A 45,038-nucleotide genomic window follows, 5' to 3' on the forward strand; every position below is an offset into this window, starting at 1 on the left:
GATAGGGCAGCAGGAAATGGTACGTCTCGTCGTCCACGTCACTCGGATAGCCTTGCCGGACCATTCCTCATTCTGCTAGCCCCAGAGTCCGCGCCTTCAACTTGGATTGCCTTCTATCCAGCCTCTAAGGCAGCGCACTCACCTCCACACCGATCTCCGATCCTGGCAGAACAACAGCCTTGCCAGCCGGTTGCCTCGCTGGCTTACATCCGCCTCGAACCGCGAGGCTGTGCTATCCGCCCTCCAGAAATTGCGGCGTAAAGGCGTCCAGGAAAGCAACAACCGCCAGACCACGTGTTAGTTCGACCCATCCTTGTGCCCGCCACAGCATCCGACCGACCACGGGAGCGGGGCCGGTGCTTTTCCAGCGCCGATCACCGGGGGAGGGAGGAGGCGAGGACGGGCCTCCCGTGGCCGCCCCTGCTGGGAATTGGCCTTACCAGATGAATAGAGTTATCGCGCTTTACTGGATTCCTGTTGGTCGTTTGGCTTCCGCACACCGAAAGGATGACCGGTCAGCATGGCGGAGAGGGCGTTGACCAGGAACGCCCCGAGCGTGAAGAGGAGGCTGTTGCGAAAACGACGTGATTTCGGAGTCTGAGTCATCTGCAAGCCAGCATACGACCGCGACCCGGAAAAACCATTGAAAGGAAATGACCACTTGGTCTCTTGTCTAACCCAGTTTGGAGCAAGTCTCCGAACGCCATTGGCGTCCTCTCCCCTCCCCCGGCCTGAGACGGGTGCCGAACCCAAACGCGGAGCGCAGGCAGGGCCGTGCGGAGTTCCGGATGAGGACCGCTTGCGGGTAGTGAAGACGCGCGGGCCATTCGGACGCGGCGGGACGCCGACCTGAAGGCTCCACCTCTGGTGGGGCTTCACGAGATACACGGGGGGCAGAATTGGCTCTGCCAGCAGCAGGTCTCGTCCTCCCACTCCACGTGCCTCCGCTACAGAACTTGGCGCGAAGTGGGAGCGGGTCCCCTGAGGCCACAGGTCCGCATGGATACGGACTCCCGGAACAACAGCCCTACAAGGGTCCAGCCCTCTGCCGTGTTGAATATCCACATGTTCATCCATCTGTGTTTTTATCCATATGAATAGCCATCATTCTCGACTTTTGAGAGGTGGTATGTCTATCCACCCAGACTCTTGCACTTCTACACCCCCACACGCTTGGCAGTTCAGGCATTCAAACGCCCAACCTTCTGGACGTCTGGTAGGATGACGGCATGATCGTGACGGTCGCTGGCTACAAGGGCGGGGTGGGTAAGACCACCACTGCGGTTCATCTTGCGGCGTATCTCAACCACCGGGGACCGACGCTGCTCGTCGACGGTGACCTCAACCGCAGCGCCACCCTGTGGAGCCGCAACGGGGGAGACGTCCTGCCCTTCAAGGTGGTGCCCGAGCAACAGCTCGCGCGCTTCGCCCGGCAGTTCGAGCACATCGTGATCGACACGGCCGCACGGCCCTCCAGCGACGAGCTGCGCGACCTCGCGGGCGGCTGTGATCTGCTGGTGTTGCCCACCAATCCCGAGGCGATGAGCCTCGACGCGATGCTGCAAACCACCAAGGGCCTTCAGAGCATCGGCGCGGACGGTCACAACTACCGGGTGCTGCTCACGCTCGTGCCGCCCCGGCCTGCCACGGACGGCGAGGCGGCGCGTGCCCTGCTGAAGGAAGTGGGCCTCCCGATGTTCCGGGCGGAGGTCCGGCGCACGTCCGCCTTCACCAACGCGAGCGCTGCGGGCGTCCTCGTGCGCGACGTGCGCAGCAAGGGTGGGCGACTCGGATGGATGGACTACGAACACGTCGGCGACGAGCTGATGAAGGTGGTGGACGCATGACCAAGAGCAAATTCTCTGGACTTGCAGACCTGCACCGGGACCGCACAAACGAGGAGCCTGAAGCGGAGGCTCTAGTCTCTGCTACCCCGCCCCCGGCCCCAGTCTCGGCGCGGCAGGGGAGGGCACGGGGCAAGAGTTCTTCGGGCGAGTACCAGAAAACGACCATTCTGCTGCACTCGGACGTGTATCACGCGGTGCAGACCAAGCTCCTGTCCACCAACCGCGGCAAGGCCGTGGCAGACAAAAAAGACATGAGCGACGTGGTGAACGACCTGCTGAGGGCCTGGAGCAAGAAAGCAGACGTATGAACATCTATATGGATAGGTGGAGGGAGGCTCAGGCGTATGTACGGCCAAACGCCGCGCCGGGAGGTGCCGGGCACCGTCGCGCACACCGCTCCCGGGGGAGGGGAGACCTGGTAGCTGGTTGCGGAGGCCTCCACACGTGCTAGTCACCCCCCTCGAAGAAAGCGACACGCTGGAAATGAAGCGCGAGTGGTCGGGGCGCATGAAAGGGCTCGAAGACCTGGCCGCCTTTGCCAATACTCACGGCGGCACCCTGGTGATCGGGGTGGACGACGATGGGGAGACGGTGTTCGGCTTCGACCCGAGCGACGGAGAGCTGCGCGCCCTGCTCGCGGAAGTCGTCGACCAACTTCGCCTCACGCCTGAGGTGCGGCGGGTACCCACACCGGAGGGCCGCCGCGTCGTCACGCTCGCCGTCCGGCCCGCGCCGACCCTGGTGGCTTACCGGGGCCGCTACCTCACCCGGGTAGGCAGCACCAACCGCGACATGACGCCCGACGAGGTGGCCCGGCGCGCCCTCGACCTCAGCGGCCAGTCGTGGGACGCCCTGCCCGGCCCGACGACGTTTCCCCCCGGCCGGGAGCATCCAGAGTTGCAGCCCAGCGCCGTGAGCGCGTTCCTGCGGCTCGCCCGGCGGCGCCTGCCCCACGCCTCCCCCGACGACTCTCCGCGGGAGGTGCTGGAGCACCTGCGCCTCGTGCGCGAGGACCGCCCGAACCGCGCGGCCTACCTGCTGTTCGGGCGCCGCCCACAGGACGTAGCCAGCGGAGCGGTGGTGCAGGTCGCACACTTCAAGGAAGGACGTCTGTTGAATGACCGCACGCTGGAGGGCACCGTGCTCCAGCAACTGCAAGACACGCTCGACACGCTGCGCTCCTATCTCGGTGTGGGCTACCAGGTCGGCGACCGGGCCGCCATCGAGGGTGATCCGTCGCTGAGCCTGCTGGAGCGCCTGCAACGCGCCGAGCAGTGGCCGTACCCGCTGGAGGCGTTGCGCGAGGCGCTCGTCAACGCCCTGATTCACCGGGAATACACGCGCTCCGACCGCATTCAAGTGCGGGTGTTCGAGAACGAACTCGACGTGTGGAGCCCAGGCGGCCTGCCCGCGGGCCTCACCATCGAGACCCTGCGGGATGAGCGCCACCCGTCCCGATTGCGCAACCCGCACGTCGCCGAGGCGTTCTACCTGATGGACCTCGTCGAACGCTGGGGCACGGGAACCACCCGGATGGTCCGCGCCTGCCGGGAGCGGGGGTTGCCCGAGCCGGTCTTCGCGGAGGACAGCGGTGGGGTGCGCGTGACCTTTCGGCATGCTCCGGCGCAGGGTCAGCAGGGCCTCAACGCCCGGCAGCTTCAGGCCCTCGCCTACGTTCGGGAGCGGGGGAGCATCACGAATACCGAGTACCGCACCCTGACGGGCGCGAGTGACCGCACCGCCTCACAAGACCTCAGGGCGCTGCTCGACGCCAGGCTGTTGCGCCGCGAAGGACAGGGACGGGGCACCCGGTATCGCCTCGACGACCCGTCCAACCCGCAGTAATGTCGCCAGGAACCCGCAATCCCGCATGCGGGATTGCGGGTTAGCACGGTTGTGTACCCAACACCTGGGGCGAAACAGCTAAGCCGTCTCGCCCGCTCGGCTTCCGCTTCCCTCAACCACCACCGCTCCCTGGTCAAATCATCAGGTATAAGGCGACTTATGCCTGACGTTGACTCTGTGGGGAAGCTGGCCGTCTACCGGGGGGACCTCCTGGCCTTAAGTCGGGAGTGGACGGGCCTGCATGACGAGGAACTCCGGCGGCGGGCGGTCCGGGCGGCAGGGGAGAGGGACGTGGCGGCCCTGGTCCGTCTGACGACCGCGTACCTGGCACACGCCGGTGGGTCGGGGGTGCTGACCAGCCAACACACGGTGGTGGCCTACCAACGCGGGGTCCGGCAGTTCCTGGCTTGGGCGAACGGGCAGGCGGTCAACCTCCTGCGTCCCGGGCGCCACGACGGGCAGAGTTACGTGAACGGGTTGCTCGCGGCCGGACGGGCGCCCGCCGGGGTCTCGCAACGGGTGGCCGCCGCCGCCGCCCTCTACCGGGCCTTGCGCTGGGCGGGGGCCTGCGACGTGACTCCCTTTCAGGACGTGCGGGTGCCTCAGGACAAGACGCCGGGCATCGTGAAGCGGCCACCCTATTCCGAGGACGAGATGCACGACGTGCTGCGAGTGGCCGATACCCAGGCCCGCTTCCTGCTGCTGCTCTGTGCTCACGGCGGCCTACGAATCAGCGAAGCGCTGGCCTTGAGGTGGGAGGAGTTGGACGAGAGCGCCCGGCGCCTGCACGTCACCCTGGGCAAGGGCCGCAGGCAGCGGGTGGTGGCGCTGAGCACCTCTCTGGCACGGGCGGCACGGGACTACCGGGCGGAGTACGGGCCTGGCGGCAGGGAACATCTGGACGGCAACCGCACCACGGGCCCGGACCGGGTGTTCCGCTTCTCGGACACGGAGACGGCGCGCTACCACCTGGGCAAGGCGTTCCGGGCAGCGGGGGTGAGGTTCCGGGGCTTTCACCCGGGGCGCAAATACGCGGGCACCCGGCTGCTGGGGCAGGTCAAGGACTTCGGACGGGTCGCGGCCCACCTCGGGCATGAGAGCGTGGACACCACCCGGCGTGGTTATGCGGCCCTCCCTGTTGACGATCTGAAAAATGACCTGATCGGGTGGTGAGGGTGTTCTGATCCCACCTAGAAATGGCGAGACAAGGCCTTTTTTCGTGTAGGCGATCTCCTCGCAGGACTCCCTACTTGGGGAGCGGACAAGATCCGATACTGGTAGCGAGTTCAGGGATGCACACTGGGCCATGAGCCTGCGTCCTGAACCCCTCGGCGAGATTCTCGAAGACACCGCTCGCGTGGCCTGTGGGGCACTCCCCACAGGCCACGCCATCATGCGGCTTTGTGACGCATTGTTTCCCTCAACCAGCGCAGGCGGGCGGCCCTTTACCTGGTTTTGACGGGAAGCTGAAGGTATGAGGCGCGAGGTCCACCCGTGTGGATGACGTGCTGCCCGCTGTTCTGCGCCACGTAGTCACGGACCCCCGGCATCATCGGTCCCTGCGGTCGCTGCGCGCTGATGACCCGCCTCTTCCGGCGCCGTCAGGGCCCACACCCACCACGCCACCCCCCAGGCGGAGTGAGGTGCCCCCCCGACCTGGCCCGGCGGAACGACGGTGACAGGAGCAGCGGACGAGACGGGAAGGAGAAGCGCGGTCAGGAGGACGAGGGCAGAACGCATCCCACCGAACCTAGCGGACGCTCCAGGACCGGTGGGCTGAAGTTATCTCCGGTCTGGTCGACCTGAAGGGGGGGAGGGGACCACCGGCGGTTTTTCAGGCTCAGCGTTCGTCGCCGGAACGCAATCGCCTACGCAGCGCCTCGACAAATTCGTTCCACTCGCCCCGGGCCCGCGCTGCCGTCGCCCGGCGGGAGAGGTCCGTCGCCAGAAGGGTCCCCGCGACCGCCTGCGCCTCCAGCCGCGCGAGGTCCTCGGCACTCAACACCCGGCGGAGCATCAGCAGCAGGGCGCCGCGTTCCTCCCGCCACTGCTCGGCGGGGGGCAGCCGGGAGGTCGCCTCGCGCTGGGCCGCGACCGCCCGTTCGGCCTCGCGCTCGGCCTGCTGCTGCCGCTCCAGAACCGCGGAAGCGTGCGCCGCCTGAATCCCGGGATCGGTCGGGCTGCTGGGCTCGAACTCGTACTTCGCCCGGTTCACCAGGAAGTCGGCCAGGAGACCCCCCGGATTGCGAATCGGAGTGCCCCCCGCCAGTCGGCGATAGCGCAGGAACTCCACGGCCTCGTGGATGCGGTCGGCGTGGTCACGGGCGAGCTGCACCGCCCGGGGCCCCCCCACGCCCTGCTCGCGCAGCAGCCGGACCAGCCCGGGGTCGGGATCCGCCTTCGTCACGTACAGGTATTCCAGCACTGTCGCCTGCCCGCGCCCCGTCATCCGGAGGTCACTCAGGTAGTTGTTGGCGATCAACTCCTCGTGGGCGGGCTCCAGGGCCCGGCGAATCTTGTCGGTGTCGGTACTGCTGATCCCGCAGGCAGCCCGCCAGTCCATCAGGTTGACGGTGAGAGACGACCGGATGCTGCCCTCGTCGTCGTACCGGTGCGCCTCCGACAACCGGTAGAGGGCGCGCGAGGGAGGTTGCTCCAGACGCTCGAGCACCGTGCGGTTCAGGGGGTGCATGAATCCGGCCCGCAGGCTCTCGGCAACGGGTGTGCCCAGCCGCACGCTGAGGGTGCTGTCTGGCACCAGCTCCGGTGGGTCGCTGACGCTCTCCTGGTCCCAAAAGCGAATCTGGTCGACCACCCGAAAGGCGTCGTTGAAACGCACGGCACTGCCGTCGGGCCGTCGCCAGCCCTCGCTGACGATGAAGCCGGTGGACCAGATGCGCAGCAGGCCCTCGCGCATCCGGTGGAAGGCCCGGCCATTCTTAGTCATCAGCGAGGCCTCGCGCAGGGCATTCGCGCTGGTGTGCACCCAGTTGTCCTCGGGGGCCCCCTGCTGGAGAAACAGTTGCTGCAACCCCAGCACCAGGTCCGCGTCGGCCCCATGCGGGCGGCCCCGGCTGGAATCCCCCTGCACCCGGACGGCGCGGCCCCCGATCACGAACGCGGACTGCCAGCTCGACGACTCACCCAGGCGGGCCTGAATGCTGAACAGGCCGAGCCGGTCGAGGTTTCGCTCGATCTGGGGGGTCGTGGGCCTGAGGCGTTTTCTGTTCATGTTGTTTTTTACTTCTTTAAAGATAAAAGAAAACAACAACAGGGAAGGGCCCTCCCGGCGTCCTGGACGCTGTTTTCACGCCATTTCCCCCCCAAGGTATCCCAGGAGCCCGGTCATTTCCCCCAAAGGTATCCCAGAAGGAAGCCCTCTTTCCCCCGAAGGTGTCTCACCTCCCGGGTTTTGAATAGGAGGATGCTAAACGTGTCTGAGACGGGGAAAATTCGCTTCCCCCAAAGGTGTCCCAGCTTGGCGCTCCCTCCTTCCCCCAAAGGTATCCCAGTCGAGGGGGGCTTTTCCCCCGGAAGTATCCCAGGTGGATCTGGCCTGTCTGGGCGTGAGTTTTCCCGACTGGAACGGGATTTCTCAACACCCTGGCGCGGCCCTCCCCCAAAAGTGTCCCACCTTCAGGGAGGTTGGAAGAACGCCTGCCTGGCCTGGCTGTTGACGGGATCGCACTGGGGCGCAACGACGAGGCCAGTGTCATGCGGAGGACTCCTCTGTGCCGTGCTCAGGTGTCCCGCGTGGGCCTTGCCCTGAGAGACGGAGGCACATGCTTTCTCAGAAGGACAGTTCGACTTCCCCACGTCCGCCACGCCGTGTCGTCTGACCTGGCCGCCTGAGGGCCGAGGAGGACTGGTGGGCAGGATTCGCGTGACTCCCGCACCTTCCTGAGGCACCGCCCTCTGACACCGCTGACGTAGCGATACCGGGAGATCACCTTACACAGCTCGTGATGGGTTCACCCGACGCGTCCTACTAGGGGCTGAGACAAGATGCAGAAATTTTAGTACGCTAACAAAAAAGAGCGGCTGGGCCGCTCTTTTTTAGCTAGGGGTGACCGCCCAGGGCCCGGAGGTAGCTCTCGCCCATGTTGCGCGCGCTGGTCTCGGCGTAGATCTGGGTGGTGGCAATGCGCTTGTGGCGTAGAAACTTCTGCACCTGATCGAGCGGCATTCCGGCGTCCAGCAGCAAGGTAGCGACGCTTGCGCGCAAGCGGTGAGGCGTGACCCGCTTCTCGATGCCTGCCCGGTGGGCCACGTCGCGCACCATCAGTTGAACAGCTCGTGGCGTGTAGCGATCATGCCGGTTGCTCTCGAACACATAGCCGGTGCGGCGCCCAGCCAGATGGGTTCGCAACTTCTGCGCCAGGGCAGGCAGGATCGGCACGTACCCGTCGCTGCCCCCCTTCGCGTGCGCGATGTACACCTGGGGTGGGTCCAGCGCCAGGTGCAGGTCCTCCACCCGCAAGTTGACGAACTCGGAGACCCGAGCCCCGGTGTAGAACAATGTCTTGACCATCAGGCCCGAGCTACTGGCCCGGCGGTACGCGGTCTCGATCAACCGCTCGATCTCCTGCCGGTCAAGGCGGTCCACCGTCCGCCTCCGCTCCCTGGGAGCAGAAAGCCCGAGTTCGCGCCGCACGTCCTGGACCACGTGTTTGGTCTGGTCATAGGTCAGATGGTGTTTGCGCCACAGCTTGACGGTCTCCCGCACCACCTCGCGCAGGGAGTTCGCGTTCTCGATTTGACCGCGAAGTTCAGCCTCTTTTCCCTCTGACAGCGGTGGCCGGATCAGTTGAGGGAGTAGGGTGTGGTATGCGAGGGCGAGCGTACAGCCTGGACTTGCGGGAACGGATCGTGCGTGCGGTGCAACAAGGAATGAGACAACAGCAGGCTGCGCAGCACTTCACGGTGAGCGTGGCAAGCGTGGAGCGATATGTGCGGCTGGATCGAGAGGGCCGGGGGCTACGCCCTCGGCCCCGTCCCGGACGGTCGGTGAGTGTGATTCCACCCGAGGAACACGAGGCGCTGCGGGCACAACTTCAGCAACACCCGGACCTCACGTTGGCCGAACATGCGGCGTTATGGCGTGAGCACCACAAGGTAGCGTCGGCCAGCACGCTGGTCCGCCGCTTCAAGACCTTACGACTGACGAGAAAAAAAGACATTGGCCGCCGCTGAGCGGGATGAGGCGTGGCGAGCCCAGTTCGTCGCCGACCTGGCCCATGTCGTGCCGAGTGACCTGCTGTACCTGGACGAGAGCGGATTTCAAACCAACATGACCCGCACTCATGCCCGTTGCCCCCGAGGGCAACGGGCCATCGACATCGTTCCTCGGAACCGAGGCAAGAATCTGACCTTGCTCTGTGCGCTGACACTCGCAGGTTCGACCGCCCCGCTGGTGGTCGAGGGCGGTGTCAACGGCAGCGTGGTTATCACGTACGTGCGCGAGGTGCTCGTCCCCGTGCTGCGCCCTGGGCAGGTCGTCGTGTTGGACAACCTTGGGGCGCACCTGCGCCCCAAAGTCCGTGAGTTGGTCGAGGCCACAGGAGCCTTGTTGGTCTACCTCCCGCCCTACTCGCCCGACCTGAACCCCATTGAGTTCATGTTCTCCAAACTCAAGGCCGCCCTGCGTGCCCTTGCCGCCAGGACTCGGGAGGGCGTTCTTGACGCGCTCCGCCACGCCTTAGACGCGGTGACCCTCTCCGACGCCCAGGGCTGGTTTCAGCAGGTTCTCAACCTTCAACTCTTCCGGTGACCGCTGTGATTCTCCTCGCTGCATCCCTCAGCGTAGGCCCAACTTCTTCGGAGTATCGCTCTTGAGCGAACTCTTCAGCCTCGCATGGAAAGACACAAACTTGAAAGGGAGGAGAACGCCCTCTTGGGCGTCCTCCGTCCATCATCAACCCTGTTGAGGCGGTCAAGCTGAGGGTGCTTCGGTGTTCCGCAGTTTCTGGAAGGCGAACCCCAGCGCGGCCAGGGCTGCCAGCCCCAGCAGGGCCCAGGGGCCGACGGTCCCGAGGCTGTCGGCGAGGGTTCCCAGGGGGTTCGCCAGCCCCACCCGGTCGCCCAGCCAGCCCAGCGACGCCAGGACGGCGAGTGACGCCCCGACCACGCGTACCGGGGGATACAGCCTCGTTTGCGCCAGCAGGATCAGCCAGGGCATCGTCACCGCGATCACCAGCAGTTGCATCGCCTCGATCCCCAGGTTGAAGCCCAGCAGGCTCAGCGCCGTCTGCCACGGGCTGAGGTTCAGCTCCGCCAGCGTGTACGAGAAGGCCAACCCGTGGATCAACCCGAAGCCCCCGGCCACGACCATCTCTCGCCCGGGGAAGATCGGGCGCAGGGCGTGGACCGCCGACACCAGGATCGACACGGCGATCAGGGCCTCGATGGGCTGATCCGGCACGTTCACCACCCGCAGGGTCCCCAGCAGCAGGGTCAGGGAGTGGCCGACCGTGAAGGCCGTGGTGATCTTGACGATGTTCAGCAGCGAGCGCCGGGTCCCGCCAAAGGGCCCCCAGTGCGGACGGCGATTCATCACGGCGAGGAGCGGGGCGGGGAGCAGCAGGGTCAGCAGGAACAGGAGGTGATCGGTTCCTTCGGCGATATGGGTCATGCCTAGCCGGAAGATGCCCACGAAGCCTTGCCACGCGCTGCCGCCCGCCTGGTTCACCTCAAGGGGAGGCACTGTGCCTGTGCGCGTGTCGGTGCGGATCACGCCGACCTGGACCGGGTGCTCGCCGTGCAGGCCCTGTTCCCAGTCCTGCCGGATCGAGACCAGGATGCTGTGGGTGACGACCTGATGCACGATGGCGTCGTACTTCAGGGTGAAGGTGCGGGTGCTCGCTCCGGCGGGCGGCGTGAGTCGCACGGGCACCACGAACTCCTGGTAGGGGCCGGTCATGGTCTGCTCGGCCTGGGTCAGCGTCGGCGTTCCCACGCTGACCGTCCACGCCTGCCCAGAGGGCGTGGCGGCGGCGAGGTGCTTCAGGAGGTATGCCCGGAGCTGAGGACCGTACTGCTCCAGGGCCGCCGAGTTGCCGAGCAAGTTCCAGCGGGTCGCCAGTTGCAGTTCGTTCAGGGGCAGAGCCAGTTCCGCTGTGACAGAACTCGTGTGCAGGTCAAGCTGCATGGTCGTGGTCGGCATGGGATGTGCCGCCGCCTGCTCTGGGAGCAGGGCGAAGACCAACGCGAGCAGCCAGGTCAGCAGGGAGGATCGGGGCAGGGTCAAGGGGATACCTCGGGGTCAGGAGAAACCAGAGAAACGGGAAGACAGCTTGACACAGCCGTCTTCCCCACCTGGTCACGTCGGGTTCAGAAGGAGTAGCTGGCGCCGTAATCGCGGGTGTGGTCGCGCCAGACCGAGTGGTAGTGAATCTGGTCGCGGTACACCACGCCGGTCTGACACACGAACTCGATCCACGCGCTCGGCCCGTCGATGCGCACGTAATCGGTGTTGTTGGTGAGTGTCGAGTTGCCCGAGAAGGCGATGTACGTGCTGTCCAGTTCGTTCTCGTAGATCTTCAGGAGCGCGGCGGCGGTGGTGTCGTCCACGTCCTGCACCCAGGGCTTCATGGCGGCGAGCACGAGCGCTTTCTGCGTCGTGCTGAGGGTGCTGACCGCGAGCCCTTGCTTGGTGGCCGGGAACTGGCCGTCCTCCCCCGGCCCCAGGAGCACGTCACTAAAGGTCTGCGAGAGCTTGGCGCTGGCGAGCTGCGTGGAACTGAGGCCCGCGAGCATGGCGGCCATCGCGGTCTGCTCCTGGTACAGCGGCGCGTAGGTCGTGGTGCTGCCGCTGGTCCCCGGGGCCGTGCAGTTGTTGGCCGTGGTCGTGGTCCCCGTGACCGACCAGCACTTGGGCTCCACGCCCTCGAACATGGGCGTTGCGCCCGTCACGGCCCCGGCGTTGTAGGTGATGTTGACGGCGAGGTGGTGGCCGCCGAACTGAAGCTGCCACTGCCCCGTCGTGCTGGGCGTGTTCAGGAAGGCGAGGAAGTAGGTTCCGGAACTGTACCCGCCGCCGCCCGGCCCACCGCCGCTGTTGCCCGCCGATCCCAGCACGTCGTCGGCGGCGCGAATCTGCATGGCCTCGTCGTAGCCCTCGTTCGTGGTGGTGCCCATCGCGGCCTTCACGACCGCTTGCGCGGCGGCGAGCTGGGTCGCGCTCAGGGTGCTGAACTGGATGCCGTTGCGGCAGTTCGACCCACAGGGCAGGTTCGACCACTGGATGGCCTCGGCCTGGGTGCGGGTCAGCACGACGCTCGCCTGCTGGCTGGTGCTGAGGGTGGCGAGGAAGGCGTTGGCGGCGGTGACCACCTCGGCCGTCGTGCCGGTGCTGATCGGGTCGCCGCCCGTCCCGGTGTCCGTGCCACCCCCCGTCCCGGTGTCGGTGGTGCCGCATCCGGCAAGCAGCAGGGCGAGACTGAGGGGAACGGCAAACAGAGCTTTCTTCATACAGCACTTCTTGCAGAGGAGGGGAAGTTCAGAACGTGTACTCGCCGCCGTAGTCGCGGGTATGGTCGCGCCAGATGGTGTGGTAGTGAATCTGCGAGCGGTACACGACGCCGTTCTGGCACGCGAACTCGATCCACACGCTCGGCCCGTCGATGCGCGCGTAGTCGGCGTTCTTCGTCAGCGTGGGGTTGCCGGAGTAAGAGATGTACGTCTGGTCCAGTTCCTTCTCGTACACGGCCAGGAGCCGGGCGGCGGTGGCGTCGTCGGCGTCCCGCACCCAGGGCCGGATCGCGGCGAGCACGCGGGCCTTCTGCGCGGCGCTCAAGGTGCCGACCCGCACGCCCACCTTCGTCTCCGGGAACTTCCCGTCCTGATTCGGCCCCAGCAGCACGTCGCTGAAGGTCTGGGAGAGCTTGGCGGCGGCGAGCTGCTGGGCGCTGAGCCCCGCGAGCATGGCGGCCATCGTGTCGTGTTCGCCCTTCATCGGCGCGTAGGTCTTGCCGTTCGCCGTCCAGACCTTGGGTTCCACACCCGTGAACTTCGGGGTCGCGCCCGCGACCTGCCCGGCCTTGTAGGTAATGTTGAACGCGAGGTGGTGGCCGCCGAACTGGAGTTGCCACGTGCCCGTGGTGCTGGGTGTGCCCAGGAAGGCGAGGGAGTACAGGCCGTTGCCGTAGTCGTTCCCGGTCAGGCCACCCGCCGGGAATCCACCGGCGGGCGGTGTCCCGTTCGGTGCCCCCGCCGGGGGCGTTCCCGACGGCGGCCCGCCTGCGGGGGCCGTCCCGGTGGCTCCGGCGGGCGGGGTTCCCCCACCCCCGACGCCGTTCGTGTTGCCCGAGATATTGAGCACGTCGTCGGCGAGGCGAAGCTGCAACGCCTCGCTGTAGCCTTCGTCCGCCGCCGAGCCCGTCGCGGCCCGCACGACGGCGAGGGCGGCGTCCCGCTGGGTGCTGCTCAGGTCCCCGAGCGCGACGCCGTTGCGGGGCACGATGGCGACGGGCAGGTTCGACCACTTGATCGCGTTCGCCTCCGTCGCGGGCAGGAGGACCTTGGCCCGTTGCGCCGCGCTGAGCGTGCCGAGGAAGGTGTTGGCTGCGCACACCACCTGGGCGGTCTGGGTAGGAAGCCCCGCGCACCTCGCCGGGAGGGTGACGTTCTGGCCCGTGAGGCGCAGGCCCGTGGTGGTGACGGTGCCGCCCGCCTGAAGGGTGGCGGTCGCCTTGGCGGTCGGCTCGGCCCCCCCGGCGAGGGCGGTGCTGGCGAGATAGGCGCCAAGCGCCGCCGTCGGGATGAGGAGAGCCAGGGTGAGGGAACGTTTCATGGTGCCTCCTGGGAGCGGAAGAGGGCGAGGAGCGCGACTGACGCTGGGCAGTCGGCCTCACAATGACAGGCAAACTGTCGAGGGGAAGAGCGGGCTTTACGGTCTCTTAAAGTTCAGCTTACAGCGTGCCGGTTGGCGGCACATCCGGCTGATTCAGTTGGCATAACCGTGCAGCACCTTCCCGATCTCCTTGTGGGTGCGCTTCTCCCCATGACTCCGGGCCCGAGCAGTGGCGGGGTTGCTCCGCGCTGGCCCAGCACGATGGGTCAACAAAGGCAAGGGTCTAAACGGACGTTTTCGGGTACTTGGGGCTACAACGCGTGAAGGGGTGCCCGTCGAGGGCGCGTACCGAGCATTACGCGAATAAAGCCTGTCTGGGACGGGCTCTTTCGTTAGCGTACTAAAATTTCTGCATCTTGTCTCAGCCCCTACTAGCACCGAGTTCTGCTGAGCAGTCTCATCCAATTAATAAAAACCTGCGGTGATCCCCAGGGCCTTCCACTTCCGCCTCGGCGTGGGCTTCTGCCCCGTTCTGATGGGTTGTGGGGGTTTGGGTGGGGACGGAGGGGGCGGGGTGTGATGTCCATGTATTTATTTGTCAGTTCCGACCGTGGCAGGTGGGTGTGACCACAACGCTCGTGACGACCTTTTGAAGGATTGGGGGGCGGGCCGCCCTTGCTGCCGAAATCTGCGCTCTCGGTGACCCTTCTTTCCCTACCCTGCCCTGGAGAGTGGTTCGAGTAGTCTGCTGTCTAAACCTCCTTTAGGCGTAGAGGACTGTTGCGGCGGTGTCGGAGTGTGCTGCCGTGAACTGGTGAGATGCCCAGTCTTGGGACCACTTTAGCCAGGTCATCTCTCATAGCCCTTCGCTGGCGCTGCCCTCCGTCTCACGGGTGCCTGAGCACAATCAGCATCGGTTGCGCTCGGCAGACATGCATCCAGATGGAGAAAAACGTTGCCGATAGACACTCCCGAATTCGTGCCTTACCCCCTACCCCCACGCGAGTGGGGAAGACGGATGTGAACCTGGACGCTCTCCTGCTCGTGCGGTTCACCCCCACGCGAGTGGGGGCTACGACAAGATTGACGAGTCCTACCAGATATTGTCTTTGCAGGCCGCGGTCAAGCAGTCTGTTTTTCGAGTCGCGCATACTTCGGATCGTAGGGTCGTCCTGATTGCACCATCGCAAAACCCACGCACAACAGCTTCCGGGCCAGGGCCGTCACCGCCACCTTGCCGGGCTTTCCCTGGTCGCGGAACCGCTGGTAGAAGAGCTTTTTCTTGCTCTAGGTACGCGTGGCCGCCACCGCTGCCAGGTAGACGATCCGCCGCAAACGAGGGTTGCCGATCTTGGAGATCCTACCCCGCTTGTTCCTGGGGTCACACCAGCAGGGGCGCGGAAATGAACGCTCAGCCTCCTACAGATCGTTCCTTGCTGGGCCGAGCCCAGGTAGAGCCGCGAACTCCCCAGCGCGAGCAAGGGCGACGGCACCCACCGCTCCCCCTCTGCCGCTTGACACGAGCTTAACAGCGCCCCCCTAGCCTGCGCGTATGCATAGAACCTTCCTGATCCTGCTGGCCCTGCCCGCCCCAGCCCTCGCCCAGATGGATCACAGCACGATGAACATGACCACGCCTACGACCGGCATGAGCCAGTCGATGGACCTGAGCGCCCTCACCGGCAAAGCCTTCGACCGCGCCTTTCTCTCCATGATGATCCCGCATCACCAGGCCGCCGTCGCCATGAGCCAGGCTGTCCTCGGCACCAGGGACCCCAAGGTCAAGGCCTGGGCAACGGCCATCATCAAAGACCAGAACCGCGAGATCGCCCAGATGAACACCCTGCTGAAGAGCTACGGTGGCGTGGACAGCAAGATGGTGGGCATGATGAAGGCCATGACGGGCGATATGGTGGGCAGCGTTAGAAGCGCCAGCAACAAGGAGCGCGCCTACGTGCAGGGCATGACCCTACACCACGCGGACGCCATCGACATGGCGAACCTCGCCCTCCAGAAGTCGCAGAACCTCAGCGTCCTGAAGCTGGCGCGAGACATCACCCGTGCCCAGGCCGGGGAAATCTACGACTTCAAGGCCTACCTGCTGCGCTGAACGGCTGGAACAGCCTGCCCCACCTCTTCGGTGGGGCCATTGTTTGCCCTGGAGACCCCATGCCCCACGTCCTGATCGTGGACGACGACCCCGCCATTCTCGAAATCCTGCGCGCTTACCTCGCCGCGGAAGGGCATACCGTTCTGGAAGCGGCCGACGGGATTCAAGCCCGCGCCCTGCTTCCCCGTGCCGACCTCGCCATCCTTGACTGGATGCTGCCCGGCGTCTCCGGCTTAGAGTTGGCACGGGAAGCCCGGGCGGCCCGCCTCGACCTGCCCATCCTGATGCTCACCGCCCGAGGGGAAGAAGAGGACAAGCTGCGCGGCCTGGACCTCGGCCTCGACGACTACGTGGTCAAGCCCTTCAGCCCTCGGGAGGTCGTGGCGCGGGTCCGGGCCCTGTTGCGCCGGGTGGGGGTGCGCGAGACCGTCACGAGCGGGGGCCTCCACCTCGACCTGCGGGCGCGGAGCGCCAGCCTGAACGGTCAGCCCCTGGACCTTTCCAAACTGGAGTACGACCTGCTGGCCGCGCTCGCCTCCCATCCCGGCCTGGCGTGGACCCGGGAACGGTTGCTGGAGCGAGTGTGGGGTCAGGACTTCCCCGGCACCGAACGGGTGGTGGATGTGCACGTCACCGGTCTGCGCAAGAAGCTCGGCGACGACGCCGACCGACCCCGCTTCATCGAGACGGTGCGAGGGGTCGGCTACCGTTTCAGGACCGATGCTTGAGGAGGTCCCGTGAAGCTCTACCCCCGCCTGTTCCTCTCGCACCTGCTGGTCATCCTGATCGCCGTCGTGGCCATGCTGGTCCTGACCGAACTGCTGGCCCCCGCCTTCGTGCGTCACCACGTCGAGCAGATGGTGCGGCTGATCGGCCCGGACGGGGCGAGTCTGCGCCCCGACCTGGAACGGGGGATGCGGCGCACCCTCAATTCGGCCCTGTTGGTGTCCCTCCCGCTCGCGCTGCTGGTGGCCGCCCTCACCGCCCTGCTCTCCGCACGGCGGGTCGTCCACAGCGTGACCCTGTTGCGTGACGGGAGCCACGCCATCGCGGCGGGCGAGTATCGGCGGCGTCTTCCCGAGCAAGGAAACGACGAACTGACCGACCTCGCCCGGCACTACAACCGCATGGCCGGGGCGCTGGAACGGGTCGAACAGGGCCGAATAGAACTCATCTCGAATGTCGCGCACGAACTACGCACACCTCTGGCTGCTCTACGCGGGTACGCCGAGGCCTTGAGAGACCGGGTGCTGGGCCCCGAGGTGGCTTCGGATGCCATCGTGCGGGAGACGGCGGCGATGGAGCGGCTGGTGCGGGACCTCAGCCTGGTGTCCCGGGTGGAGGCGGGGGCGGTCGAATTGCACCCCACGGACTTCCACCCAGCGGACCTGCTGAAGTCCGCCCTGGAACGCTTCGAGGGCGCCGCCCAAGACCGGGGCGTCCGCCTGGCCGTGCTGCCGGACGAACCCCTTCCAAACGTCACGGCGGACTTCGAGCGGGCCTCGCAGGTCCTGGCGAACCTGCTCTCGAACGCCCTGCGGCACACCCCAGGCGGCGGACAGGTCACGCTGACCGCCCGTGCGGAAAACGGTCTTGTCACCTTCGGGGTGCGCGACACCGGGAGCGGTATCCCCGGGGAGCACCTGGACCGCATCTTCGAGCGGTTCTACCGGGTGGACCCGGCCCGCACCCGGGGGGAGGGAAGCGGCGTCGGCCTGACCATCGCCAGAGGGCTGGTCGAGCGCATGGGCGGCACGCTGACGGTCACCTCCAGTTCAGAGGGCAGCACCTTCACCTTTACCTTGCTCGCCGCCCACGTGGTCAAACCTCGCCATGTCGCTGGCACTCCTTGACCGGGCGTCAACCACTTCAGGCGCTCATGCTCCCCAGGAGGTGCTGGCAGGCCTGCTCACAGCGGCGGCAGGATTCGGCGCACACCGCGCAGTGCTGCATGTTCATGTCACGGGCGTGCATCTCGCACTCGTTCCCGCAGGCCTGGCAGGCGGCAAGGCAGGCCTGAAGCTGGGCGCGCAGCACGTTCTGGTCCGGCTGGGTGAGGCGGGAGAGGATCCGGCCCGTGGTCCCGCACACATCGGCACAGTCGAGGTTCAGACGAATGCAGTGGACGAGGTGCATCAAATGCCCCTGCTCGCCAAGGCAGGCGTCGGCGCATGAGGTACAGACGCCCTCGCACTCGGAGCAGGCGTCGATGCACTCGGCCAGTGCCCCCTGATCAAAGACGCTGGCGGGGTTGGGGTGGGTTTGGAGCATCCGGGCGGTGTTCTGCGGCATGGTCATTCTCCTGGGAAGAAGGGGCGTGGTGGCCGAAGTGGGGTAACGGCGGACCCACCGTCACCCCACCAGCGTAGGCAGCGCCGTGTTCAGCTTGTGTAAAGTCAGGATGACCCTTGAAGGGCATTGCGTCGTCGTACGTCCGTAAGAACCGCCGCAGGTCGGCGAGGGTCAGGAACGCCCCGCCCTCCGGGGTGGGTGAGCGCGCTCACCAGGCCGGAACACACGTCAGTCAGGCGCTCGCCCCAGGTGGCTTGGTCCACGTCGAGCAGGCCCGTCCCCTCATCCCCCATGTGCAGAACATTGCACAGGCGAAAGTCGCCGTGCAGGTGCGTGCGGGGCAGGGCCAGCTCCTCGGGAAAGGCCGCGTGCAGGCGCGCGGTCACGTCGGGCAGCAACGCGCGGGTCGTCTCCGTCACCGCCAGGGCGAAGCATTCGTCGGCCGCCCGCAAGCCATCGGCGTCCCGGGCGCGATCTGTCCAGGTGACGCGGCGCGCATCAGGTCCACCACGTCGTACGGGGAGCCGGCCAGCACGTCCCGGTGGAAGCGCCCGAAATGACACGAGATGTTCTGGCCGCATTTTGCGGGCGGGGTCGTGGGTCGTGCTGGGGTGAGAGGCGCCGGGGAGTGGTGCTCGCAGGAGGGGAGACACATCACAGGCACCACGCGCAAATTTGAGCGCAAGAAACGGATAGTCCTCGCCTTCCGGCTTGGGTAGCGTGGTGACGAGCAACCCCAGAAGCGAGGTGTCCCCCTTGGTGTCCATCCTCCTGCCCGAGTCCACGTCTGCCGATCCTCGGTGGCTCGCGGTCCTCGCCCGTGACCCCCGTGCGGACGGGACGTTCTGGTACGCGGTTCGCACCACCCATATCTACTGCCGCCCCAGTTGTCCCTCCCGCCACGCCCGGCGCGAGAACGTCACCTTTTACGACACGCCTGCACAGGCCCGCGCCGACGGCTACCGGCCCTGTCTCCGCTGTCAACCCGATGAGGTCAGCGTCCATGAGCAACTCGTCGCGCGAGTGCAACACCTGCTCGACACGGTGTCCCCCACCCCCAGCCTGGGTGAGTTGGCCGCGGCTGTAGGGTTAAGCCCCTTCCACCTGCAACGGGTCTTCAAGCGCGCCACCGGCCTGAGTCCCAAGCAGTACGCCCTGCGGGCCCGCACGGAACGCCTCAAGGGCGAGTTGCGGGACGGGGCGCGCGTGACCCCCGCCCTGTACGAGGCCGGGCACACCTCCTCCCGCACCCTGTACGACCGCGACACCGATCAGCTTGGGATGACCCCGACGGCCTACCGGCGCGGCGGCGCCCACCAGACCATCGGCTATACCCTTACCGACAGTCCCCTGGGCCGGATGCTCGTCGCCGCTACCGCGCGTGGCCTCTGTGCTGTGCGCTTCGGGGAGGACGAGGCCCTGATGAGGGAACTGCGCGCCGAGTATCCACGGGCTGAACTCGTCGAGGATGCCCCGGGTCTCGCGCCCTATCTGGAGGCGCTGCGCGCCCAACTCGCCGGGCGCGCGGCGCCCGCCCTGCCCACCGACCTTCCCGGGACGGAGTTCCAGCGCCGCGTCTGGGAGGCGCTGCGCCGCATTCCCCCCGGCGAGACCCGTTCCTATGCCCAGGTCGCCGAGATGATCGGGGCGCCGACTGCCGTGCGGTCGGTGGCGCGGGCCTGCGCGACCAACCCTGTCGCCCTGGTCGTGCCGTGTCACCGTGTAGTGCGAACAGGCGGCGCGCTGGCGGGCTATCGCTGGGGCATCGAGCGCAAGCGGGCGCTGCTCCAGCAGGAAAGGGCGTTCGCCACCGATTAGCCGGAGCTTCTGGAGCCGGAGGACCGGAAACCCCTCCGAATCTCACCCAGACGCAGGCTCATCCCCATCTTGGAGCTGCCATGCAGATTCAGACCGCCGACCCTTCGCACCTCGACCTCCTGCTGCCCCTGTTCGCGGCCTACCAGCGCTTCTACCGCGCCCAACCCGACGAGGCGCGCAACCGGGCTTTCCTGGCGCGGCTGCTCGCCACGCTGGACCTGGGGGTCCAGTACCTCGCCCTGGGGAATCAGGGGCCGCTCGGTTTCGCCACCCTGTACTTCCCCCTGTCCTCGGTGAGCGCGCAGCCCTCCTGCCTGCTCAATGACCTCTTCGTCATCCCTAAAGCCCGGGGCGCGGGGACAGGCCGGGCGCTGATCGAGCGGGCCCGGCAGCACGCGGCGGAGGCCAGGTACGCGACTCTGCGTTGGCAGACCGAGCAGGCGAACGAGACGGCGCAGCGGCTGTATGACGGGCTGGGCACGACACGCACCGCCTGGTTCACCTACAGCCTGCCCACCGGAGTTTGAGCGCAAGAATCGGATAGCCGCGGGGGGACACGCCCGGGCAGCATGGGGAGCAGGAGAACGCCATGACACCCAGAGACCTGACCGCGCTGCTCGTCCTGTCCGCCCTGTGGGGCGGCTCGTTCCTGTTCATGCGGATCGCCGCACCCGCCCTCGGTCCTGTGCTGCTGATCGAACTGCGCGTTCTGATCGCCGGGCTGGCTCTCCTTGCCTTCGCGCTGGCGACCAGGGCACTCCCTGGGTTTCGTTCGCGCTGGAAACATTTTCTGGTGATCGGGGTCATCAATTCGGCGCTGCCCTTCGTGCTGATTGCCACGGCGGAGTTGCACATCACCGCCTCGCTGGCAGCCACGCTCAATGCCACCACGCCCCTGTTCGGGGTTCTCGCCGCGGCGCTCTGGCTCGGAGAGCGGCTGACGTGGGGCAAAGGGGCAGGGCTGCTGCTCGGCCTGCTGGGCGTCGCCGTCCTGGTCGGTCTGGGGCCGATGGCGCTCACCCCGGTGGTGTGGCTCTCGATAGGGGCCTCGCTGCTGGGCGCGCTGTCCTACGGGGTGGCCGCCGTGTACACGCGGAAGAACATGAGGGGGACGCCCCCCCTCGCGCTGGCGCTGTACAGCCAGCTCCTTGCGGCTGGGGTGTTGCTGCCCGCGGTGCCGTTCACCTGGCCGGATCAGGCCCCGTCGGGCGTGGTGATCGCCTCGGTGCTGGCGCTGGCCCTGCTGTCCACAGCCGTCGCGTACCTGCTGTACTTCGGCCTGATTCAGCGGGTGGGGCCGACCAAGGCGACGATGGTGACGTACCTTTCCCCAGCCTTCGGCATCCTGTGGGGTGTGCTGCTGCTACGGGAACCGCTCAGCGTGTGGACCTTCGTGGGGTTCGGGCTAATCCTGGTGAGCGTGGCCCTGATCACAGGCGTCCGGCCCCAGCGTCCGCCCGCCAACATGCCCACGAAGGCGTGACCCAGAGACCGTCCTGGCTGGCCCCATCTCCGCCGCCGCGTAAGGTCAGCGCCCTGCCCTGAAGCAGGTTGACCTCCCTGACAGATATGTTCGGGCGCTTGTGCGTGGTACGCGAGGTTCCGCCACCTCCTACTCTTGCCGCTTGCTGGGCTGGGGGAGGGGCGGCAACCGGGCGGGGACAGGCGACGACTGAACGATCGAAGTCGTCGTGCTGCCATAGATCAGAAAGCGGTCGAGCAGTCGGTCGAGCTGTTCCATCGACGGCAGGTGAACGCGCAGGATGAAGCAGTCGTCGCCCGTGATGCGGTGACACTCCACCACCTCCGGGATGCGTCTGGCCAGCTCCACAATCTGGGCCAGACGCCCACTGTGCGGACGGACCCGCACGTAGGCACTCAGGGGCAGACCGAACGCACGCGGGTCCAGGTCCAGCCGGTAGCCCCGAATCACCTCCGCCTCCTCCAGCCGACGCACCCGCTCCGTCACCGCGGGTGAGGACATGCCGACCCGGCGTGCCAGTTCCGCCATCGTCAGCCTGGGATCGGCCTGGAGAACGCCCAGAATGCGCGGGTTCACCTCGTCCAGCAGCGGGCTCGTGAGGTCGTAGGTAAGAACGGGTTCTTCTTTCATTTCCTCAGGCATCTGGGGCCTCCCGCCTTAAAGTGTCGATATACGTCGCCGGACTCGCACTTTAGGCTGAAACGATGGCTGAAGCGAAGACCGCTCTTCAACTCCCACGCCTGGCGGGTGGCGTGCCGCCCCACGCCTACTTCCTCGTCAGTGCGGTCTTCCACTACCTGGGACCCGCCTTCGCTGTCCTGCTGTTCGCCCGGGTGGAGGTCCTGGGCGTGGCCTGGCTGCGCATCGCCAGCGCCGCGCTGATCTTTGCCGTGTGGCGACGGCCGTGGCGGACCTTCGCGCGTGCTCAACCGCGGGAGCGCCGCCTGATCCTCGCCCAGGGCGTGGTCCTGGGACTGATGAATTCGTGCTTTTACCTCGCCATCGACCGGCTTCCCCTGGGCACCGTCGGCGCCATCGAGTACGTGTTCTCCATCGCCCTCGCCGCCTTCGGGCTGCGCTCGTGGCGGAACTGGGGGGCGCTGGGTCTGGCGGTGGCGGGGGTGGCCCTGCTGACCCAGGTGCGGCTGGGCGGATCACCGCTGGGCTTCGCGCTCGCCTTCGTCAACGGTCTGCTGTTCATGCTGTACGTAGTGCTGGGCCACCGCCTCGCGCGCGACGGGGGCGGGGCGGGCATTGACCGCCTGGCCGCCGCGATGCTGGTGGCGCTCGTGGTCGTCATGCCGCTCGGGCTCCGCGAGGCATGGCCCGCCCTCACATCCCCGGCCCTGCTGCTGGCGGGTATCGGGGTCGGGGTGTGTTCGTCGGTCATCCCCTACATCTGCGATCAACTGGCGATGGCCCGGCTGCCGCGCGCAACGTTTGCCCTACTGTTGTCGCTCCTGCCCGCCTCGGCGGCCTTGATCGGCGCGGTGGTGCTTCGCCAGATTCCTACCCTCCTTGAAGTCCTGGGCATAGGCCTGGTCGTGCTGGCCGTGGCCGTTCACCAGGAAAGAGCGAACGGATGACTTGCCCGTTGGGTGACTTCGCCAGCAAAGCGCACGCCTAACTCCTTTTACAGGAGCTGAACACATCGGCTCTACGTTGGCCCCACACGCCTGGGGAAGGCGAGAGGGGGCACGATGACACACCACCACGAAGGGCACCACGGGCACCGCGCAGGCGGGAGCGTCCTGGAGGTCTCGTTCAGGAATTGCCACGACGCCAGCGAGTACGCCGACCTGGAGGGGAATCTGGCTCGGGTGCCGGGCGTCACCAGCATCCACCTTGACCGCACCCGGGGAGTCGCGCACCTGGGGTACGACCCCGGGAGAGTGACGTCGGAGGAGTTGGAAAGGCGTCTGCACACGGCCGGGTACGCCTGCGACTGCGAAGACGAGCGCCCCTCCACCGCCCAGCCGGGCCACCCCCAGGTCGGTCACGAACACCACGGCGGGAATCCGGTGGCTCAGGGGCAAGCGAGTCACGCTGGACACATGGGCGCTGTCCACGATCCACACGCAGGGCATCACCCCCAAACCGCCACAACTCACCAGACGGATCACAGCGCTCACGCCGAGATGGGCCACGACGAGCACGCGGGCCACGGCGCCGAGATGGTGCAGGGCATGCTGCGGCGCTTCGTGGTATCGCTGCTGCTCACCCTGCCCATCGTGCTGTTCTCGCCCATCGGGGAGAGCCTGGGGTTTCGCCTGGCTCCACCACTTGGCCTGGACATGGCATGGTTCGGGCTGATCCTCGCCACCCCGGTCGTGTGGTGGGGCGGCTGGCCGTTCATCTCCGCCGCCTGGCGGGCCCTGAAGCGCGGCGAGGCGAACATGATGACCCTGATCGCCACCGGCATCCTGGTCTCATACTTGTACTCGCTCTGGGCGACGATCTTCTTGCGGACGGATGAGGTGTTCTTCGAGGCCGCCGCCATGCTCACCACGTTCTCGCTTGCCGGACACTGGCTGGAGATGCGCTCGCGCTTCGCCACGGGCAGGGCGGTGGAGGCCCTGCTGAGGTTGGCGCCTTCCACAGCCCGGGTCGTGTGGGGCGGCCAGGAGATCGAAGTGCCGCTGGAGCAGGTGGTGGTCGGGGACGAGATCTTGGTGCGCCCCGGGGACCGGGTGCCGGTGGACGGCGAGGTGGTGAGCGGTCAGTCCTACGTGGACGAGAGCATGATCACCGGCGAGCCGGTGCCGGTGAGCAAGAAGGGAGGAGACCGGGTGACGGGCGGCACCGTGAACCAGAACGGCGCCTTTCACTTCCGGGCAACGGCGGTGGGGGCAGATACGGCCCTTTCCCGCATCGTACAGATGGTGCAGAACGCGCAGGCGAGCAAGGCCCCGGCCCAGCGCCTCGCGGACCGGGCAGGCAAGTCCCTGGTGTTCGTCGCCCTGGGCAGTGGCTTGATCGCCTTCCTGATCTGGTTGTTCCTGGGGGCTGGGGTCGTGTTCGCGCTGACTGCCGCCGTCTCGACTGTCGTGATCGCTTGCCCAGACGCTCTTGCTCTCGCCACCCCGACGGCGATCACGGTCGGTGTCGGGAAGGGGGCGCGGGAGGGGGTGCTGTTCAAGAACGCGACCGCGCTGGAGGCCACGGCCGGGGTGGACACCGTGATCTTCGACAAGACCGGCACCCTGACCGAGGGCAAGCCCGCCCTCACCGACCTCGTGCCCGCACCGGGCGGAGACGAACTGGAACTGCTGCGCCTGGCCGCCTCTGCCGATCAGCCCTCCCAGCACCCCCTCGCGGAAGCCATCGTGCGAGGGGCACAGGAGCGGGGCGTGGCACTGAGCCCGGCTCAGGACTTCGACTCCATCCCCGGTCGCGGCGTGCAAGCACAGGTGGACGGGCGGTGGGTCCTGATCGGCAACCGCAGGCTGATGGAGCAGAAGGGCGTGCTGCTGGGCAGCAGCGAGGCCGGGGTCGAGCGCCTGGCCGGGGACGGCAAGACGGCGATGTACGTCGCGGCGGACGGGCGACTCTTGGGCGTGGTCGCGGTGGCCGACCGGATCAGACCGTCGGCGAAAGTGGCGGTGACGGAACTGCACCGCCTGGGCGTCCAGACCGTGATGCTCACCGGAGACAACCGCCGCACGGCGGAGGCCGTAGCCCGGCAGCTCGGCATGGACACGGTGATCGCGGACGTGCTGCCCGAGCAGAAGGCGGCCCAGGTCCAGGAGTTACAGGGCCAGGGTCGCAAGGTGGCAATGGTGGGCGACGGGGTGAACGACGCTCCTGCTCTGGCCCAGGCCGAGGTCGGCGTGGCGATTGGGGCGGGGACAGACGTGGCCGTGGAGACCGCCGACGTGGTGCTGGTGAAGAGCGACCCCGCGAGTGTGGCGACTGGCATCGCCCTCGCCCGCCAGGTGCAGGGCAAGATCACGCAGAATCTCTTTTGGGCGGCGATCTATAACCTCCTCGCCATCCCCTTTGCGGCGGGCGTGCTGTATCCGGCTTATGGCGTCCTGCTGCGCCCGGAATGGGCCGCCTTGCTGATGAGTGCGAGCACCGTCATCGTGACCGTGAATGCCCTGCTGCTCAACCGGCTGCGCTTCGAGCGGGCCGCTGCTTCGGCGCCGCGGCCCCTCCCGGCGACCTGACGGCAAGAAGACGAGCGGGACCAAACATGCGCAGAAGCGTGGCCCGGTCCCGCTTGAGCCAGTGGTGGAACAAAAAGATGGATGGCCATCAGCCGCATGGGCGAGGGCTTAGCGTTTGTTCTTGCGCCGCTACTGGCATCACCCCAAGACCAGGGGCTCACCCTCAAACACGTCACCCTTGGCGGTTCACCCCCACGCGAGTGGGGAAGACACCCTGACCGTCTGGGCTCGGCCAGGACTACCCGGTTCACCCCCACGCGAGTGGGGAAGACGTTACCCCCGAGCCCGCCCCCGACCTGGGGACCGGTTCACCCCCACGCGAGTGGGGAAGACCTCGGGCGTCTTGTCGGGGTCCGGCTCAGGCTCGGTTCACCCCCACGCGAGTGGGGAAGACGGCGTGTTCGCCCCCCTGCGGGAACGCGCCTTCGGTTCACCCCCACGCGAGTGGGGAAGACTGAGGCGCATACGCTCTACACCACGCATGAGCCGGTTCACCCCCACGCGAGTGGGGAAGACGAGGCAGGCGAGAAACTGCCGGACCTGCTCCTCGGTTCACCCCCACGCGAGTGGGGAAGACGCGGGCAAGGCCGTCCTCGCCGCTGACCCCGACGGTTCACCCCCACGCGAGTGGGGAAGACGACACAAATTGAGGACGGCCCCAGGCCGCTCACGGTTCACCCCCACGCGAGTGGGGAAGACATCCAATGCCATGTTCTTAGAGTGCCAGGTGACGGTTCACCCCCACGCGAGTGGGGAAGACGTGCCGACGCGCCAGGCGTCCGGGGAGAGCCGCGGTTCACCCCCACGCGAGTGGGGAAGACACTCGGACTCGTGGGCGGTCACGAGGCACCGCCGGTTCACCCCCACGCGAGTGGGGAAGACTGTCTGAGGCGGTCACGGCGGGGCCCGGTCAGCGGTTCACCCCCACGCGAGTGGGGAAGACGACACAAATTGAGGACGGCCCCAGGCCGCTCACGGTTCACCCCCACGCGAGTGGGGAAGACGCGCGCGTCTCTGAGGGGGCCGCGCCCTTCGCCGGTTCACCCCCACGCGAGTGGGGAAGACTCGCGGCGGTTGTTGCGACTCTCGGTTATACCCGGTTCACCCCCACGCGAGTGGGGAAGACGAGCTGGTGGACTACCTCGGCTTCCCGAAGAACGGTTCACCCCCACGCGAGTGGGGAAGACCCGTCTTTGACGTGCTTCTCGTCGTCCACGAGCGGTTCACCCCCACGCGAGTGGGGAAGACCCGCGCCTTCTCCGGGTCGGTGATGACGTTCTCGGTTCACCCCCACGCGAGTGGGGAAGACGAAATATCCGGGTGCTAAGTGGTTGATGGCCCCGGTTCACCCCCACGCGAGTGGGGAAGACCTTCCACGCCGCCAAAGAGTGTCTTCAATTGGCGGTTCACCCCCACGCGAGTGGGGAAGACAGTTCGCCTCATGGCTCGTGGGTGACGCGGAGCGGTTCACCCCCACGCGAGTGGGGAAGACTTCACGTCATCCTCCTCACCCCGCAGCGGGGCCGGTTCACCCCCACGCGAGTGGGGAAGACTGACGCCCGGCTCTCAACATCAGGGGGTGCGCCGGTTCACCCCCACGCGAGTGGGGAAGACCGCCTTCAAAGAGAACCGCGCCCGACCAACGGCGGTTCACCCCCACGCGAGTGGGGAAGACGCCCTGCGCTGTGACGCCAGGGCGTGAATCTCGGTTCACCCCCACGCGAGTGGGGAAGACCCCGAGGGCACCGCCCGGCGCGTCTATAGCGACGGTTCACCCCCACGCGAGTGGGGAAGACGCCTTCGTCCATAGCGTGTTGACGGTTGCCAGCGGTTCACCCCCACGCGAGTGGGGAAGACGCCCGCTACAAAGGCTGGCCCGAGCCTATCCACGGTTCACCCCCACGCGAGTGGGGAAGACTGCATCCTCTGTGTGATGGGCTGCGCGAATGACGGTTCACCCCCACGCGAGTGGGGAAGACCTCCTGCGACACCCGCTTTTCCGCCTCGGCAACGGTTCACCCCCACGCGAGTGGGGAAGACCAGAGGTCGCCCGCCATCATGGCCACCGTGAGCGGTTCACCCCCACGCGAGTGGGGAAGACACGACGACCACCACGGACCCCACCCTCGAACTCGGTTCACCCCCACGCGAGTGGGGAAGACCTCCTGCGACACCCGCTTTTCCGCCTCGGCAACGGTTCACCCCCACGCGAGTGGGGAAGACCCCGTCAGTCCCCACCAGAGGCGCTGGTACCACGGTTCACCCCCACGCGAGTGGGGAAGACCTCGCGGTAGGCGGCGCGGGCGTCGAGACCTTCGGTTCACCCCCACGCGAGTGGGGAAGACCGCACGCTCGTGCCCGACACCTCGCCGAAGTTCGGTTCACCCCCACGCGAGTGGGGAAGACAGCTCGGCCTTGAGCGCCTCGGCGCCCTCGTCCGGTTCACCCCCACGCGAGTGGGGAAGACGGCCCCGAGCAGGGGGATCAGGTCAGGCGCCTCGGTTCACCCCCACGCGAGTGGGGAAGACCGCGTCGAGGTCACCGACACCACCATCCGCATCGGTTCACCCCCACGCGAGTGGGGAAGACTCCTTGATCTTCTTCTTGTCGCGCTGGCGTGCCGGTTCACCCCCACGCGAGTGGGGAAGACCCCCTCGCCGAGCGCCCCCGTCGCCGGGTCGCCGGTTCACCCCCACGCGAGTGGGGAAGACTAGATGTCCTGGCCCATCTGGGTCTGGCTCATCGGTTCACCCCCACGCGAGTGGGGAAGACGTGGCGGTCGCGGTCATCTGCGCCCTGCTCGTCGGTTCACCCCCACGCGAGTGGGGAAGACAGCCCCCTTGACTTCTTGATGGTGGAGGCGAGCGGTTCACCCCCACGCGAGTGGGGAAGACGGATTCCCGGTATTTGGATCACCGCGAGGGTCGGTTCACCCCCACGCGAGTGGGGAAGACACGCTCTCCAATGCGGCGCGCGGCACGACGACCGGTTCACCCCCACGCGAGTGGGGAAGACTCGTGGTGCAGCGTGTACAGCAGCCCGTTGACCGGTTCACCCCCACGCGAGTGGGGAAGACCGGTCGCCGCCGCCGTCACGGACGCCTGTGCCCGGTTCACCCCCACGCGAGTGGGGAAGACTTCAGGGCCACGTGTGCGGCCTCCTCCGCACGCGGTTCACCCCCACGCGAGTGGGGAAGACCTGCCCGCAGGCCCAGCAACACACCATGCCGTCGGTTCACCCCCACGCGAGTGGGGAAGACTTTCCGGGCCGCCTGCGTGCTGCCGCGCCAGTCGGTTCACCCCCACGCGAGTGGGGAAGACCCCGTGGGGCTCACCAGCGGCGCCCGCGCCTCCGGTTCACCCCCACGCGAGTGGGGAAGACGACACCGCCGCGCGCCGCCTCTCCGGGGGTGGCGGTTCACCCCCACGCGAGTGGGGAAGACGCGGAGGGAGGGGTGAGCCGCTTCGACGACGCCGGTTCACCCCCACGCGAGTGGGGAAGACGTGCTCGCCCCCGGTGAACTCGTCATCGACAACGGTTCACCCCCACGCGAGTGGGGAAGACTGGTACAGCGGGACGACCCCCAGCGAGGGTGCCGGTTCACCCCCACGCGAGTGGGGAAGACGGCGTGAACAGCTACGTCACCTCGAACTTCGACGGTTCACCCCCACGCGAGTGGGGAAGACGCCCCGTACAACGGGCTGAAGGCCCCCCAGCGCGGTTCACCCCCACGCGAGTGGGGAAGACTGCCACGTTCAGGCTGCCAGGGTGGGGGCGCGCGGTTCACCCCCACGCGAGTGGGGAAGACCCGGTCGAGGGGGCCTGGGCGGCGGCGAGCGTCGGTTCACCCCCACGCGAGTGGGGAAGACCTCGCCCCGTCCCCACCCTGGGGGACCTGCGTCGGTTCACCCCCACGCGAGTGGGGAAGACAGCGGCTCCCCCGAGGCGAGAGCGGCCATGACCGGTTCACCCCCACGCGAGTGGGGAAGACCTGCTCACGAGGCGGTGGACGAGGATGGTGACCGGTTCACCCCCACGCGAGTGGGGAAGACGTCTTGCCCGTCTGGGCACCCATCACCAACACCGGTTCACCCCCACGCGAGTGGGGAAGACGCGCCACCAGGTCGGGTTCGACCCCACGCGCCGGTTCACCCCCACGCGAGTGGGGAAGACACTTCAGAAACACGGGAAGAAACGCCGTTCACCTCTTCCCAAGTATCAAGCGGCTGAAGTGCTCAGCTCACATTTTCATGCGACCCGCCGGGTAGGCCGTTCTCAGTGTCCGGCCTCGCGCGCCTAGGCGCAAGCCATTCTGCGTCAAAACCTGTCGCGCACCGCGGCGACCAGCCCTTTCGCGGGTCAGACCGACTCTTGCGCCCGAACGGTGGTTGCGGCGCATTGCGCTCCAATTCAAACCGCCGTTCCTGGAGCGGTCATGAAAGCAACGGTTCGGGTGTTGGGCTTGGTGCTGGCGTTGGGGTTGGGCCTGTCTTGGGCGGGGGCGAATGATCTGAGGGCGGAGGTGACGTCCGGCACGGTGATGCCCGACGGCGACAACAGCAAGGGTGGATTCGGCGGGTAGGCCGCGCGGTCACGTGGGCGCCCCCAGGTGGGGCGCTTTTTCATGATTCGCTAGACTGCCGAACGTGGTGACGTCGCGCTCGGTGGTGGAGGATCTGCTCGCATCGGCGGCAGCGCTGCGAGAACTCGGACGGTGGGCCGGGGTGGAGGTCGCGCTGCGCCAGGCACTGGAGGCAGTGACCAGCGACACCCAGGGCGCCGCCGTGCTGGAAGAGATGATGCAGGTCCCGGGGGCGGTGCGTGGCGGGTCGCCCGCATGGCAGGTGCTGAATTTGTGGGTCTGGTGCGTGAACCGCTGTCCGCAGGAGATCCTCGACTTCAGCGCCGATCTGACGCTGCCGCCCGAGGGCGCGGTCTATCGGACGTGGGCCCTGGCCCGCCTGGGCCGCGAGGTGGAGGCGCTCGCATTGCTGGAGGAGGTGTGGCCCGTGCTCACCGGGGCCACGGTGGGCTTCGCGTGGCGGGTGCGGGCCCAGGCCTTGGCGTCGCTGGGAACCCCGGGGTGGCGGGAGGCGTTCCGGGCGGCAGCGGGATTGCTCCAGGGGCGGCGGCGCAGCTTGAGCCTAGCGGAGGAGGGACACTGGCTGAACAGCGCGGGTCTTTCTGCCCATGCCCGCGAGACCTGGCGGGAGGCCCTGGCGGGGTTCGAGGGAGACGTGTTTCACCAGGCCTGGCTGCGTTACAACCTGGGTGTATCCGCCTTCCGGGACGGGGCGCCGGAGGCCGAGCACCACTTTCTGGCGCTGATGGCGCTCTCTCGCCGCGCCGAAGCCAAGCGCTTTGCCAGCCGCGCGTGGTGTGGCCTGGGAGCGTTCAGGAGGCTGCACGGGGAGTGGTCGCGCGCAGAGTACGCCTATCACCGGGCACTGCACGAGGCGGGCGGGGATTGCGACGACGAGGTGGAAGCGCGGTGGGGCATGGGGCACCTGCGCAGGTTGCAAGGTCTGCCGGAGGTGGCCCTTGAGGAGTTCGGGCGGGGACGGGCGCGCGGAGGTGAGCGCGCGCGCTGGCTGCATGTGGACGAGGCCTGCGCCCACGCGCAGGCGGGCCACCCGGCGCAGGCGTTCCAGGCCCTGGCGCAGGGAGGGGACGCACTGGGCGCGCACGCGGGGCAGGTCGCCGTGGTGCGGGCCGAACTGGCGCGTCAATCAGGCCGAGGAGACGAGGCCCGGCTTCACCTGAGGGACGTGGAGCAGCGCGGCACTTGGGTGCGCGAGGAGCGCACCTGCTTTCCAGCGCTCTTCACCCTGTTGGAAGAGGCCGGGGTGGTTGCTGCGGTCACGGAGACCCGGTGCACCTGTGTGGAGGTGCGCGCGGGTGGGGTCTTGCAGGTGCTCGTGAATGGCCGCGCCGTGCCGCTCGCACCGACCGGGCGGGCAGCGGAGCTCCTGGTAGCGTTGTTGGAGTTGGACGGTGGGGCCAGCGTGGAGGCCCTGACGGGGTGGTTGTATCCTGGACCGGGCACGAGGACCCGTCCGGCAGCGCAGCGGCTTTCAGCCTTGACACGTGAGCTGCGCGAGGTCCTGGGCTGGCGGGAAAGCGTGCAGGCGCGGCGTGGCGCTTACCAGCTCGACCCGGCGACCGAGTGGGTGTACGACGTGGCGAACGCTCGTCAGCAGGCGGCGCCCCTGCCCGCATTTATGACCGGCGTGTACAGCGACTGGGTGGTGCGGCGTCAAGCCTGCCTTGATCAGCCGACGCTGTGGAATGACATAGATTGACTCGGGTTTTCGTCTGCACGTAATAAAAATCACGAGATACGACATCATCGCGACAATGCAGTCGTACGCTGGGGTCATGCCCGACCTACGACCGATGAGTCCTGACGAGGCCTACGGCCGCGCGAAGGACGACCGCAACCGACCGCCCGCGCTGGTGAGGGTGAAGGCTTGGCGCCTGTTTGAACTTCAACGCCTTCTGCGCGAGAAGCCGCGCACGGCCCAGGAACTCGCCGACCACTTCGGGGTGGCGAGGCGCAGCGTGCAGCGCGACTTGCGGGCCCTTGCAGAGGGTGGCCACGGCCTGGAGCAGCGGGGATATACCTACGCACTCCGGGGCACGGTGCCGCACCTGAACGCGGTGGAGGCGCTCGCCGTCCATGCCGCCGCACGCCTGCTGTACCATCACACCCCGGCGTTCAACCGCCACTACCGGGAAGGGCTGATCAAGCTGGCGGCCATGCTGCCCGAGCCCGCGCGCAGCGTTGCCCTGCGTTCTGCCGAGCATCTGCCCCACAGGCCAGACGAGAGCCAGGCGCTGGAACTCGTGGCACAGGCGTGGTTCGAGCGGCGCGTGCTGCGTTTCGACCACTGCAAACCCGGCCAGCGCGAGCCCGAGCGCGGCTTCGAACTCCAGGTGTACTTCGTGGAGATCTCGCGCGAGAACCTCGTCCCCTACGTGATCGGTTGGGAACGTGCCCGGCGGGGAGCGATGCGGACGTTCAAGCTCTCACGCATGCATCATCTCGCCCTCCTCAAGGACACCTTCGACGAGGCCCTCGTGCGCGACTTTGATCCGCGCGCCTACCTCTCGGACGCGTGGGGGGTCGTGGGCGGCCAGCACGTCGGCAGCGTGACGGTTCGGTTGCGTTTCGAGGCGGGCGCCGCGTACCGCATCCTGGAGGGCGGCTACCCCAACATGAGCGAGCCGATGAAGCACGGGGACGGCGCCGTGGAGGTCGACGTTCGTGCGGGCGTAGACAGGAGCGGCCTGCCGCGCGAACTGCTGCCCTTCATCTTGGGCTTCGGCCCCCGCGTGGAGGTTCTCTCCCCACACAACGTGCGCGAGCACTGGCTCAGCGAGCTGCGCGAAACCCTTCGTCGCCACGGCGGCGACGCGATCTGACGCGGCGGGGTGGGAAGGTGACGCCATGAAGGCCGATGAACATGACACGCGGGGGCTGAGCCGCCTCCTGTGGGCGAAAAGCGACCGCGGCGCCGAGAAGGGCCGCTGGAAGCCCGTGCTGGCGCACCTGCTGGACGTGGCCGCCTGCGCCTGGCGGCTGCTGGACCTTGAACCCGAGGCGACCCTGAACCAGTACGCCCGCGACTTCGGATACGCGCCTGATAAGGCCGGACGGGACGCCACGCAGCGTTGGGTGTGCGCCCTGATCGCCCTGCACGACCTGGGCAAGGCCAGCCCGGCGTTTCAGCAGAAGTGGGTGGACTGGCCCAAGAAGGCTGAGGCCGCCACCCTCGGCCTCACGTGGGGCATGGGCAGCACGAAGCCTTACCCACCGCCGAATGACGTGTCGCACAGTCAAGTGTCGCAGCGGACTCTGCGCGAAATCTTGCAGGACGAGCGTCTTGGGCCAGCCTGTGGCTGGAATTTTGAAGTTGCAGATGCGGTCGCGGATGCGGTCGGCGCGCACCACGGCTTCCGCACTCCCGAAGCAGAGATCGGGAGAATCAGGGAGTACGACCTGGGCACGGACGCCTGGGAGGACGCGCGCCGCGAGCTGTTCGTGGCGGTGCTCACGGCCTTGGGGGTTGGCGAAGCACCGAGCATCACCGAGTTCGGAGGTGGAGCGTATATGCGCCTCGCAGGCCTGACCAGTTTCGCGGACTGGGTGGGTTCCAGCTTCGATTTGACGCGCTTTGAGCACGACTTGCTCGATAATCCCCGGGCCTACTTCAAACAGCACGCCGTCCCACAAGCGCGAGAGGAACTGCGAGACATCGGCTGGGAAAAGCGTGAGCATCTGGTGTCCAGCGTCGATGCCTTCGCGCGGGTCTTTGCGTACCTCGCGCTGGACGGGCGACCCTTTCAGCCGCGCGACTTGCAAACCGCCGTGGAGGACATTGTGCGCTCCGCCAGCGCACCTACGCTGCTGCTCGTCGAAGCCCCGATGGGTGAGGGGAAGACGGAGGCCGCGTGGTACGCGCACCTCGCCCTACAGAACAAGCTCGACCACCGCGGCCTCTACATCGCATTGCCCACGCAGGCGACCGGGAACGCCATGTTTACCCGCACTGCCGAGTTCCTGGCCCAGATGCGCGCAGGCCGCAGGGCTCCGGCGCTCGACCTGCAACTGCTCCACGGCGGCAAGGATCAGAACCGCGCCTACCGCGATCTTCAGGTGCAGCCCAACACCGAGGAGGACCAGCCCACCGCCGTGCGCGCCCGTATGTGGTTCACCCACCGCAAGCGCGGCCTGCTGAGCGAGTACGGCGTGGGCACGGTGGATCAGGCGCTGCTGGGCGTGCTGCCCGTCGCGCACCAGTTCATCCGCCTGTGGGGTTTGGGGAACCGCACCGTCGTGCTGGACGAGGTACACGCCTACGACGTGTACACGGGCAGCCTGATCGAGAACCTCGTGCGCTGGCTGCACGCCCTGGGCTCCAGCGTCGTGCTCATAAGCGCCACGCTGCCGCAGGCCAAACGGGAAGCCTTGATGCGGGCGTACGGCGCGCTGACCATCGACCCCGCCCCCTACCCGCGCGTCACCTGGGTGCAACAGGGCGAGACGCGTGCCCGGGCCCGGCACGTGCCCGCCGACCCCTCCCGTGCCCTGACCGTGGGCCTACGTGCCCTGAACGAAGACACGCTCAGCCTGGCCGAGCAGGTGCGTGAGCTGCACGGTCAGGGTGGCGTCGTCGCCGTTGTCGTGAACACCGTGCAGCGCGCGCAGGAGCTGTACCGCGAGGTGTGCCGCCGTCTGCCGAAAGACGAGGTGCTGCTCTTCCACGCCCGCTACCGCAGCAAGGATCGTCTGGAGCGCGAGGAATCGCTCCTCGCCCGGCTGGGTAAGCCCGGCAAGGACGTCGAGCGCCCGAAGCGCTTCGTGCTGATCGCCACGCAGGTGGCCGAGCAGAGCCTCGACTTCGACGCGGACGTCATGCTCACGGACCTCGCGCCCGTGGACCTCATCTTGCAACGCGCGGGCCGCCTGCATCGCCACCGACGGGAGGCCGAGGTGCGTGGCGCCCACCGGGAGCCCCTCCTGTACGTCGCGGGACTGGCCGCACAACACGTGCCCGACTTGCACGGCACGCGCTGGAAGTACGTGTACCAGCCCTTCGCCCTGCTGCGCGCGTGGCTCATTCTCCGGGACCGCACCGGGATTCACCTGCCGGGCGACGTGGACACCCTCGTGCAGGCTGCGTACGCCGAGCGTGACCCGCCCGGCCTCCCCGACGAGGTGCGGCGGGAACTCGACGCCGCCCGCGAGAGGCAGCACACCCAGAGCGCGAGGCACGAGAACGCCGCCCTGCACGCGGGGATTCCCCACCCGGCGCACTTTCTGCCGAAGGTACTCGCCCCCGACTGGCAGGACGACGACCCTCGCGCCGACGACGACCCCGCTCCGTCCCGAACGCGCCTGGGGAGCGAGAGCGTCACCGTCATCCCGCTCTTTTTGCAGGACGGCGAGTACTGCCTGGACCCGGGCGGCGAACGCGCCCGGATCAGCAAGAAAGACTTCGACGCTGACCCCGGGAAGAAAGCCGAGCAGGTGCGCTACCTGCACGCGCACGCCCTGCGCCTGGGCCGCCGCGAGGTCGTGAACGGCATGGGGGCGCACGCGAGGGCGCACTTCCCGAAGGGACTGCACTGGAAAGACATCGCCGCGCTGCAAGACACGTTACCCCTCGTCCTCGAGAACCACGGCGGACGCTGGGAAACCACCGTGCAGGAGGTGCGCGTCGAGCACGACGCTGACCTGGGTATCGTCTACAACGCCCCCCGGGAGGACGAATGAGCGACCACTACGACCTGCTGACCGAGCCCTGGATTCCCGTGCGTCCGCTGGACGGTTCGCCCATGCGTGAGGTGGGGCTGCGCGAGGTGCTGCTGCAACCGGAGCACTTCGCCAGCGTGGAGGGTGAGACGCCCCTGATCACGGCGGCGCTGTACCGCCTGTTGCTCGCCATCCTGCACCGCGCCCTCAGGGGGCCGCAGAGCGCCAGGGAGGCCGCGCGCTGGTTCGAGCACGGCTGGAACGAAGATGAGCGCGCAAAGATCGAGGCATATCTGGGCGTCCCGGGGCGGTTCGACCTGCTGGGCGACACGCCCTTCATGCAGGTGCCGGACTTGCCGCTGGACGGCTTCGCACAGTCCTGGGAGCGGCTGGGTGCGGAGGTGGGCAGCGGCAACACCACCATGCTCTTCAACCTGTCCTTTCGCAAAGGGCACGCGCCGCCCCCCGTCACGCTCGCGCAGGCAGCGCGACGCCTCTTGGAACATCAGGCTTTCGTCCTGGGAGGCTTGACGCGCAAGTTCACGCATGCGGGTTCAGGTGCTCCTGCCGCCACGGCCGCCCTCGTGATGGCGCGGGGGGAGAGCCTGCGCGAGACGTTCGCGCTGAACCTCGTCCCATACGCGCCGGAAGAGGGTAAGGACGCGCCCCCCTGGGAGTTACCACCCCTCTCCGTGAAGGACCTGCGGGCGCTGTACCCAGATGGTCAGGCCCGGCGGCGTCCAGTGCAGGGCATTGCCCAGGCGTATGCGTGGCAGAGCCGCGGCGTGAAGCTGTACCCGGTAGAGGAAGAGGGTCAGCCCGTGGTGCGCGTCATCGCGCACGCGGAGGGCGTGCCGCCCGAGGTGGCCGAGCGGTTTCGCGACCCTATGACCGCTACCGTTCCGCTGAAAGACGGCCGCCTGATCTCGCTCAGCCTGGACCGTGAGCGGGCCTTTTGGCGCGACTTCGAGGCCATCGTCCCCGAGCGGGCGAAGCGCGTGACGCTGGGCGGGGACGGCCAGCCCATCACTGTCTCGGGCACCGAGCCGCCCGTGCTGGACCACGCGATGCAGGTGTGTCGCCGACTCCGGCGCGGCCAGGTGCCGCTCATGGTGTTCGGGCAGGTGACCGAGCAGGGCAAGATTGAATTGTCGCGCAGTGAGGCGTACGCGCTGCCCGTGTTCGGTGACACCGAGAAGAAGGTGCCCGCCGCCATCTCTACGGCCCTGGGCAACGCCAACGTGGTTGGGAAGGCGGTGAGCGCCACCACGCGCTTTTTGGCCGAACACCTGCTGGCCGTGGGTGAACGCAAGCCCCACAGGGACGACGTGGCAAAGCTCGCGCAATCGTTGGGAGGCGCCCAGGCGTACTGGTCCGCGCTGGAGTTCCCGTTTCGCTCGTTCCTCGCCACGCTGGCCGAACGGGGCGACGTGGCGGCGCTGGAAGGTTGGAACGCCGAACTCGACCGTGCCGCCCGACACGCCTGGAGCGTGGCGAAACGGGAGGCGGGGACAGACGCCCGCGCCCGCCGCGCCGTCCACGAATCGGAGGGCTATCTCATGAAGACCTTGTTCGACCTGCGAAAGGGGGAAAGCGATGACACAAGCACCAGCGCCACCCGCCCGGCTTGAGCGCGAGACGGCCTTTTTCGAGGGCCTGTCCCACCTGGAGCGCGGCAGGCTCGCGGAGCTGAGGCGCGGCGCGAGCCTGGAGCCCGACCAGCGCCCGTACTTTTTGGAGCGGCTGCTGCTGGAGCACCTGCCGAACTGGCAGGGCTGGGCGCGCGAGGCGGCGTATCTCGTGGCGAGCCTGTACGCGCTCGTGGAACGCCCCAGCGCGGATGGCACGCCGGGAGAAACCGAGGACACACAGGACGCTGCGGCTAATCCCGCCGCCTGCCCGCGCCGCGCCAGCCTCGGGCGCGACCTCGGCAAGCTGTACCGCGACCAGGACGAGCGCCCCAGCACGGAAAAGCGTTTTCTGTCCCTGCTGGACGCTGACGAGGCGCAGTTCCCGTACCAGTTGCGGCAGGTGGTGACGCTCCTGAACGCGTCGGACATTCGCCCGTCGTGGCCGCACCTGCTCAGCGACGCCCGCGCCTGGGGCCACCCGGACGCTCGTGAGGCAATTCGCGACCGTTGGGCGCAGGATTTTTACCGTGCGAGCAAATCTGCGGCCACCGACCCCGCCGACCCCGCCCCCACCACCCCGGAGGAGCCCCGATGAAGAGCCTGCTTGAAATCCACATCCTGCAAAACTTCGCGCCCAGCAACCTCAACCGCGACGACACCGGCAGCCCCAAGGACGCCTACTTCGGCGGCGTGCGCCGTGCCCGCATCAGCAGCCAGAGCCTCAAGCGCGCCATGCGCCAGCACTTCGACACGCTGCCGCTGCTGAGTGCCGGTGACCGGGCCGTCCGGACAAAGCGCGTCACACAGGAACTCATCGACCGTCTCGTACGGCTTGGGCGACCCCAAGGTGAGGCCCTCGCCAAGGTCACGGCGGCGCTAGGCGGCATGAAGCTGACCGTCAAGTTCGAGACGAAGGACGGTGTGACCACGCACAAGACCGAGTATCTGCTGTTTCTGGGCGACCAGGAACTGACCCGCATTGCCGAGCTGATCCATGCCCGGTGGGATGACCTAGCGGCCAGTGAGGGCGGGGACAAGAAGGGCAAGGATGCGAAGAAAGTGGCGAAAGCCGCTGTCGCCCCCGACCTCTCAAAGGCCATGTTGAACGCCCTCGATGGGGGCAAGGCCGTGGACGTGGCCCTGTTCGGGCGCATGCTCGCCGACCTGCCAGAACGCAACGCGGACGCCGCCGCGCAGGTGGCGCACGCCCTGGGCACGGGCCGCATGGAGCGTGAGTTCGACTTCTACACCGCCGTGGACGACCTCAAGCCGGACGACACGGCGGGCGCCGACATGCTGGGCACGGTGGAGTTCACGAGCGCCACGTACTACCGCTACGCGAACCTCGACCTGGAGCAGTTGCGCGGCAACCTTCAGGGTGACGATGACCTCGCGTTGCGCGGCGTGGAGGCGTTCTTGCGCGCGAGCGTGTTCGCCGCCCCCAGCGGCAAGCAGAACACCTTCGCGGCGCACAACCTGCCGGACTTCATCGCGTTCACCGTGCGCCGTGAGGCCAGCCCCCGTAACCTCGCCAACGCCTTTGAGAAGCCCGTGCAGCCGCAGGGCGGACTGAGCTTGCTCGCGGGCAGCCTGAGCGCGCTGGGCCGCGAGTGGGAAAAGCAGGAGCGCATCTTTGCGCAGCCCGGCAGCACGCACTACCTGAACGTCAAGGACGAACGCGATGTGACGTGGGAAGAGAAGGGGGACGGCGAGCAGGTGGTCCGGGGGGCCCTGCCCGGCCAGCGCGTGCCGGACCTCGAAAGCCTGATTCAGAGCACCATGCGCGAGGTGCGCGCCGCCCTCGGCGTGACCGGGGGAACGGCGCAGGCGGGGGACTGATGCCCACGCTGCTGCTGCGCTTGCAGGCCCCCATGCAGTCTTGGGGCAGCCGCTCGCGCTTCGACGACCGCGATACTGAACTGGAGCCTACCAAGAGCGGTGTGCTGGGCCTCGTCGCGGCGGCGCTGGGCGTACCGCGCGACAACTGGACAGAGTTGGAGCCGCTGACCCGCTTGCGCTTCGGCGTGCGCGTGGACCGCGAGGGCGTGCCACGCACTGACTACCACACCGCGCAGGAGGGGCGCGCCACCGCCGTCACGCGGCGCCACTACCTTGCGGACGCCGCTTTCCTCGTCGGGCTTGAGGGGGACGTCACATTGCTCAGGCGCATCGAGGATGCCGTGAGAAACCCCGTCTGGACGCTCTTTCTGGGACGTAAAAGTTTCCTGCCCACGCGCCCGCTGTTTTTCGAGCAGGGCGGCCTGCGCGAAGCGTCCCTTGAGGACGCGCTGCGGGAGCATCCTGCCTTGGCGAGCGGTGACGAGGACACCGTACGCTACGTGATAGAAGCCCTGCCGTCCACGCCTACGGCCCCTGGACGCGCCCTGGGCGCCAGAACCGATCAACCCATGGGCCCGTTCTCCCGGCGCACCTATGCGGCGCGCCCCGTCCACATCTGGACGGAGCCCCATCCTGCCCAGGAGGTGGGCTGATGTACCTCTCCCAACTCGTCCTCAACGGCCGCTCCCGCCAGGTCCAGGCCGACCTGCGCAACCCCTACGACCTGCACCGCACCCTGACGTTCGCATTCGCGCCCGAGGGCGAGGGGTTGCCGGACGGCGAGCGTCCCCTGTGGCGCCTGGACGGCGAGCGCCCGCCGACCCTGATCGTGCAGAGCCGACACGCGCCCGACTGGGGACAGGTGCTGGCGCGGCACCCCGGCTACCTGGAGACCTTCCGCACGACCCTTCTCGACGACGCGAAGCTGAACGCCCTGTCTCGCACGGACGTGCCCTACCGCTTTCGCCTGCGCGCCAACCCCGCGGTCACCAAGCGCGCCGAGCGTGAGGGCGACGCCCGCACCCAGAAGCCCAAGCGGTACGGCCTGTACGGCGCCCGGGAGCAGGCGGGCTGGCTCGTGGCGCAGGGGGAGCGGCACGGCTTCGTCCCGGAGCGCTTCGAGATCACGCAGGCCGAACGTTTCCGCGCCCGCAAGGGTGGCGCCCGGGTCACGCTCAGCGCGGCTACCTTCGAGGGCGAACTGCTCGTCCGCGATCCCGGGCGCTTTAGGGCGGCCCTGCGCGACGGGCTGGGGCACGGCAAGGCGCTGGGGCTGGGGCTGCTCAGCCTCGCCCCCACCTGCTGAGGGAGATGGGTCATGGCCGAGTCCCAGCGGGTGATCTGGCGCAAGCAGAACCTGCGCGAGTTGCCGAAGTTCCGCGACGGCCTATCGTACCTGTACCTCGAACACACCCGCGTCGAGGTGCAGGACCGAGCCATCGCCTGCCTGCACGTCCAGGGGATGGTGGACGTGCCGGTCGCGGCCCTGGGGGTGCTGCTGCTCGGCCCCGGCACCACCGTCACCCACGCCGCCATGCGGGCGCTCGCCGACAGTGGATGCAGCGTGGTGTGGGTGGGGGAAGACGGCACCCGCTGCTATGCCAGCGGGACGGGGGAGGCCCGGTCGAGCAAGCGGCTGCAACAGCAGGTGCGGCTGTGGACGGACGACGAGGCCCGGTTGCGCGTGGTGCGGGAGATGTACGCCCTACGCTTCTCCAAGCGCCCGGCAAAGCACCTGACCCTGCGGCAGATTCGAGGGATGGAGGGGGCCCGGGTACGCGACACCTACGCCCGGGCCAGCGAGCAAAGCGGCGTGCCGTGGTCGGGGCGTGACTACCAGCGGGAGAGCTGGAAGGCCGCCGACCCGGTAAACCGCGCGATCTCCAGCGGCAACGCCTGCCTGTACGGCCTGGCGCACGCGGCCATCCTCTCGGGCGGGTACAGCCCGGCCCTGGGCTTCATCCACACCGGCAAGCAACTTTCATTCGTGTACGACATTGCTGACTTGTACAAGACGGAGATGGTGGTGCCCGCGGCCTTTCAGGCGGTCTCGGAGCTGCCCGAGAACATCGAGTCGCGGGTGCGCGCCAAGGTGCGGGCGGAGATCACCCGCACCCGGCTCTTGGAGCGGATGGTGAACGACCTGCACGCCTTGATGGAGGCGGACCCGGAGGGCGAGGACCCCTTTGAGGCGGACGAGGCCCGGCCTGGCGACCTGTGGGACCCGGAAGGCGACGTGGAAGGGGGGGTAGCCTATGGTGGTGATCGTGTTGGAGAGCACGCCGCCGAGCCTGAAGGGTGAACTCTCGCGCTGGATGGTCGAGGTCACGACGGGGGTCTACGCGGGACGGGTTAATGCCTTGGTACGCGACCTGCTGTGGGAGAAATGCGTGCAGCACGCGCGGCGTGGCCGCTGTTACCAGGTGTACCGCACGAACGCGGAGCAGGGGTTCGCGATTCGCATGCACGGAGACGCGTTGCGAAGTGTGGTGGACTTCGATGGCTTAGAATTTGTGGCGGCCAAGAACGCACAGTGGGCCGAGAGTCAACCGGGCAACACGCCAGAGAAGCATGACAATGTGACTTAGACTCACCCGCCGCTCGATACTTCTTGGGGGTTGAGCGGCGGTTTTCGTCGTGTTTCTGAAGTGTGCTCCCCACTCGCGTGGGGGTGAACCGGCCACGAACGAGTACGACTTCGAGGCCCTCTAGTGCTCCCCACTCGCGTGGGGGTGAACCGTGGTCCACGTCGAACACCGCGAGGGCGAGCTGGTGCTCCCCACTCGCGTGGGGGTGAACCGCCGGGTGAGCAGTGACCCTAGACGACGCCATCGTGCTCCCCACTCGCGTGGGGGTGAACCGCGGGTCTCCACGCACGCGGCCTCCGGGGTGAGGTGCTCCCCACTCGCGTGGGGGTGAACCGGAGGCCCGCCAGTGACCCCCGACATGCCGATAGTGCTCCCCACTCGCGTGGGGGTGAACCGGATTTCACGCCGCCCGCGGTCATTGACGTGCCGTGCTCCCCACTCGCGTGGGGGTGAACCGCGGAGAGGGGGGCGCGATGCGGCCTCTGACTCGTGCTCCCCACTCGCGTGGGGGTGAACCGCCGCCGCGGTCACGCTCCACGTCCACCCGGGGGTGCTCCCCACTCGCGTGGGGGTGAACCGATCCGCGCCCTTCCCATCACCTTCATGGACGCGTGCTCCCCACTCGCGTGGGGGTGAACCGCAGATTCTCGCCGAGCGCGACGGGGGGCTGCGGTGCTCCCCACTCGCGTGGGGGTGAACCGGCGGACGGGAAGCACATAGACCTGATCAACTTGTGCTCCCCACTCGCGTGGGGGTGAACCGGGCAAGAAGGAGTAAGCATGGACGGCAATCAAGTGCTCCCCACTCGCGTGGGGGTGAACCGAGGTCGGAGAGTTTGTTGCGCTCGTCCCCATTGTGCTCCCCACTCGCGTGGGGGTGAACCGGGAAACCGCCCCCTACGTGTGGCGTAGGCAGGGTGCTCCCCACTCGCGTGGGGGTGAACCGATCACCGCCGAGGCCAAGCTGTCCGAGGCCAAGTGCTCCCCACTCGCGTGGGGGTGAACCGACCTTGAGGCTGTTGAGTTGGGTGGAAACGATGTGCTCCCCACTCGCGTGGGGGTGAACCGGTGGTGGACGGGGGGGAGTGGGGGGAGGAGGAGTGCTCCCCACTCGCGTGGGGGTGAACCGTGGGTGCCGTTGTATTCCTGCCAGGAGTTCGCGTGCTCCCCACTCGCGTGGGGGTGAACCGGTCCTCGGCGCGGCCGTGCTCACGCGGTCATCGTGCTCCCCACTCGCGTGGGGGTGAACCGGGCAAGAAGAAGACCGCCCCCCCGGGCGTGCCGTGCTCCCCACTCGCGTGGGGGTGAACCGCACATGCTGGGCCTGGCCGGGAACACCGAGGCGTGCTCCCCACTCGCGTGGGGGTGAACCGGTGTAGCGGCCCCTGGGCAGCAGGAGGGTCTGGTGCTCCCCACTCGCGTGGGGGTGAACCCCCGCCTCTCTCAGAAGATCGGAGCCGCGTTGGGTGCTCCCCACTCGCGTGGGGGTGAACCGAAGGCGGTGCACGCGCATTTTAACGGGGTCCTGTGCTCCCCACTCGCGTGGGGGTGAACCGCCGCTCACCAGGTTCAGGGCGACGGGGTCCCCGTGCTCCCCACTCGCGTGGGGGTGAACCGACGGCGGCAGGCACGTTCGGAGCCGATGAGCAGTGCTCCCCACTCGCGTGGGGGTGAACCGCCCTCCTGAGTGCCGCCCTGGAGCCCCGTGACGTGCTCCCCACTCGCGTGGGGGTGAACCGTAAGCCTCCCAAGTTAACCAAGTCTCTATTGCGTGCTCCCCACTCGCGTGGGGGTGAACCGAGCCTCCGCTCCCGGCGCCTCCAGATTGACCAGTGCTCCCCACTCGCGTGGGGGTGAACCGTCGAGGAAGGCACGAAGCTCGCTCATGGCCGTGTGCTCCCCACTCGCGTGGGGGTGAACCGGTGAGCGACCTCAAGGCCTCGCTCGGCCAGGTGTGCTCCCCACTCGCGTGGGGGTGAACCGCACGTCGGCGGCGATGCGGACGGGGACAACGTGTGCTCCCCACTCGCGTGGGGGTGAACCGGCATACGGCGTGACGGGCAGGAACTCAGATATGTGCTCCCCACTCGCGTGGGGGTGAACCGCGCTCGCTGACCGCCTCAAGGCTCTCATCAAGGTGCTCCCCACTCGCGTGGGGGTGAACCGGTCACCTACCGCGTGGACGGTGAGCCGGGGTAGTGCTCCCCACTCGCGTGGGGGTGAACCGCCGGTGAACCTGCGGCCCGTCACCGGCCATATGTGCTCCCCACTCGCGTAGGGGTGAACCGGTATTCGGCACCGAGGAGCGCTTCCACGTCTCGTGCTCCCCACGCGAGTGGGGGTGAACCCGCTTTGTAGGTAGCCGTGCTTCTGTAACTCCTCATGGGCGAGGGCCAGTCGGCTCTTGAGCTTGCTCGCGGTCAGCGTCTCGTAGTCAGGGACTCTCCCCAGGAGAGGAGTGGCAGGGTGATTGACTTCTGCACCTGCCCGTCCATATTCCGCAGACTGTCGAGCACCCGGTACAGCCCCCGGCCCAGGACGTTCTTGATGCTCTGGTACAGCTCCAGGTTGAAGGTCCGGGTATAGCCATTGCGGATGCTCCGCACGATGGGGTCGGGAAGCTGGATGCGCAGCAGGGTGTCGGCGCGCAGGTCCCGGAATTCCTCGGGCGCCTCGTTGCGGGTAAGAGTCGTAGCCGCCGCGAGGAAGTGGAAACTCTGCGACAGCCGGGTCCTGGACCGACCGTCATACCAGCTCTACAAAATCTTGTAGTCGGCATTGCGCATGCGCTCCAGGGACTCGTGGACGGCCTGCACGGCCGGTGCTGAGACAGTCATTCCCGCCATCACCATCAGATGGTGTGCGGTCGTGACGATGATCCCCGTCTCCGGCATTCCTTGATCCACGAAGAGGGAGGTCAGCGCGGCGTACACGTCGTTGTCGAGCCGGTGGGGCACCACGTGGCCGCCCTGGGCCTGGCAAACCAGCCGGGTCTCGTGAAAGGCCGTCTCGCCTTGGAGGATGTGCCGGGTGAAGCTGGTCCGCTCCGAGGAGATCTGTTGAACGGTCAACAGCGGGGCGAGCTGCACCATGTTGCGCTCCAGGTGCCCCTGTTTCATGGGAAGCACCGCCTGCTGGGTCATAGATTGATTGTAACTGGCGATGGCTTGTCCTCGGCGTACCTCTGCCGCTCGACCAGCTTTCGCGCTGATGATCAAATCTTTTTAAAAGACAGGTATAAACAGGACTTTGTCACTTCCGTTCAGGCTCATGGGGACGCTCCCCGCAGTTGTTCCCCGCAATGCGGACACCGATCGAGCCGGACCTCCTCCAGGGTCCGGCTCGCTTCTCGCCGGGCCTGTGGCAAGG

General features: G+C 67.5%; 35 protein-coding genes, 1 pseudogene and 2 CRISPR repeat arrays. Of the genes and pseudogenes, 25 read left to right on the plus strand and 11 right to left on the minus strand.

What is annotated here, in order from left to right:
• The first annotated feature begins 1,229 nt into the window (after positions 1 to 1,229).
• From A7B18_RS17210 to A7B18_RS17220, 4 genes are all read left to right on the plus strand, one after another.
• Complete coding sequence (locus A7B18_RS17210; protein WP_102127932.1) at positions 1,230 to 1,847, plus strand: ParA family protein; 618 nt, start codon at positions 1,230 to 1,232, stop codon at positions 1,845 to 1,847.
• Positions 1,844 to 2,155, plus strand: a complete 312-nt coding sequence (locus tag A7B18_RS21560) for a hypothetical protein (protein WP_146009571.1) — start codon at positions 1,844 to 1,846, stop codon at positions 2,153 to 2,155. Before A7B18_RS17210 ends, A7B18_RS21560 begins: the two co-directional genes overlap by 4 nt.
• Positions 2,156 to 2,291: 136 nt before the next feature.
• Positions 2,292 to 3,692 carry an ATP-binding protein gene (locus A7B18_RS17215; protein WP_219722150.1) on the plus strand — a complete coding sequence of 467 codons (1,401 nt, stop codon included), beginning with the start codon at positions 2,292 to 2,294 and terminating at the stop codon, positions 3,690 to 3,692.
• Positions 3,693 to 3,851: 159 nt separating this feature from the next.
• Entirely contained in the window at positions 3,852 to 4,865 is a 1,014-nt protein-coding gene (locus tag A7B18_RS17220) for a tyrosine-type recombinase/integrase (protein WP_102127933.1), read from the plus strand.
• Between the two features lie 667 nt (positions 4,866 to 5,532).
• Here A7B18_RS17220 and A7B18_RS17225 read toward each other — a convergent pair.
• Both A7B18_RS17225 and A7B18_RS17230 read right to left on the minus strand, forming a co-directional pair.
• A complete protein-coding gene (locus tag A7B18_RS17225) occupies positions 5,533 to 6,924 on the minus strand; it encodes a replication initiator protein A (RefSeq protein ID WP_102127934.1) in 1,392 nt (463 codons plus the stop codon).
• 828 nt (positions 6,925 to 7,752) lie between these two features.
• A complete protein-coding gene (locus A7B18_RS17230; protein WP_245872941.1) occupies positions 7,753 to 8,421 on the minus strand; it encodes a tyrosine-type recombinase/integrase in 669 nt (222 codons plus the stop codon).
• A 98-nt stretch (positions 8,422 to 8,519) separates the two neighbouring features.
• Here A7B18_RS17230 and A7B18_RS23130 point away from each other — a divergent pair, with 98 nt between their 5' ends.
• A complete protein-coding gene (locus A7B18_RS23130; protein WP_102127936.1) occupies positions 8,520 to 8,885 on the plus strand; it encodes a helix-turn-helix domain-containing protein in 366 nt (121 codons plus the stop codon).
• Positions 8,872 to 9,462, plus strand: coding sequence for an IS630 family transposase (locus A7B18_RS17240; RefSeq protein WP_102127937.1), 591 nt, complete (start codon positions 8,872 to 8,874; stop codon positions 9,460 to 9,462). Before A7B18_RS23130 ends, A7B18_RS17240 begins: the two co-directional genes overlap by 14 nt.
• 162 nt (positions 9,463 to 9,624) lie before the next feature.
• On the opposite strand, the gene A7B18_RS17245 is transcribed toward A7B18_RS17240, so the two are convergent.
• The 4 genes and pseudogenes from A7B18_RS17245 to A7B18_RS23135 all read right to left on the minus strand — a co-directional run.
• Positions 9,625 to 10,938, minus strand: coding sequence for a HupE/UreJ family protein (locus tag A7B18_RS17245; RefSeq protein ID WP_219722151.1), 1,314 nt, complete (start codon positions 10,936 to 10,938; stop codon positions 9,625 to 9,627).
• An 83-nt stretch (positions 10,939 to 11,021) separates the two neighbouring features.
• Positions 11,022 to 12,161, minus strand: a complete 1,140-nt coding sequence (locus tag A7B18_RS17250; protein ID WP_180970213.1) for a DUF3500 domain-containing protein — start codon at positions 12,159 to 12,161, stop codon at positions 11,022 to 11,024.
• Positions 12,162 to 12,189: 28 nt separating this feature from the next.
• Positions 12,190 to 13,482 carry a DUF3500 domain-containing protein gene (locus A7B18_RS17255; protein ID WP_146009572.1) on the minus strand — a complete coding sequence of 431 codons (1,293 nt, stop codon included), beginning with the start codon at positions 13,480 to 13,482 and terminating at the stop codon, positions 12,190 to 12,192.
• Positions 13,483 to 14,769: 1,287 nt separating this feature from the next.
• A pseudogene (locus A7B18_RS23135) lies at positions 14,770 to 14,844 on the minus strand (transposase); the annotation flags it as partial.
• Between the two features lie 190 nt (positions 14,845 to 15,034).
• On the opposite strand from A7B18_RS23135, the gene A7B18_RS17265 reads away from it, so the two are divergent.
• From A7B18_RS17265 to A7B18_RS17275, 3 genes are read left to right on the plus strand one after another with little or no spacing between them, the layout of a single operon-like run.
• Entirely contained in the window at positions 15,035 to 15,592 is a 558-nt protein-coding gene (locus A7B18_RS17265; protein WP_102127938.1) for a DUF305 domain-containing protein, read from the plus strand.
• 59 nt (positions 15,593 to 15,651) lie between these two features.
• The gene (locus tag A7B18_RS17270; RefSeq protein WP_102127939.1) at positions 15,652 to 16,320 is read left to right on the plus strand and encodes a response regulator transcription factor; all 669 of its coding nucleotides are present in this window, start codon (positions 15,652 to 15,654) and stop codon (positions 16,318 to 16,320) included.
• A gap of 9 nt (positions 16,321 to 16,329) precedes the next feature.
• Positions 16,330 to 17,445 (plus strand): sensor histidine kinase, encoded by a 1,116-nt coding sequence (locus tag A7B18_RS17275; RefSeq protein ID WP_102127940.1) that lies wholly within the window; start codon positions 16,330 to 16,332, stop codon positions 17,443 to 17,445.
• Between the two features lie 16 nt (positions 17,446 to 17,461).
• Here A7B18_RS17275 and A7B18_RS17280 read toward each other — a convergent pair whose 3' ends face one another.
• Entirely contained in the window at positions 17,462 to 17,884 is a 423-nt protein-coding gene (locus tag A7B18_RS17280; protein ID WP_102127941.1) for a four-helix bundle copper-binding protein, read from the minus strand.
• A gap of 104 nt (positions 17,885 to 17,988) precedes the next feature.
• Positions 17,989 to 18,651, minus strand: coding sequence for a phosphotransferase (locus A7B18_RS22990; RefSeq protein WP_102127942.1), 663 nt, complete (start codon positions 18,649 to 18,651; stop codon positions 17,989 to 17,991).
• On the opposite strand from A7B18_RS22990, the gene ada reads away from it, so the two are divergent.
• The 3 genes from ada (at position 18,644) to A7B18_RS17300 (ending at position 21,185) form a co-directional block, all read left to right on the plus strand.
• Positions 18,644 to 19,702: a bifunctional DNA-binding transcriptional regulator/O6-methylguanine-DNA methyltransferase Ada gene (gene ada, locus A7B18_RS17290; RefSeq protein WP_102127965.1), complete on the plus strand. Its 1,059-nt coding sequence runs from the start codon at positions 18,644 to 18,646 to the stop codon at positions 19,700 to 19,702. The genes A7B18_RS22990 and ada overlap by 8 nt on opposite strands.
• Before the next feature lie 80 nt (positions 19,703 to 19,782).
• Positions 19,783 to 20,229 carry a GNAT family N-acetyltransferase gene (locus A7B18_RS17295; protein ID WP_102127943.1) on the plus strand — a complete coding sequence of 149 codons (447 nt, stop codon included), beginning with the start codon at positions 19,783 to 19,785 and terminating at the stop codon, positions 20,227 to 20,229.
• Between the two features lie 62 nt (positions 20,230 to 20,291).
• Complete coding sequence (locus A7B18_RS17300) at positions 20,292 to 21,185, plus strand: DMT family transporter (protein WP_102127944.1); 894 nt, start codon at positions 20,292 to 20,294, stop codon at positions 21,183 to 21,185.
• 129 nt (positions 21,186 to 21,314) lie between these two features.
• Here the strand turns inward: A7B18_RS17300 and A7B18_RS17305 are convergent, their stop codons facing one another.
• Positions 21,315 to 21,827 (minus strand): Lrp/AsnC family transcriptional regulator, encoded by a 513-nt coding sequence (locus A7B18_RS17305; RefSeq protein WP_102127945.1) that lies wholly within the window; start codon positions 21,825 to 21,827, stop codon positions 21,315 to 21,317.
• A gap of 62 nt (positions 21,828 to 21,889) precedes the next feature.
• Between A7B18_RS17305 and A7B18_RS17310 the strand changes: the two genes are divergently transcribed.
• The 13 genes from A7B18_RS17310 (at position 21,890) to cas2e (ending at position 41,670) form a co-directional block, all read left to right on the plus strand.
• On the plus strand, positions 21,890 to 22,771 hold the full coding sequence (locus A7B18_RS17310) for an EamA family transporter (RefSeq protein ID WP_102127946.1): 882 nt from the start codon (positions 21,890 to 21,892) through the stop codon (positions 22,769 to 22,771).
• A gap of 114 nt (positions 22,772 to 22,885) precedes the next feature.
• Positions 22,886 to 25,354: a heavy metal translocating P-type ATPase gene (locus A7B18_RS17315; RefSeq protein ID WP_102127947.1), complete on the plus strand. Its 2,469-nt coding sequence runs from the start codon at positions 22,886 to 22,888 to the stop codon at positions 25,352 to 25,354.
• Between the two features lie 182 nt (positions 25,355 to 25,536).
• A CRISPR array of direct repeats spans positions 25,537 to 29,527; the repeat unit is 29 nt; unit sequence CGGTTCACCCCCACGCGAGTGGGGAAGAC.
• A gap of 262 nt (positions 29,528 to 29,789) precedes the next feature.
• Positions 29,790 to 29,936 (plus strand): hypothetical protein, encoded by a 147-nt coding sequence (locus A7B18_RS22070; protein WP_180970215.1) that lies wholly within the window; start codon positions 29,790 to 29,792, stop codon positions 29,934 to 29,936.
• Positions 29,937 to 30,000: 64 nt separating this feature from the next.
• Positions 30,001 to 31,656 carry a DNA-binding protein gene (locus tag A7B18_RS17320; protein WP_102127948.1) on the plus strand — a complete coding sequence of 552 codons (1,656 nt, stop codon included), beginning with the start codon at positions 30,001 to 30,003 and terminating at the stop codon, positions 31,654 to 31,656.
• Positions 31,657 to 31,732: 76 nt separating this feature from the next.
• Positions 31,733 to 32,779 carry a helix-turn-helix transcriptional regulator gene (locus A7B18_RS17325; protein WP_245872942.1) on the plus strand — a complete coding sequence of 349 codons (1,047 nt, stop codon included), beginning with the start codon at positions 31,733 to 31,735 and terminating at the stop codon, positions 32,777 to 32,779.
• A 25-nt stretch (positions 32,780 to 32,804) separates the two neighbouring features.
• The gene (locus A7B18_RS17330; protein ID WP_102127950.1) at positions 32,805 to 35,633 is read left to right on the plus strand and encodes a CRISPR-associated helicase/endonuclease Cas3; all 2,829 of its coding nucleotides are present in this window, start codon (positions 32,805 to 32,807) and stop codon (positions 35,631 to 35,633) included.
• Entirely contained in the window at positions 35,630 to 37,243 is a 1,614-nt protein-coding gene (casA, locus tag A7B18_RS17335; protein ID WP_102127951.1) for a type I-E CRISPR-associated protein Cse1/CasA, read from the plus strand. Before A7B18_RS17330 ends, casA begins: the two co-directional genes overlap by 4 nt.
• A complete protein-coding gene (gene casB, locus A7B18_RS17340; RefSeq protein WP_102127952.1) occupies positions 37,209 to 37,838 on the plus strand; it encodes a type I-E CRISPR-associated protein Cse2/CasB in 630 nt (209 codons plus the stop codon). Before casA ends, casB begins: the two co-directional genes overlap by 35 nt.
• Positions 37,835 to 39,082, plus strand: a complete 1,248-nt coding sequence (gene cas7e, locus A7B18_RS17345; RefSeq protein WP_102127953.1) for a type I-E CRISPR-associated protein Cas7/Cse4/CasC — start codon at positions 37,835 to 37,837, stop codon at positions 39,080 to 39,082. The genes casB and cas7e overlap by 4 nt, the downstream gene beginning before the upstream one ends.
• Positions 39,082 to 39,735 carry a type I-E CRISPR-associated protein Cas5/CasD gene (cas5e, locus tag A7B18_RS17350; protein WP_102127954.1) on the plus strand — a complete coding sequence of 218 codons (654 nt, stop codon included), beginning with the start codon at positions 39,082 to 39,084 and terminating at the stop codon, positions 39,733 to 39,735. The genes cas7e and cas5e overlap by 1 nt, the downstream gene beginning before the upstream one ends.
• On the plus strand, positions 39,735 to 40,388 hold the full coding sequence (gene cas6e / locus A7B18_RS17355; protein ID WP_102127955.1) for a type I-E CRISPR-associated protein Cas6/Cse3/CasE: 654 nt from the start codon (positions 39,735 to 39,737) through the stop codon (positions 40,386 to 40,388). The genes cas5e and cas6e overlap by 1 nt, the downstream gene beginning before the upstream one ends.
• A gap of 12 nt (positions 40,389 to 40,400) precedes the next feature.
• Complete coding sequence (gene cas1e, locus A7B18_RS17360; protein WP_102127956.1) at positions 40,401 to 41,384, plus strand: type I-E CRISPR-associated endonuclease Cas1e; 984 nt, start codon at positions 40,401 to 40,403, stop codon at positions 41,382 to 41,384.
• Entirely contained in the window at positions 41,338 to 41,670 is a 333-nt protein-coding gene (cas2e, locus tag A7B18_RS17365; RefSeq protein WP_102127957.1) for a type I-E CRISPR-associated endoribonuclease Cas2e, read from the plus strand. Before cas1e ends, cas2e begins: the two co-directional genes overlap by 47 nt.
• Positions 41,671 to 41,732: 62 nt before the next feature.
• A CRISPR array of direct repeats spans positions 41,733 to 44,018; the repeat unit is 29 nt; unit sequence GTGCTCCCCACTCGCGTGGGGGTGAACCG.
• A gap of 71 nt (positions 44,019 to 44,089) precedes the next feature.
• Here cas2e and A7B18_RS17370 read toward each other — a convergent pair.
• On the minus strand, positions 44,090 to 44,275 hold the full coding sequence (locus tag A7B18_RS17370; RefSeq protein ID WP_102127958.1) for a hypothetical protein: 186 nt from the start codon (positions 44,273 to 44,275) through the stop codon (positions 44,090 to 44,092).
• A 150-nt stretch (positions 44,276 to 44,425) separates the two neighbouring features.
• A complete protein-coding gene (locus A7B18_RS17375) occupies positions 44,426 to 44,812 on the minus strand; it encodes a replication initiation protein (RefSeq protein WP_102127959.1) in 387 nt (128 codons plus the stop codon).
• Positions 44,813 to 45,038 lie beyond the last annotated feature (226 nt).

Origin of the sequence: Deinococcus planocerae, from assembly GCF_002869765.1 — a bacterium.
Classification (GTDB): domain Bacteria; phylum Deinococcota; class Deinococci; order Deinococcales; family Deinococcaceae; genus Deinococcus; species Deinococcus planocerae.

Coding starts and splice junctions, on each gene's coding strand:
- A7B18_RS17250 (WP_180970213.1), bottom strand. CDS start 12,161: ATGAAGAAAGCTCTGTTTGCCGTTCCCCTCAGTCTCGCCCTGCTGCTT.
- A7B18_RS17310 (WP_102127946.1), top strand. CDS start 21,890: ATGGCTGAAGCGAAGACCGCTCTTCAACTCCCACGCCTGGCGGGTGGC.
- cas1e (WP_102127956.1), top strand. CDS start 40,401: ATGGCCGAGTCCCAGCGGGTGATCTGGCGCAAGCAGAACCTGCGCGAG.
- A7B18_RS17330 (WP_102127950.1), top strand. CDS start 32,805: ATGAAGGCCGATGAACATGACACGCGGGGGCTGAGCCGCCTCCTGTGG.
- A7B18_RS21560 (WP_146009571.1), top strand. CDS start 1,844: ATGACCAAGAGCAAATTCTCTGGACTTGCAGACCTGCACCGGGACCGC.
- A7B18_RS17280 (WP_102127941.1), bottom strand. CDS start 17,884: ATGCCGCAGAACACCGCCCGGATGCTCCAAACCCACCCCAACCCCGCC.
- cas5e (WP_102127954.1), top strand. CDS start 39,082: ATGCCCACGCTGCTGCTGCGCTTGCAGGCCCCCATGCAGTCTTGGGGC.
- A7B18_RS23130 (WP_102127936.1), top strand. CDS start 8,520: ATGCGAGGGCGAGCGTACAGCCTGGACTTGCGGGAACGGATCGTGCGT.
- A7B18_RS17305 (WP_102127945.1), bottom strand. CDS start 21,827: ATGCCTGAGGAAATGAAAGAAGAACCCGTTCTTACCTACGACCTCACG.
- A7B18_RS17270 (WP_102127939.1), top strand. CDS start 15,652: ATGCCCCACGTCCTGATCGTGGACGACGACCCCGCCATTCTCGAAATC.
- A7B18_RS17210 (WP_102127932.1), top strand. CDS start 1,230: ATGATCGTGACGGTCGCTGGCTACAAGGGCGGGGTGGGTAAGACCACC.
- A7B18_RS17375 (WP_102127959.1), bottom strand. CDS start 44,812: ATGACCCAGCAGGCGGTGCTTCCCATGAAACAGGGGCACCTGGAGCGC.
- A7B18_RS17325 (WP_245872942.1), top strand. CDS start 31,733: ATGCCCGACCTACGACCGATGAGTCCTGACGAGGCCTACGGCCGCGCG.
- A7B18_RS22990 (WP_102127942.1), bottom strand. CDS start 18,651: ATGGACACCAAGGGGGACACCTCGCTTCTGGGGTTGCTCGTCACCACG.
- A7B18_RS22070 (WP_180970215.1), top strand. CDS start 29,790: ATGAAAGCAACGGTTCGGGTGTTGGGCTTGGTGCTGGCGTTGGGGTTG.
- A7B18_RS17225 (WP_102127934.1), bottom strand. CDS start 6,924: ATGAACAGAAAACGCCTCAGGCCCACGACCCCCCAGATCGAGCGAAAC.
- casA (WP_102127951.1), top strand. CDS start 35,630: ATGAGCGACCACTACGACCTGCTGACCGAGCCCTGGATTCCCGTGCGT.
- A7B18_RS17265 (WP_102127938.1), top strand. CDS start 15,035: ATGCATAGAACCTTCCTGATCCTGCTGGCCCTGCCCGCCCCAGCCCTC.
- casB (WP_102127952.1), top strand. CDS start 37,209: ATGACACAAGCACCAGCGCCACCCGCCCGGCTTGAGCGCGAGACGGCC.
- A7B18_RS17220 (WP_102127933.1), top strand. CDS start 3,852: ATGCCTGACGTTGACTCTGTGGGGAAGCTGGCCGTCTACCGGGGGGAC.
- cas2e (WP_102127957.1), top strand. CDS start 41,338: ATGGTGGTGATCGTGTTGGAGAGCACGCCGCCGAGCCTGAAGGGTGAA.
- cas7e (WP_102127953.1), top strand. CDS start 37,835: ATGAAGAGCCTGCTTGAAATCCACATCCTGCAAAACTTCGCGCCCAGC.
- A7B18_RS17315 (WP_102127947.1), top strand. CDS start 22,886: ATGACACACCACCACGAAGGGCACCACGGGCACCGCGCAGGCGGGAGC.
- A7B18_RS17300 (WP_102127944.1), top strand. CDS start 20,292: ATGACACCCAGAGACCTGACCGCGCTGCTCGTCCTGTCCGCCCTGTGG.
- cas6e (WP_102127955.1), top strand. CDS start 39,735: ATGTACCTCTCCCAACTCGTCCTCAACGGCCGCTCCCGCCAGGTCCAG.
- A7B18_RS17255 (WP_146009572.1), bottom strand. CDS start 13,482: ATGAAACGTTCCCTCACCCTGGCTCTCCTCATCCCGACGGCGGCGCTT.
- A7B18_RS17295 (WP_102127943.1), top strand. CDS start 19,783: ATGCAGATTCAGACCGCCGACCCTTCGCACCTCGACCTCCTGCTGCCC.